The sequence below is a fragment of the Vagococcus lutrae genome (genome assembly GCF_003987555.1).
Lineage (GTDB): Bacteria > Bacillota > Bacilli > Lactobacillales > Vagococcaceae > Vagococcus_A > Vagococcus_A lutrae.
In genome coordinates this window covers 115,343-173,013 of the sequence record NZ_NGJW01000002.1, presented here as the reverse complement: position 1 = coordinate 173,013, position 57,671 = coordinate 115,343, and the positions used below count along the sequence as shown (strand labels likewise).

The following is a 57,671-nucleotide window of genomic DNA, read 5'->3' as shown; positions in this document are numbered from 1 at the left end:
TGACGATTTAGACGGAATGTCAGAATAATCATGAAATAAATGAAACTCAGATGACGTTTTGTTGTCTGAGTTTTTTTGTGGGAATTTATAATGAAGAAATAGCTTGCCACAAGCGTATTAGGTAGGGTAAACTACTAAAGTATGAGGAATTTAAAGGAGGGATGTCTCATGGCAAACCCAACAATTGCCATCGTCGGACGACCAAACGTTGGAAAGTCGACGATTTTTAATCGGATCGCGGGAGAACGTATCTCGATAGTTGAAGATACGCCCGGAGTTACACGCGACCGTATTTATGCCGTAGGAGAATGGCTTGGAAGAGAATTTAGTATTATTGATACGGGTGGTATCGACTTAGGTGACGAACCATTTATGGATCAAATTAAATATCAAGCAGAAATTGCAATGGATGAAGCCGATGTGATTATTTTAGTGACGAGCGGACGTGAGGGTGTCACAGACGCTGATGAAATGGTCGCAAGAATGTTGTATAGTACGAACAAGCCAGTATTATTAGCCGTCAATAAAGTTGACAATCCAGAGATGCGAAATGATATTTTTGATTTTTATGCATTAGGACTTGGAGACCCATATCCCGTATCAGGTAGTCATGGTATCGGATTGGGAGATTTATTAGATGACGCAGTGAAACACTTTAATCAAGAGCAAGAAGAAGAGGATGACAGTATCATTCGCTTTAGTTTAATTGGACGTCCAAACGTCGGCAAGTCATCATTAATCAATGCGATTCTTGGTGAAGAGCGAGTGATTGTTTCTAACGTTGCAGGCACGACGCGTGATGCGATTGATACGCACTTTACATCTGAAAGCGGTCAGGAATTTTTAATGATTGATACTGCCGGTATGCGTAAGAGCGGAAAAGTGTACGAGAATACGGAAAAATACAGTGTCATGCGAGCCATGCGAGCGATAGATCGTTCTGACATCGTGCTAATGGTCATAAACGGTGAAGAAGGAATTCGTGAGTATGATAAACGAATTGCCGGTTTCGCTCATGAAGCTGGTAAAGGCGTCATTATCGTCGTGAATAAGTGGGATTTAGTAAAAAAAGACACACACACGATGAAAAAGTTTGAAGAAGACATTCGCAAAGAGTTTAAGTACTTAGACTATGCGCCGATTATTTTCGTATCAGCGAAAACCAAACAACGATTACATTTGTTACCTGATTTAATCGAAACGATTAGTTTAAATCAAAACTTACGTATTACATCGTCTGTGTTAAATGATGTTATCTTAGATGCGGTAGCGATTCATCCGACACCAACAGATAAGGGTAAACGTTTGAAAATTTTCTACGGCACACAGGTAGCAGTTAAACCGCCTACTTTTGTTATGTTCGTGAATGAAGAAGAGCTAATGCACTTTTCATATGCTCGGTTCTTAGAAAACCAAATTCGTAAAGCTTTTCCGTTTGAAGGAACACCTATTCGAATTTTAGCACGTCGTCGAAAATAAAAACTGGCATTTTATCACAGGTTATCTAAATGTGCAAATCAATTTGTTATTCTATAAAAAATACTCAAATTCCTTGATAATACAATGTTTGTGTGGTATCTTTGTTAATGAAATATTGAGTCATCAATTTTTCGTTAGCATCAAACTTTTCGTAAGTTTGATGACTCAGATGTCCAAACACATCTTATCATTTTTCGGAGGTGAAATTGAAACATGGCAAACAAAGCAGAATTAATTGAAAAAGTAGTTGAGAAAACAGACTTAACGAAGAAAGACGCAACAGTTGCTGTTGATGCAGTCTTTTCATCTATTCAAGACTTTTTAGCTGATGGCGAAAAAGTACAAGTGATTGGTTTCGGTAACTTTGAAGTACGCGACCGTGCGGCTCGTAAAGGACGTAACCCACAAACAGGTGAAGAAATCAGCATCGCTGCAAGTAAAGTACCTGCATTTAAACCAGGTAAAGCACTTAAAGACGCTGTTAAATAATAAAGGATAGTTAAGACTAGTAAGTTGTAAAACTTGCTAGTCTTTTTATCTCGCTTTATGCTTATGAGAGTTGACTTTAGTTGCCAAAACAAAAGAAAATTGTCATAATCATGAATAGTGAAAGAAGAAAGGGTGCAAAACATGGCCGAATTTTATAGCATACAAGCACTTCAAGCAATCGAAGAAGGCGATTTAATTGAGTTTCAATTATTATTTGAAGAAGCGCTTATTAATGATCCAGATGAAGTAAAGGAACAACTTGCTTATCAGTTATTAGAGATTGGCTTTATTCAACAAGCTGAACAATTATTTGAACGCTTGTTAGAAGCGCATCCAACACAGCATCATTATCGTTTACCGTTAATTGACATTGCGATAGATAATGATGACATTGATCAAGCAGAGTATCACTTAGACCAGATACCTCAAGATGACGAAAGCTATCCAGGTTCATTATTAGCCGCAGCTGATTTATATATGACGTTAGGCTATCCAGAAGTGGCAGAGATTAAGCTGAAAGAAGCGCATGAGCTATTACCTACTAACGCGACGATTCAGTTTGCACTTGCTGAGTATTATTTCGACCAAGCTAACTATGAAGCAGCGATTCCTTATTACACTTATTTAGCAAAATTACGTTTACCTGAGTTTAAAGATTTGTTTGTTTTAGACCGATTAGGTATGTGTTATAGCTATGAAGGAGAGTTTGAAGAAGCGGTTGTCGTGTTAGAAGAAGCGCTAGAAGACGAGCGACGTGATGAAACATTGTATCAACTTGCTTTAGTTTATATTCAACTTGGACAGTTAGAAAAAGGCATTTCGTTATTAGAAGAAATTCGACTATTGGGAGAGTTGAGTGCGGGTGGTTATCTTGCATTAGCAAGTGCCTACCTAGACGAAGAAGAGCGAGAAAAAGGTGAAGAAGTGATTTTAGAAGGGGTTAAACACTTCCCTTATAACAGTTCACTTTATCATTTAGCGTCTGATTTTTACTTCCAATATCACGATGAAGTCCAAGCGGAAGAGTACTTGCGCCAAGTGATTTCCTTTGAAGAAGATAGTGAACTATCTAAAGTAAAATTAAGTTTCTTGTTATTGCGTCAAGAACGTTACGATGATGTGATTGAGATGTTAGCCGAGTTAGGAGAAGCTATGACAGCACAAGGTCATTGGAGCTTAGCTCAAGCCTATGTTGGAACGGAAGACTATCCTAAAGCCTTTAAGCACTATCAACTAGCGCTACCAGGTTTGGCAGAAGACCCAGAGTTTCTAAAAGAATATGCGTTATTCTTGCGTGAAGAAGGCGAAAACAAACACGCTTATCACGTCTTGCTACGCTATTTACAATTAGTACCTGAAGATTTAGAAATGAACGACTTATTTGAACAGCTAAGAGAGTAAAGGGATGGGAACATGATAGGGATGAAACAAAAATGGTTGTGTGAAGTCGTAACGCAACATTCGTTACAAAATCGTGAAAGCTACTGGTTACTAACCTATCTTTTAGAACATGAAACTATTTTAAAAAACGTTCATTTTGTTGAGCGATGTGCCGCAACACCTCGTGGACTTGAGATTAATTTGAATTCAGCGTATGAACCATTTGTCTTCTATAAAAATGGCCAAGCGTTTTTTGACTATCATCAAATTTTTCATGAAATACGTTTACATTGGCAAGACGACCTTTATGTAGAGATTAAACTCGAGCGACCATCCGAACATTTATATCACCTTGCCGTTCTTGAAGCTAATCCTTATATTGACTCAGAGGAAGAAGGAAAAGAGTGGGATGATTTTTTCCATGAACTTCATCGTGAAAGACAGTGGCAAGTCGTTAACCGTGCGTTAGACCAAGGAGATATCAAAGCCTTTCAAAACGTACTAAGCCAGTTAGACGGTGCCCTTAACTAAAAATAAAGGCTCTGACTTGCCAACAAAATAAGAGAGTGTTATACTAAGACTATAGTGATGATTAAGAGTTTTAGTTCGCACTCTTTTTTTTACACTACATGGGTCGTAAAATGACTAGCTGGGTCATTTGTCGTCCAGCTAAGGAGTTTGATAGCAGTGGAGAAAGAACTTCAGCTTTTACAAACGATTGCACCGGACATCATGGATGTTGTCCAAGAACGTTTTACGATATTACGCCAGATTCATTGGATGGCGCCTGTCGGAAGACGAACTTTGGCTGAACGTTTACACATGTCTGAACGTGCGTTACGAACCGAAACCGATTTGTTACGACAGTTAAATTTGATTGACAGTTCTAAAAGTGGAATGACGCTTACCAAGCAAGGTGTAGATCTTGTGCGAGAGCTAGAAGATGTCATGTCCCAACTTTCTGGTATGAAGAAGATGGAGAAAGAGTTAGCCACACTTCTTAATATTGAAAAAGTCATTATCGTCGCTGGAGATAGCGATGTTGATGCGAAAGTATTTGAAAAGTTCGGTCAAGTGGTAACAGACTCACTTAAAATGTTATTACCCGATCGCGATAATATTATCGCTGTGATGGGAGGCACGACAATGGCAGCTGTTGCAAATCAGATGACGCCATTTTCAGAACACGTGCAAAATAATATTTTTGTACCTGCTCGAGGCGGTATTGGTGAGGCGGTTGATATACAGGCAAACTCTGTGAGTGAAATGATGGCAAATCGCACGGGTGGGACATCACGTCCGCTATATGTACCAGAGCGAGTCAGTCAAGAAACATATAACTCACTTTTACAAGAGCCTTTTGTTCATCAAGTATTAGACTTGATTAAAGAGGCGACGTGTGTGATTCATAGCATCGGTCGTGCCATGCATATGGCTAAACGACGAGGCATGTCTGCTCAGGAGCTGGAGATGCTAAAAGAAAAACATGCGGTCAGTGAAGCTTTCGGATATTTTTTCAATGAAGAAGGCGAAATAGTTTATAAAATACCCAGAATAGGGTTACAATTAAAGGAGTTAGAGGAAGTACCTTATGTGCTTGCTGTAACCGGAGGTAGTCGCAAAGCAGAGGCGATTACATCTTATATGACACATGCTCCACATCAAACATGGTTAATCACCGATGAAGGAGCCGCTAATCAGATTTTAAAAGGGGTAACCCTTTAAAATAAAAAATTTTTTCGATTTTCTAAAGGAGGAAATCTAGCATGACAGTTAAAGTAGGTATTAATGGATTTGGACGTATTGGACGTTTAGCATTCCGCCGTATTCAAGAATTAGAAGGTATTGAAGTTGTAGCAATTAACGACTTAACAGATGCATCAACATTAGCACACTTGTTAAAATATGATACAACTCAAGGACGTTTCAATGGTGAAGTTGAAGTTCATGAAGGATTCTTCAACGTAAACGGTAAGGAAGTTAAAGTTCTTGCGAACCGTAATCCTGAAGAATTACCTTGGGGTGAATTAGGAGTAGAAATCGTATTAGAATGTACTGGTTTCTTCACTTCTAAAGAAGCTGCTGAAAAACACTTAACAGCTGGCGCTAAACGCGTTGTTATTTCTGCACCAGGTGGTAACGATGTACCAACAATCGTTTACAACACAAACCATGAAGTTTTAACAGGTGAAGAAACAGTTATTTCAGGTGCTTCATGTACAACAAACTGTTTAGCTCCAATGGCTAAAGCTTTACATGACAAATTTGGTGTTGTTGAAGGTATGATGACAACAATCCACGCTTACACAGGTGACCAAATGACATTAGATGGTCCTCATAAAGACTTACGTCGTGCACGTGCTGCTGCAGAAAACATTGTACCTAACACTACAGGTGCTGCTAAAGCAATCGGTTTAGTTATTCCAGAATTAAACGGTAAATTAGACGGAGCTGCACAACGTGTACCAGTAGCAACTGGTTCATTAACAGAATTATTCACTGTTTTAGAAACAAAAGTAACAGAAGAAGAAGTTAACGCTGCTATGAAAGAAGCTGCTAACGAATCTTACGGTTACAACGTAGACCCAATCGTATCTTCTGATATCGTTGGTATGACTTACGGTTCTTTATTTGACGCAACTCAAACAAAAGTTATGACAGTTGGCGACAAACAATTAGTTAAAACGGTAGCTTGGTATGATAACGAAATGTCATACACTGCTCAATTAATCCGTACATTAGAATACTTTGCAAAATTAGGTTAATTCAAACTTAATTAGATCAGTACTTAATATTCGAACGTAAAAAGCGGGGAAGCAAACGCGCTTCCTCGCTTTTCTATTTGGTATATTATAAAGGAGGCTTTCCCCCGATGACGAAACAAACAGTAAAAGACTTAGACTTAAAAGGTAAAAAAGTATTAGTGCGTGTGGACTTCAACGTTCCACTAAAAGATGGCGTTATTACAGATGACAACCGTATCGTAGCTGCATTACCTACAGTAAAATATATTGTAGAGCAAGGCGGCAAAGCGATTTTATTCTCTCACTTAGGCCGTGTAAAAACGGAAGAGGATAAAGAAGGCAAATCTTTAGCACCTGTTGCAAAACGTTTAGGCGAATTGTTAGAAAAAGACGTAACATTTGTACCTGAAACACGCGGTGAAAAATTAGAAGCTGCTATCGACGCAATGAACGAAGGCGATGTATTAGTCTTTGAAAACACACGTTTTGAAGATATCGATGGTAAAAAAGAAAGCAAAAACGATCCAGAACTAGGTAAATACTGGGCTTCTTTAGGTGATGTTTTTGTGAACGATGCTTTTGGTACAGCTCACCGTTCTCACGCATCTAATGTTGGTGTTTCTTCTAACTTACCTTCAGCAGCTGGTTTCTTAATGGAAAAAGAAATCAACTTTATCGGCGGTGCAGTAGACTCACCAAAACGTCCATTTGTGGCGATTTTAGGTGGAGCAAAAGTATCAGATAAAATTGGTGTCATTGAAAATCTTTTAACAAAAGCAGATAAAATCTTAATCGGTGGCGGTATGGCGTATACCTTCATGCGTGCACAAGGTAAAGAAATTGGTAAATCACTTGTCGAAGAAGATAAAGTGGAGTTAGCAAAAGAATTACTTGAACGCGCTGACGGTAAAATCATCTTACCAATCGATTTTGGTGTCATTGAAGATTTTGAGAATATTCCTCCTGAATATGTATCAGAAATCCCAGCGAATAAAGAGTCATTAGATATCGGACCAAAAACAATTGAACTATTCCGCAATGAATTAGCTGGTGCTAAAACAGTTGTTTGGAATGGCCCAATGGGTGTTTTTGAAATGAGTAACTTTGCTAAAGGAACTATTGGCGTGTGTGAAGCCATTGCGAATTTAGAAGAGGCGACAACAATTATCGGTGGTGGCGACTCTGCAGCAGCAGCGATTCAATTAGGCTTTGCAGAAAAATTCTCACATATTTCAACAGGTGGTGGAGCTTCTCTAGAATATCTAGAAGGTAAAGCATTACCAGGTGTAGAAGCTATCTCAGATAAATAAAAACGAGAAATCGTTTCAAATTAGAAGGAGTGCATATACATGCGTAAACCAATTATTGCAGGAAACTGGAAGATGAATAAAACAATCAGCGAAGCATTAGACTTTGCTGAAGCAGTAAAAAACAAAGTACCTAGCCATGATAAAGTGGATGCGGTGATCGGTTCACCTGCTTTATTCTTACACGGTTTAGTAGAAGCAACAAAAGGAACAGACGTTCAAATTGCTGCTCAAAATAGCTACTTTGAAAACAGTGGTGCGTTCACAGGTGAAAACTCACCAGCAGCTTTAGCTGACATGGGCGTTGACTACGTTATTATCGGACATTCTGAACGTCGTGAGTACTTCCACGAAACAGATGAAGATATTAACAAAAAAGCAAAAGCGATTATTGCTAATGGTATGACACCAATCGTTTGTTGTGGTGAAACATTAGAACAACGTGAAGCCGGCGAAACAAACGCTTGGGTTAGCGGACAAATCGAAGCTGCGCTTGACGGTTTAACAGCAGAGCAAGTAAGCAACTTAGTATTAGCTTACGAACCAATCTGGGCAATCGGAACAGGTAAATCATCAACAGCTAAAGATGCGAACGACACTTGTGGTGTAGTACGTGAAACAGTAGCGAAAAAATTTGGCGAAGAAACAGCTGAAAAAGTACGTATTCAATACGGTGGAAGTGTTAAACCTGAGAATATTAAAGAGTACATGGCTGAAGAACATATCGACGGTGCTTTAGTCGGTGGCGCAAGTTTAGAAGCAGATTCTTTCTTAGCATTATTGGAGGCAGTGAAGTAATGAGTAAATCACCCGTTGCGATTATTATTTTAGACGGTTACGGTAAACGCGATGAAACAGTCGGTAATGCCGTAGCACAAGCTAACACACCTAACTTTGATCGCTATTGGGAAACATTCCCACATAGTACATTAAAAGCAGCTGGTTTAGATGTGGGACTACCTGAGGGCCAAATGGGGAACTCAGAAGTTGGACATACTAATATTGGTGCAGGACGTATTGTTTATCAAAGTTTAACACGTATTGATAAAGCAATCACAGATGGCGAATTCCAATCAAATGATGTTTTAATCGAAGCGATGGACCATGCTATTAAAAATGATTCGGCCCTTCACTTATTCGGTTTATTATCAGACGGCGGTGTTCACAGTCATCAAAACCATCTTTATGCATTGTTGGAAACAGCTAAAGAAAAAGGCGTTAAAGAAACGTATGTTCATGCCTTCTTAGATGGACGTGACGTAGCACCCACTTCAGGCGCAGGTTTCATGCAAGAGTTAGTCGACAAAATGGCGGAACTTTCTTATGGTAAAGTTGCGACAGTTACTGGTCGTTTCTATGCTATGGACCGCGACAAACGTTGGGAACGTGTTGAAAAAGCGTATAATGCGTTAGTAAATGGGGAAGGTGTTAAAGCAACTGACCCAGTACAAGCGATTAAGGATTCTTACGCTAATGGCGTCAATGATGAGTTTGTTTTACCAATCGTAATTGAAGAAAACGGAGAGCCTGTTGCGACAGTTAAAGAGAATGACGCTGTGATTTTCTTCAACTTCCGTCCAGACCGCGCCATTCAATTATCAAATGCCTTTACAGATAAAGAGTGGGAGTTCTTCGCAAGAGAAACCCACCCTGTTGTCAAATTTGTAACGATGACTTTATATAACCCAAGTATTGACGCGAAAGTGGCCTACCCACCAATCGAGCTTAAAAATGTACTTGGAGAAGTATTGTCAAACGCTGGTTTAAAACAACTACGTATTGCTGAAACAGAAAAATATCCGCACGTTACTTTCTTTATGAATGGCGGACGTAATGAAGAGTTTCCAGGAGAAAGTCGTATTTTAATCAACTCACCAAAAGTTGAAACTTACGATTTAAAACCTGAAATGAGTGCTTACGAAGTAACAGATGCATTAGTTGCAGATATTGAAGCTGATAAACATGATGCGATTATCTTAAACTTTGCAAACCCAGACATGGTTGGTCACTCTGGTATGTTAGAACCAACGATTAAAGCAATCGAAGCAGTGGATGAGAATCTAGGTCGTGTGGTAGATGCCATTTTAGCGAAAGACGGTTATGCTGTTATTTTCGCAGATCATGGAAACTCTGAAACAATGATGACACCAGAAGGTAAACCACATACAGCACATACAACGGTTCCGGTTCCTGTTATTGTAACGAAAAAAGACGTGACATTAAGAGAAGACGGTCGTTTAGCAGATGTGGCGCCAACAATGTTAGATTTATTAAATATTGAACAACCGGTTGAAATGACTGGTGAAAGTTTAATTAAGTAAAGGCTATTCATTGCATCTTTACTTAAAAAAACTTAAAATAGAGCTTGAGGAGTCATCCTCAGGCATAATAACCTTAACGAAAAATCACTGATTTTTCACAACAACAAAGGAGAGAAAAAAACATGTCAATTATTACAGACGTATACGCACGCGAAGTCTTAGACTCACGTGGTAACCCAACAATCGAAGTAGAAGTTTACACAGAAAGTGGTGCTTTTGGACGCGGTATGGTTCCTTCAGGTGCTTCAACTGGTGAATACGAAGCCGTTGAATTACGTGATGGCGACAAATCTCGTTACTTAGGTAAAGGGGTACAAAAAGCAGTTGACAATGTAAACAACGTAATTGCTGAAGCAATTATCGGCTTTGACGTTCGTGATCAAATGGCTATTGACCGTGCTATGATCGAATTAGACGGAACTCCAAACAAAGGTAAATTAGGCGCTAACGCTATTTTAGGTGTTTCTATCGCTGCTGCTCGTGCTGCTGCTGATTACTTAGAAATTCCTTTATACCACTACTTAGGTGGATTCAATACTAAAGTATTGCCAACACCTATGATGAACATCATTAACGGTGGTTCTCATGCTGATAACAGCGTAGACTTCCAAGAGTTCATGATTATGCCTGTAGGAGCAAAAACATTTAAAGAAGCTATCCGTATGGGTACTGAAGTATTCCATAGCTTAGCAGCTGTATTAAAATCTAAAGGCCACAGCACAGCTGTTGGTGATGAAGGTGGATTTGCACCTAACTTAGGTTCTAACGAAGAAGCTTTGGAAGTTATTATCGAAGCAATCGAAAAAGCTGGTTACAAACCAGGTTCTGACGTTCGTCTAGCAATGGACGTTGCTTCATCAGAATTCTACAATAAAGAAACAGGTCTTTATGACTTAGAATCTGAAGGACGTTCTTTAACTTCAGCTGAAATGGTTGCTTTATATGAAGAATTATGTGCAAAATACCCAATCATCTCTATTGAAGATGGTTTAGACGAAAACGACTGGGATGGTTTCAAACACTTAACAGAAGTTTTAGGCGAAAAAGTTCAATTAGTTGGTGACGACTTATTCGTTACAAACACTGAAAAATTAAAACGTGGTATCGAAGAAGGTATCTCAAACTCAATCTTAATCAAAGTTAACCAAATCGGTACTTTAACTGAAACATTTGAAGCGATTGAAATGGCTAAAGAAGCTGGCTACACAGCTGTTGTTTCTCACCGTTCAGGTGAAACAGAAGATGCTACAATTGCTGACATCGCTGTCGCAACTAACGCTGGTCAAATCAAAACTGGTTCTGCTAGCCGTACTGACCGTATTGCTAAATACAACCAATTATTACGTATTGAAGACCAATTAGGTGAAGTAGCTGAATACAAAGGTTTAGCTTCATTCTATAACTTAAAAAACAAATAATCCGTTAAACGGATCTTGATATTCTTTTGGAATTAAAACTATTCGGACGTAACACCCTCTAAGTGATTAGAGGGTGTTTTTTGTTGTTATAAGAGTTTTTCAAAATATTCAATAAGTAGGTAGTCTTTGAGATAGAAAAGTTAGAAAGACAATTTCAGTTTTTAAAAAGTTCAAAGGTTAAAAAGATTTTATCAAATAAATTAAGTGGTAAATATAATAATCGTCCACAACTAAAAGTGATGCTTAACTATATTAGATAAGATGATATAATAGTTGTGTCGGAATTAGGCAAGATAGGACGAAATTACAAAGAAATAACTAGTATCATGAATCAGATATAAGACAAAGGAGCTACACTTGAAATCCTTAATTTGCCATCTCTGAACGGTATACAGGACGATAACTTGAGAAGGTTACTAAATAATCTAATCATTGAATTGTTTAAGTATACTGCTGAAAATGAGCGTAAACAGATACGTAAAAGGCAAAGACAGGGTATTGAGTTAGCGAAAGAAAAAGGTAAGTATAAAGGTCGCCCTTTGGCTTATAGTGCTGATTCAGCGGATAAACAGAAGCGTGTGACATATGAAAAGATTGTTGAGATGTTAGAGAAAGATGTTCCTATAACTCAGATTTCTCAGGAGTTGGATGTGGGTAGGAATACTATTTATAGGATTAGAGATGGAAATAAGTAGTTATTGATATTAAAGTTCTTAAGGTAGAAACAATGAAAGATAGATGCATTACTAAAAAGAATTATATCGAAAAGGAGAAGAAATAGGTTTGAATTTAACGTTTATGATAGGGAATGGTTTTGATATTAATTTAGGATTGAAGACATCCTACAAAGATTTTTATAATCATGTGTTAAAAAAATATAATAATAACGATAATTTAAAGAAAAATATATTTTTAGAAAGAATAAGTAAGAATATTGAAGATTGGCAAGATTTTGAAAAGATGATGGGAATTTTGACTTGTTTTGATTCAAAAAAAAGTAATTTTGCTTATAGAATTAATAATTTAGATTTTACTTTATCAGCAGAAGAAGTAGATAATCTTATAGATTCAATCTATGGTGGAGAAAGTGAGGTTAATTGGAAGAGTTATTATTCAAGTTTAGAGTTTTTTACAAAAGAGTTCCAATTATATGTCATTGAACAGCAAAATAGTGTCCTTGAAAAAATGTCTAATATTGATAGAAAAGAAATTATTGAACAAACAATAAGTCGGTTTTGGGAAGATTTTGATGAAGAATCCAAAAGATGGTATTTTGAAGAAATAGAAAATGAAATTAAAATGTTGAAGACCTTTATAGTTTCATCAGTAGGAAGCAGTAAAAAAGAAAGAAAATTAAAATTTACACTAAATTTTTTGAACTTTAACTATACTTCAACATTAACAGAAATAGTAAATTCACTATCTACTAATGAATTAAAAAAAATAATTATAAACAGCTTAACAGAAAATATTAGCAAAGAAAAATTAGATGGTGTTGAATTAGAAATAGTGATTACCAATAATCACGTACATGCAACAACAAAAACAGGGATGTTTTTAGGAGTTGACAATTTCAATCAAATAAATCCCAATTTTTTTAATAATATTAGAGCTCAAGAACTTTTAATTAAGCCCGAACGAGTACAAGATAGACTTCCAACTGAATTTGAGGCATACCATGAAATAATATCAAATTCAGATTTAATTTATATTTTTGGAATGTCTCTTGGGGAAACAGACAAAATGTGGTGGCAATTATTAATAAATTTTTTAAATAAAAATAATAATTCAAAAATAGCAATACATAGTTTTTCTCCAAATAAGATATTAAATCCTTCTGAGTTAAGTTACGATATTAACATAGATGAAATAAAAAATTTACTATTAAGACATGAAATATCTTTTTTTAATGATCAAGTTGATAGGAAAGAAGCTAGGAAGATTAGAAGTAAAATAATACCAGTTATGAATAGTAAAATTATGTTCAGGTTATCAACTAATTATTTCTGGACAAAATTAGAAGCAATAACTATGTATGAAGAATTAATTTTTAATTCAGAGAATATTAAATATTTTGGAATATCTATCTCAAATTATTCGCATGATTTATGGAAAGAAATTGAGAATAACAGTAATCAAATAGTATTATATCGAAGCGATATAAATGAAGTTAGAGGAGAATTTTATAAATTTATTCGAAATAATGAAAGTACTGAAATTTATATTTATAAAGACGAATCAAATTATCCTGAATTTCCAAATAGTAGGTTAATTATTGATAATAAACTAAGTTTAGTAAATGAACATTTCATTTTTGATTAAATAAAATTCTGATTTTATAGAGAGGTAAATTATGAAAGATAAATTGGCAATAATTGGAAACGGATTTGATATATCACATGGACTTAAAACAGGATATTTAGATTTTGCAAATACGTTACCAGTAGATAAAAAAAAAAATTGGGAAAAAATACTTATTGAAAGTGAAGTTCATCCAAACACGTGGTACTCATTTGAAGATGCAATAGATAAAATTACAGCAAAATGGCAGGAAAAATATTTTAATACTATTGTAAAAGAGGACGATGAGTTCACAGAGGAAGTCCTTTTGAGCAAAATAGAAGAAATAAACTCGATTTTTTTGAAAATGAATATCTTATTGATGGATTACCTTATGGGAGAAGACAAAAAAACTATAGACTTAAAAAGTAGTGTAAAAAAAGCCATAGATTTAGATACAAATATTATTAATTTTAATTATACACGTACAGTTGAAAATTATGACAATATTAATGTTTATTATGTTCATGGTTCTTTAGGGGAATCTGAAATAGTACTAGGGTACAAACAACGTGCTGAACCAACTGGTATCATGTCAGAAGCAACGGTTTTTGACAAAAAGAAACTAAGAGAACAATTAAATTTTAGGCGACATCTTATCAGTCTTGGCTTAAGTGAAGAGGATTTAGAAAAAGAGATGGTTGAATTTAACTCTCATGTAAGACGAATGTTTAGTGGTAGAGGAGGATATGTATTTGATTATTCACCTTCACTAAATAAAGAATTTCTTGATTATACAAACGAATGGTATAAAGAAAATGGATGGTCTTTATTTAATAGATTTAGAAAAGCAGACCCTATTATGTATCCATATTTGTTGGATGAACTATTAAGAAATGAAAGACTTGAACAAATGTCAAAAATTATAAATGATTATGGGGAAATGAATAGTTTTAGCCCAGCATCGATTAGTATGGGAATTGATTTTACTAATGTTAAAGAGTTGATTATATTAGGTCATAGCTTAGAAGCTGATGAAGAATTGATTGTAGATATTATCAATGAACTAGATAATTTAGAAAAGATTAAACTATTTGTTTACAGTGGAGAGGACTATTCAAATAAAATAAATTTTTTGAATAATGTATCAGATAGAAATGTTGAAATAGTATATTATTAATTACAAGAATTGCTAACTACAAAATGCATTCTAGTTAGTAGTACGCTACATTATAATTTTAGGAATGTTGATATATAAAGCTTTATGTGGTATGATTTTCTTCAAATAAAAGAAAAGTTCGTCTGACCGTATTGCTAAATACAACCAATTATTACGTATTGAAGACCAATTAGGTGAAGTAGCTGAATACAAAGGTTTAGCTTCATTCTACAACTTAAAAAACAAATAATCCGTTAAACGGATCTTGACATTCTTTTAGAATTAAAACTATTCGGACGTAACACCCTCTAAGTGATTAGAGGGTGTTTTTTTGTATAAAAGTAAGAAGAATAGCCATTAATTTGCATACAGAAAAAACTAATTGGTAAAATATCAAGTATGTTACAAGTATTGACTAAATATATAAAGGCTTTTTGGTGTTCGAATCATTAAATTATAATCATAGCAAACTATGATATATATTTTTAATACAAGCATATACTTGTTTGTGGGTAAAAATTTATATAACTGATATAATAAATTAGAAAGTTTATAAAACTTATCATTTGATTTATTTTTATTATAATAACATATAAATTTTAGATAAAAGATGGTTTTTTAAATGATTAATTAGTAATTGTGAAAGGAAGATAGAATTGAATCAACAAGCAGAAAAATTTATGAATATGTCTGTATTAGAGAAAGAGAACATGATTATGCCAGAAGTAATTAGATGTTTACTTTCACTCGGTGGAGAAGCGAGTAAGAAAGAAATTGTTAGAGATTTGATATTAACTTCAGAAACGATACCAGAAGACTATATTGAGTTTTCAAAAATATCTAAACGAACTGGAAAAAGTTATAAGCCTTTTGATTATCAATTCAATTTTGCGGTCAGGAATTTAGAATTTGCTGATTTTGTTATGATTCCCAAACGGGGTATGATTAAATTGACCGAAAAAGGTTTAGCTACTAATTTAGCTACATTTGATAGCGAGTCAATGGTAAGAAGTTTATCAGAACCTATTTTTGAAGCAAATAGAAATAAAAACAAAAGGATTGTTTCAGAGGAAACAATTATTAATGATTCTGAAATACCTGAAAGTGTAGAAGAACACGGGTTAGAAAATAGTCAAGCTGATGCTTGGAGATTTTTGTTAATTGATGCATTAAAAGCAATGTCTCCTAAGAAGTTTGAACTTTTCTGTCGAAGATTAGTAAAACAGATGGGAGTAGAAATTGATTCGAAAATTGGTACGCAGTACGTAGCAGATGGAGGAATAGATGGATTTGGTTATATTACTTCAGATGAGTTTAGAACAACTAGGGTGGCTATTCAAGCAAAAAGATGGGAAGGATCTGTATCCTCACCAGAAATAGATAAATTTAGAGGTTCAATGGATAAACATAACGCAGAATTTGGTGTATTTATTACAACATCGTCATTCACTAAAAATGCTATCGAAGCTTCAAGAATTGGTACTAGAGTAATTACATTAATTGATGGTGAAGCTATTTGTGATTTAGTTGCGAAATATCAGTTAGAAGTGACTCCTGTGCTGACTTATGAACTAGGGAACTTTTACTTGTTTGAAGAATAACAATCATAAAATGCAACAAAATTTGACTTGATTTTTATATTCATATTAGTTATTTTTTATCGATAAGTGTTATAATGAATGCATATTAGATAACGTTAGGAGAATCGTTATGGAAAAGGATTTGGAGGAGTACAAAGAGTTATTCAAAAATGCTTATGAAGAAGTAAAGAAAGAGAATCAAAACCTAGATTATGTTAACTTAGTTGTTGCAGGTAAGAGTGGTGTCGGAAAATCGACGCTTATCAATTCCGTATTTGGTCGACAACTAGCAGATACGGGTGTGGGAAAGCCTGTTACCGATAAGATTACACTGATTGAGCAACCTGATTTTCCAGTTAGAATTTATGACACAGTAGGATTTGAATTAGCTAAGTCTTCTTTTGATCTTACAAATGTATTAAAAAATGTTGGTGCAAATGATATAAAAAAATTAATAAAAAAATCGAGACACTCAGAACATATTTCAGAACATATTCATGCGGTGTGGTATCTTATTTCGGGTAGTGGTTCGCGAATAGAAGATGAAGAAATGAAGTTGATTAAATGGATGAACGATCAGAAACTACCTGTTATAGTCGTTTTAACTAAGAGTTATGACCGCACAGAATCCGAACTATTACGTGATGAGATTAATCGATTATTACCTGAGGTCAAAGCGACAGTTTCTGTGTTAGCACAATCGACAGACCATCTAGAAGCTTTTGGTATTGAGGAGTTAGTCGAGCAAACTTTTCATAATCTTCCAGAAAGCCTTCAAATTTCATTTATTCACTCTCAGGAGGCTTCATTAAAATTAAAACACTCTGAAGCTGTGAAGGTGATTAGTATGAGTATGGCGAAGAGTTTTATGAGAGAAGCAATTCCTTTTGCACAGCTTTCTACTAGAAGTATATTCAATAATCAAATACAGATGCTAGCAAAAATAACATCTATTTATGGAGTTAATTTTGAAAAGAAAAATTTAGAAAAAGCATTATTATCTATGATAAATTTATACGAATCAGCTGTACCTAAGAAAACGATAAAACAAACGGTTGATAATAAATTAGGTGCCGTTGCAAAAAACTCACAAGGGTTAATATCGGGTGGGTTGGATATGATTTTTGTAGGAGCATTAGGTTATGCCTATACAGAATTGATGTCATTAGTTGTAAAAAAAGATATCGATTTAGAATCATCATCCGTCGAAGATATAACAGAGTTATTAATCGAGTTGTTACCTAGCTTTATGCCTAAAATGAAATAAATACATTTGAATAGATTGTGTGAATAATTATAGAATTCTTTGGTCTATTTACCAAATCAGTCTGATAATTCTAGATGAAATCAAGCGATAAATAGAACAAAGTAAGTGTAGCGCCCCCTAATAGACTATCTATTGGGGGCACTACACTTTTTTTCGTACTCATTTAAGAAACATTGTCTAAATCGATTTTTCTCGTGTCATCGGTATATTTTGGGTGAAAATATGACACAATAAATGTTAACGACAAAAATATCTAAGTTTTTTTAGGAATTATCAAAAACTAATTGTACTGTATGTGAGACCGTAAAAAGGAGGGAAGCACATGACAGATGAAGAATACTTGACAGCCTTGCTTAATCGAGATGAAGAGGCGCTCGATCAGTTAATGACGCAGTATAGTCGCTTGCTTTGGTTAATCGCCACAAAATATCTTTCTGACGTGTCATCGAACACAGAAGACATCGAAGAAGTTGTGAGTGATGTTTATTTAAGGCTTTGGCGTCATCCAGAAGGGTTTAATCCTGCGCGAGGTAGTTTAAAGACGTATTTAGCTATTCTGACACGAAGTATAGCACTAAATAAGCGAAAAGGCCTGACAAAACGCATTTTTAACGCTCTTGAAGATGATATGTTGGATAGAGAGCCATTATTGGAAGCATCGTTTGATATGGATTGGGAGGCTTTTTATGAGGCTGTGATGACATTAGATCCAGTGACGAGAGAAATTATTATTCAGCGTTATTTCTTTGATCGACAGCCGCGTGAAATTCAAGCCTTAACAGGATATGAAGCTAAGTATATTGATAACCAGTTGTATCACGGAAAGAGAAAACTCGCACGTCATTTTAAAGAGTTGGGAGGAGAAATAGGATGAAACGAATTGATAAAGAACCATTTGAATCATTATCCGAAGAGCAATTAAAAGAAATGGAACAATTTATTGAAGAACCATTGACAGATGAACGTTTGATGACGATTAAAAACCGCGTGAAACGTGAAATCGAAAATGAAAATAATGAAAAAGAAGAGAAGGTTGTGCCAATGAAAAAACGAGGAAATAAGCGGTATATGTGGGTCGCCGCAGCAAGTCTCATGTTATTAGTAGGATTTGGTATGCGTGATGAAATAAAAATTGCTTATCAACGTGCGTTTGGCACAGAAGGAGAGCAACTATTAAAACAAGTTGATTCTTTAGATGAAGTTGCAGAAGACCAAGGATTACGGCTAACCGCCAAAAATTCATTTAAAGATGGTGATACGACCTATGTGATGATGACTTTACAGGACTTGGAAGGTGACCGTCTTGCGAAAGATACGCAAATCGACGCATGGGAAATGTTGAATGGTGGGAATACACGTGTCGTTGATTATAATGAAAAGACGAAGACAGCTGTTTTATTAACCTCGGCTATTAGTTGGGAGGAGCATGAAAACCAAGGCTTTTTATTACGTCGATTTAAAAGTTATGAACAAGAGAATACTAATCAAGTCGCATTGGATTGGGATAAGCTGATACAACCACAACCAGAATGGGAAAAGCTAAAAGTATCAGACGGTATAGGTGGAGGGTATCGTTCAGAAGCACTTGATGCTCATAAGCTAGACTTTGATGAGCTAGCTAGTCAAAACTTAAAACCAGGCGTTCTGAATCAGCCTTTGGATGAAACAGAACAAATTATTTTAGAGAACGCGGCGTATAAAGATGGCTTACTACATTTACTCGTACGTTACCCTAATGATTTTCAACATGATTACTTAGACGTTTCATTAAATAACGAGGGAAAAGCGATAGAAAGTATTGCTAGTTTCAATGCTGGAAGAGGAACACATCGAAATGAAACGGGTCGGACGGATTTTATCGAATTTGTGTTTGATGTCAAAGAAGATACTCTTAAAAAGGCCCAGTTATCAGTAGAAACACGTTCAATGAAAGAGGTAGTAGAAGGAAACTGGGCGATTCGTTTAGCTGAGCCAACGGCGTTAAAAAAACAAGAGTTAAGCGATGTGGCATTAACCAGTCATACTCAGTTTACAAAATTATCTTTTTCAGGCTTATCCTTAACCGGCATGTTAACATCTGATACGACTGAAGAGATACCTGTTGAATTGATCGCTGTGTTAAAAGATGGCAGTAAAAAGACGCTGATTGCTGAAGAAGATCAAGTAGTGTTAAATTCAGAAGATGCTGATCAATCACTTATGTTTAATTATATTTCTTTGGAAGAAGTTCAAACATTATACTTAAATGGAAAAGAACTTCCTTTATCAGATTAAACTAAAAGTCGCTTAAATTTTTTTAAGCGACTTTTTTTTATGCGTGTTTTTCTTTATCTAAACAAACAAATGTAGCTTTAGGTTGTTTTGTTAATGAAGCAAGGAGAGAATGAACGAGTGCAATAGGCAGGAAAAGAAGAGCTGCCACCAACATTCCCCACTCATATGCTAGTGTTGTTCGCTCATCTTTTTTGAAAATGGGGCGTTTGGAAATGCGTGAAAAAAGTGACCCAATAGGGATACCAAAAGTATTCCCCATCATAATCACTTGAACAGAGGCTAAGATTGCTTCGGCTTGTTTTTCTCCATATAGTGTGATTAAGTGTTCCCATGCTTTTTCTGACACAGCACCACGTTGATCTGCGACGTGTTGAGCGAATAAAATGGCTGCTTGTTCATGCTCAGGTGTATCATCCATTTCACCACCTAAGAGTTGGCTAATTTCGGTTTGATTCATACCGGATTCTAGTGCTAAGGTGGTATGTCCATACGAACAAAGATTGCAGCCATTAACTTCTGTAACAGCTAACATAATACGTGAATTAAAATGTTCCGATAATAATCCGCTTTTTCTCGCTTTTTGGAGAGTTGGCATATTTCGTAAAGCATAGTAAAGGGTTCGATATGCTTCTGAGAACGTTGCAAGTGACTTTTGTTTTAACATTGTGAAATTGGCACCTTTCTTTCATCTTATTAATATCTCTATCATAGCTGAAATAACAATGATTTGGAATTTTTAAGTTCTAGAATAAGCTGCGTTTCACTAAGATTTTAACAAACCATCTTTTAAAAAGCAGGATAATCGCTCGGACAAGTGGGATTTGATAAAATAGAGATAAGAGGTGGCGAGACTATGAAGAAGATGAAAACAAAACTAACCGATATCTACGTCCCAAGTTTTATGAAGTTTGATAAATGTTGTATAGATGATGCCAGTGATATTCAGACTATGAAGCGATTAGCTGTTGAGCAGGAGAAACTAGTAGACTTTACTCAATTAGTTAAAAAAACACGAATTCATGATGAATGGACGAGCCATCGTCACGACGCAGCAATGATTGTTTGGATTGGTGAAGTACCATATGATTTAGAAGGCTATCATCATTTGTATGAAATCGCGCTCATGCTTAAACATAATGGACTGTGGCAAGATTTTTCAACCTTTGATTATGATAAACGTGATGGCGAGCTATCTTTAAACTGAATAATTAAAACTTCGCTTATACTTATAGCGAAGTTTTTTGATATATAAATCAAAAAAATACCTTCTCAATGATATATCTAGTTTGGCATAATCGCCCTAAATTATTATTGTTATCGAATTGAAAATAATCTCATGATAAAGATAACTAAATTAAAAATGATAAAAGTTATTATTTTTAGGTTTGCGGTTATATCTACAAATAAATAAAGTGTAAGGGTTTACAAACCGTGATAAATTGTGTTTATTAAAACATTAGGAGGAAGTATCATGAAAAAGTCAAAAAAAAGGATTAATCGCTTTACTAGCAACTTTAGTTATTGGATTTGCAGGGGTCGGAATCGCATCTGAGTTTATTAATTGGGGTGGAGAAGATAATATTGATGCTATTTATCAAGCCGTAGATGATTTAGATAGTCAATTAACACTTCGTAAACGTGATCTGAAAAAAGCTGAAGGTGAAGTAAAAAGTGCGAAAGACAAATTAAATGAAGCGATTAGTGAAAAAGAAGTTACCGCTAATGATTTACAAGTGTTAAATCAAGAATTACAAGAAAAGCTTGTCGAAATTGAGATAATCAATGTCGACTTGGATGCTACCAAAAATCAAGTAACTGAGAGAGATGCTATCATTTCTGACAAAGAGAAGAAGGTAGAACGTCAAGCTGAATTATTACAGCAATATGCCGACGCTCTAGAAGATACAAGTGAGAAAGTAAATATTTTAGATGAAAGAATTAAGAACTATATAAAGGAAGTAGATAATAAAGAACTTGCATTGAAACAGAGTCAAGCAGAAGTTTCACAATTAACAGCTGAAAAAGAAGCATTATTAAATGAAAATCAAGCATTAAAAGCATCTCAAACGGACACTGAAGCTAAGTTAGAAAAAGCGTTAAATGATGTTGATATGTTAAGAAAGCATGTCGAGAATAAAGTCATCGAACAAGCAAACGAATAATTAAACATATATGAAGACAACGTATACCCACTGCGTTGTCTTTTTTGATAGATTTTTTTCAATGCTAACTGAAAAAATGACGAATAGAAAAAACTTTATCAGAATTGATGGGATAATACACTACTTGCTGCTTTTTGGTTATAATAGAAGTATCTTAAAATGAGGTGAAGAGATGAAAATAAAAGCAATCGTTTTAGATATTGATGGAACGTTATTAACCGATGATAGGCAAATAAGTGACGCGACCATTACGTCCTTACGTCAACAACAAGAAAAAGGGGTCAAGGTAATTTTAGCTTCAGGAAGACCGACTTCTGGTATGATGCCGTTTATTAAAGCGTTAGAGCTCGATCGTTTTGGTGGCTACTTAGTTTCGTATAATGGCGCAAGTGTCTATGCGTGTCGTGAACAAGAAGAGATATTTATTCAAGCGCTTCCGATTTCAACAAGTCAGTAAATATTAGAGCATTTAAAACAATTTGATTTAATCCCAATGATTGCTCACGATGACTATTTATATGTCAACGATGTTTATAATGGAATGTTGTCGCTTGAAAATGGTCCTTTTAACATTATTGAGTATGAGGCAAGAGGCGGGCGGTTTAAATTATGTGAGAAACATGATTTAGCAGCGTTTGCTACGATACCACTTCATAAAATTTTAGTAGCTGGTCAACCAGAGTATATCCAAGGATTAGAAAAAGAATTACGAGAACCTTTTGGTGATACGGTTACTGCTAGCTATTCTGCGCCGTTTTATTTTGAATATACTGATAAAGGTGTCGATAAAGCCAAGACATTAGCTAAGGTGTTTCAACCAATGGGAATCTTGCCTGAAAATATCGTAGCGTTTGGCGATGGACATAATGATTTAACTATGATTCAATACGCCAAATATGGTATTGCAATGGGAAATGCTGTTCCTGAATTAAAGGAAAATGCCTATGCCATAACTAAAAGTAATAATGATGATGGAATTGCCATTTTCTTAAATGCAGGGCTGAATTCTATCGAATCACTCAACTAGGAAAAGTATCCCTAGCCGATATTTAATTCATCATATTATTCGATTCTCTCAAATTTAAATATTTTTTCACAAATACTATGATGCCGAATTATACAATACTATACCTATTAATTAATAAATTAACGATAGTAAAGCTTGATTTATCAAAACGTTATCCGATTTACTAAATGAAATAATTGTTCAACCTTGAATAAAGAAAAGCGTTTTTGTTTGTGAATAAAAAGTTATCAAACATTGCATATCGTTATGTAATTTTAAAATTTGTTATTATTATTTTTTGTGTTAAAGTTTCCTTACTAAAGAAACAATTTAATGGAGGAAACATTAACATGGAAAAAAGAATTTTTGTAGGATTAGTAATACTGTTAAGTAGTTTTGGCACGATGAGTTTGGCATCACAACTACTTAAATGGGGTGGAGAAGAGGATGTAGCTGCGATTCACGAAGCGATAGTTGACTTAGATAGCAAATTATCAAACAAAGAAACACAATTGCTTTCAACAAAAGATTCAATGTCCCAATTGACACAAACGTTAAATGCCACTCAAGTTGACTATCAAACCGCTCAAAGTCAATATCAAGCCTTATTAGCAGAGAAAGAAAATCAAACCGATGAGTTAAAATGGTTGGAATCTGAAATTGCTAGACTCCAGTCTGAGAAAGATACAGATACACATGAACTAGCAAGCTTGAGAGAAAAAATGGAACGTCGTCGTATCGAAGCGATGGACCGAGAAAATGTTTTAGCTGAACAGTTGGCACATGCTAACGAAGCTATATTAACTATCGAAGCGGACATAAAAGGCTATCACAGTACAATTGAAACGTTAGAGAAAGAAAGCAAAGCATTATCAGACGAAATTGCACAAGTAAAAATTGAAAAACTAGCTTTAGTACAAGAAAATCAGCAGTTAAAAACAGCTAAAAGCGATAGCGATGAAAAGTTAGCGGAAGCATTGCGTGAAATTAAAGAACTACGTTCATTCGCAGAAGAAACCGTTGATAAACATGAATAAAAAAACCACACATTGAGGCGATATTATGTCGTTTCAATGTGTGGTTTCTATTTTATTTAAGCCATGCTTTAACCGTATCAGGATTATCTTTAATCCAGTTTTGTGCTGCTTTTACAGGGTCTGTACCACTATTTATTTCTAACATGACTTTTTCCATATCGTCTTTTGACCATTTGAAATTCTTTAAAATGCGATAGGCTTCAGGTGAATCTTCTTTTAAGTTTTGTCGCGCCATTGTATTAATGGTTTCTTCAGCACCCATTGCTTGTTTTGGATCTTCAAGATAGTTTAAATCATATTTTGCAAACATCCAATGAGGTGACCAGCCCGTAATGACAATTGGCTCTTTTTTCTTATACGCTTGTCCAAGTGCGACGGTCATAGCGCCAGAAGATGAGGTTTCCAGTTGCCAATCACTTAGGTTATCGTAAGCAGAAAGTGTTTCTTCTGCGGCTTTTACAACACCTGCGCCAGGCTCAATACCTGTGATAGTTTGATTTGCTTCGTCAGTCAATTCGTCTATGCTGTTGACATTCATGTAGGAAGGAACAGTAAGACCGACTTTCGCACCTTCAAGGTTTACACCGAGATTATCAACCTTATCTTGATACTGCTCATACTGAGCACCATGCGTATTAGGGAGCCAAGCAGCTACCATAGCATCTGATTCGCCATTAGCGATAGATTCCCACATAATAGCATTATCAAGCGGGGTAATCGTCACATCAAATCCTTCTTGTTTTAAAACTTCGGCAATGACGTTCGTCGAAGCGACTTCAGTATCCCATTCCACATAGGAAAGTGAGATGGCTTCTTTTTTATTTTTATTTGTGACTAGTGAGTTAGCTGTCAGAGCTGCAATGATAACTGCTATGATAGCAATTGTCGTGCCTATTTTACGTTGACGAGACATAGGCTCTTTAGTCGTATCTTTTTGTGTTTTCGGTTTATTGAGATACTGCGTGAAGCGGTCGATAATAATCGCTAAAATAACAAGTGCCACCCCACTGACAAAACCGTTTCCGACTTGTGCGCGCTGTAATGCTGATAACACGCCACGTCCGAGCCCCGGTGCTCCAATCATTGAGGCAATAACGACCATAGATAGTGACAACATAGTTGTTTGGTTGACACCTGCGAGAATCGTACTTTTAGCTAGTGGTAATTCTAATTTAATTAATTTTTGCCAACCGGTTCCGCCAAAAGAGTCTGTCGCTTCAACTAGCTCGGTAGGCACTTGGCGAATCCCTAGATTAGTAAAGCGAACAGTAGGTGGTAGCGCAAAAATAACAGAGGCGAAGACGCCCGGTACCATTCCTATTCCGAAAAAGGCCACAGCAGGTATTAAGTAAACAAAACCTGGCATTGTCTGCATGAAGTCAAGAATCGGTGTGATAATTTTTTCAGCTAAATCACTTTTCGCCATTAAAATCCCAAGTGGAATCCCAATCAGAATGGAAACTAAACTTGAAATTAAAACAAGGGTGAAAGTGTTCATTAACTCATTCCATAATTGCTGGTTATAAATAAAAAGCAGTCCTAGAAATGTAAAGACGGTTAATCCCCATTTTTTATTTGAAATCCAAAAAGCCAGGAAAGTTAAGAGTCCAATAAAGACGAAAGGTGGAATCCATAGGAGTAGTTGAGTTACATTTTCCATGAGTCCTTGTCCAAAAGATTGGAAGAAAGAAAACAATCCAGCAAAAGTATCGGTCATCCATTCGGTTAAGTTTTCCACCCAGTCGGCGACTGGAAGAGGCGCCATTAAAAAGTTATTAAACATTTGCCGTCACCTCCATTTGAGTATCTTTTTCTGACGTGTCGGTTAGTGATTCAATGACACTTCCACGTATGATAACACCTAAAAGTTTTTCATTTTCAACGACAGCAAGTGGTGTCGGTGAATCATATATAAGAGGGAATAGCTCACTGACTAAAGTATCTTTTGTGACAGTAATAACATCTGGATTCATTACCTCTCGAAGGGCACGTTGCTCTTTACGTGCAGTCACGGCCTCATCTGCCGTAAGTGTACCGACTAAACGACGTTGACGGTCGACAGCCATTAACATACTGACTTCTTCACTTCGCATTTTTGAGAGAGCCACGTTGGGACCATCAATATCAACATTTGTTGTAATAGCAGGCACCATAATGTTTTGTGCCGTTAAAACGCGCGCACGATCGACATCTTCAACAAACTCTCGTACGTAGTCATTGGCTGGATTGGTTAAAATTTCTTCTCCAGTGCCAATTTGCATGATTTGACCGTCTTTCATCAAGGCAATACGGTCGCCTAAACGTAAAGCTTCATTAAGGTCGTGGGTGATAAAGATTATGGTCTTTTGCACGTTCGCTTGCAAATCAAGCAATTCATCTTGCATTTCACGACGGATTAAAGGGTCTAATGCGGAAAAAGCTTCATCCATAAGTAAGATTTCAGGGTCATTGGCTAAAGCACGAGCTAAGCCGACACGTTGTTGCATCCCACCAGAAAGTTGGTCTGGATATTGGTCTTTAAAAGATAGTAAACCTGAATTTTCTAAGGCTTTTTCAGCTTTTGTTACGCGTTCTTCCTTTGAAATACCACGTAATTCTAACCCTAGTTGAGTATTTTCTAAAATCGTACGGTGAGGGTAGAGGCCGAAGTTTTGGAACACCATGCTCATTTTGTGACGACGGACATCACGCAATTCTTCTTTATCCATTTTAGCAATATCTTGACCATCTATATAAATATCCCCTGATGTTGGTTCGATTAAACGATTAATCAGACGTATCAGAGTTGATTTTCCACTTCCAGAAAGTCCCATAATGACGAAGATTTCACCTTCGTTGACTTCGAAATTGGCGTCATACACTCCAACTGTTGCCCCTGTTTTTTCTAAAATTTCATTTTTAGGTCGTTGTTCTTGTACCATACTCAACGCGGCTTGGTGTTTCTTACCAAAGACTTTTGTGAGATGTTTGACTTGAACTTTTACCATTTATTTCACTCCTTTGATTTTCTTTTTATTATCAGAAAACATTCTGAAAATAAAGTGACCATACAATCTTAACATCGTGTGGTCACTTTGTCAAAGGATAAAAAAAAGAAGAGCTTTTGCTCTTCTAAGCTGTTCCATTCGGATAAAAATAGTTAAACATTTTTTGTTTGGCATACTCGTCTCCTACAAAGTACAGACAGTCACCTGCTTGCAACTTAGCATACGGACCAGGGGAGAGAAGTAACTCATCGGCATGTGAAATAGCGACCACTGTAGCAGCTGTTTCATGCCATAGGTTCAGTTCACTAATACTTTTTTCAAGATGAGAAGCTTCATCCGTCAAGACTAATTCAGCTGGAATAAACGGACTAACTTGGTTCATTTTTTTGGTTTGTTGGATTAGCCGTTCGATTTTTTGTGCCATATTATCAAACTCTTGCTTTTGTGTTTCAATACTCTGAAATACATCTTGCTTAATCTCTTGTATAGATTGTATATCACGATGTTGACTTAGTAGTTCTTCGGCTTTTATTTTAGATGAAACAATCGTGCCGCTGCCATGTTTCGCCTCCATAATGCCTAAATCAACAAGCACATTTACAGCTTTACGTGCTGTCTCTGGCGATACGCCAAAGGTATTAGCAAGTGTGGATCGTGCGTGGATTTTTTCGCCAACGCGATATTGACCGCATGCAATTCGTTCAGAAATCTCAATGGCGACTTGTTGGTAACGTGGCATGGTCACTTTTTTTGTATTGCCCACTTACTGATGGCTCCTTTCTAATCGCTTTTCTTTAGTATACAATAAAAAACACTCGCTGTGTTAAATCACAGCGAGTGCCGATAGAGAGGTTATCCTAATTGTTCAAACGCTTTCGTTTGCATTTCACGAATTGTTTGCACGGATTCACTCATTTTTTGTTTTTCTAAATCGTTTAATGGAAGTTCAACGACACTCTTAAGCCCTTGACGATTGATAATAGCCGGTGTACCGATACAAATATCAGAGACGCCATATTCGCCTTCTAATAAAACTGAAAGAGGGAGAATCGCATTTTGGTCGTTAAAAATAGCTTGGGTAATTCGAGCTAAGGCGACAGCGATACCGTAGTGAGTGGAACCTTTTCGTTGAATAATTTCATACGCGGCATCACGCACGCCAGCAACCAGTTCGATGAGACTTTCTTCCGTGACGTCAGGTTGTCCTTTCATCCATTCGTAGACTTGTAAGCCACCAATATTAGCGTGTGACCAGACTGGGAACTGGGAGTCACCGTGCTCGCCGATAATATAGGCATGAACGTCACGAGCATCTACATCCGCAATCTGTGCTAATGACTTTCTAAAACGAGCGCTATCAAGAGATGTACCAGAACCGATGACCTGATTTTTTTGTAATCCTGAGAATTTTAAAACGGCATAGGTTAGGATATCAACCGGATTACTTGCTACTAAGAAAATACCGTTAAAACCACTTGCCATGATGTTTTCAACAATCCCTTTTGTAATGGCTAAGTTTTTATTGACTAAATCTAAACGAGTTTCACCTGGTTTTTGTGCAGCGCCTGCTGTTAAAACGACTAAATCTGCATCATGACAGTCTGCATAAGTAGCAGCGTATATTTTTTTAGGAGAGGTAAAAGCCAAACCGTCTGATAAATCGAGTGCATCGCCTTCACTTTTTCCAACATTTAAATCAATAATACCTAATTCACGACCGATGTTTTGTGTCACAAGAGTAAATGCATAACTGGAACCGACATCACCAGCACCGACTAGAATAATCTTTTCTTTTGAATGTGTATCACTTAACATAAAATACCTCCTTATTATATCGCTATCTCTATTTTACTACTAAAATTTGTGAAATAACAAGGAGGAGCTATATGAATACGTTTTATTCCGTTATAGTAGGATCGAAAGATGCTTTTAAGTCATTGCTATAAACAGAAATGTTTATTCCTTCTTGAGCAGCTAGATAGGAGAAGAAGTACTGAATAATATCTTTTTCAGCAATATTTTTGATAAAGTTAATGCTCAGTGTTTCTCCAAGAGAAATCACTCCGCATGCCATCGGACTTTTTTGAGTGGGATAGGCGTAGACTTCAGCATGATAGATGTGTTCTAGCATTGTTTCTGGTAAAGAAAGTTGTCCTAAATTAGTTAGATTAATGGTTTTGCGACGTTCACTAAGATAGCCAAAACCAATCCGTACCGCAATTTTTTTTATAAAAAGCGGGATGAATTTAGACGCAATATTTCGCTCAAAGTTTACGTTGTGATTAATCAATGACTGTAAATATGTTTTATTGGTCTTTTGGACTAACATCTCTTGAACGAGTGGTACAAGTTCCGCAACCGTCATGTCGTCGGTCATATAAGCGCCAACGTTAACCACACTAAAAAAGTTACGTAGCGTTTCAGAAGGGAACGCTTTACGCAAATTGACAGGAACAGCGATAACAATGGGTTTTTTTGTTCGTTGTTGTTTTGCCCGTGCATGATAAATAGAATAAATAAGTACCGATGCCAAGTATGAAGTAATCGAACCGCCATATGACTTAGCAATGGCATTTAGTTCTCTACTATTTACAAGACCGCTTATCACACTTGTTTCATATTCATCTAGAGTAATACCTTTAATATGATAAGAAGGTGGGCTTGAAAAAGTTTCAGCGTATACAGGCGTATAATTTTCACTAAAACTATCTTCCATTTCCTGTGACTTGACCGTTTCATTTGCTTTTAAAATCCCTTGTTGAGAGGTGTCTATTTCAATGCCTTGAAATTCAAAGTAGTAATATAAAATAGATTTTAAGAGTTCTAAAGCCCCACTTCCGTCCGCAAGTGCGTGGAACATTTCAAGGGACAGACGGTGGTGGTGGTATAGCACGCGTAGCGAATAACCTTGGTCTTCGGGTGTGATAGGCGTACATGGTGTCATCTCATCCGGTTTCACTTTTAAAGGCTGTTGATTTTCATCTAAATAATTCCAAAAGACGCCCTGTCTTAAACGGACGGAAAACATCGGAAAGCGTGGCATAACACAATCGACAGCTTTTTGTAAAATATCAGGTTTTACAGGTTCTTTTAAGACGACTGAAAAACGGAAGACTGATGAGTTGCGTTGATTGGTTACCGACGGAAAAACTTTTGCAGCGTTGTCTAAACGATACCATTTATACACGTTGTTCACTCCTTTTAAAAATGAAATCTTTTTTGTAATTCATACATCAGTCTTTTCCCAGAAAATATCCAAATTCCTACTGCAGTCAGTGTTCCGTATAAAATACTTAGGACGCTTGGCCAAAGAACCGTGACAGCTTTAAAAAAGAAGAGGAGCAAGGGAAGTGAGTTGACACCGATGATAAGTAATAAATAGCCGATATCGTCACGCCACATCGATTTATTTTTAATCGACCATAACGTCATCAGTAACCCTGTTCCAATACCTAGAAACGGAATGGCGTAGTTTAACGACCAACGTAAAAAATGATTCGATACGTCAATAACAATCATTAACGTGCTGAGGATTAAGTAATTGTACCAAAGTGTTTTAGCAACTAGATTGATATAAAAACGACGATACAGTTCTCGTGCTAAAAACCAAAAATAAAAGAGTAATATGGCAACAATAGGTGACCAAGCGTGGGAGAATTGACTCCAAGTTAAAGCGTTGGTCGCAATGGCAAGTGTACTAAGTACAAAGGTTACAAAGAGCCATACTTTAATGGTTTTTCGATGTTTATGTCGTTCTTTTTGATAATGTGGAAATGCTGTTGGAGAGGGAGTAGCGTGTTCATTTAATGGAAAGTCGCATAACGGACAGTGCGTATGTTCAGAAGCGACTTCGACTTGACAACGTAGACATTGCGTCATGTTCATCTTCCTTTTCAATATCATTTTTATAATGAGTTAATGGTTTTAGCATAGCATATTTTTGATAAAAAAAAAGGAAGAGTTAACTCTTCCTGAAATCAGATCGTCGTGCGTAAGCTTGCCAAGGGAGTTGACGGGCTTCACACCAGTCTTTAACAGGTCCTTGGATGACAACGTCTGTTTGTTTGAGCTGTTCAATTTTTTCTTGACCTAGCAATGTCATTAACGTTTGAATCGTATTTTGCCATTCTACAACCGTTTCAATCGTAGCGTTCACACCATGATTTAAGACACTATGCAAGAAGAATCCAGATACACCAACCGCTTTAGCTCCTAAAGCCAGTGCTTTGACAACGTCCACTGGATTTTGGATACCACCAGAGGCTAGAATGTCAATAGAGTTCATGACACGCTGTGCTTCGATTAATGAGATAGGCGTCGACTGTCCCCAATTTTCTAAAATCGATAGTTCTTGATGTTCACGTCGTGCGTTCTCGATTTGAACAAAATTGGTACCACCACGACCACTAATATCGACTGTCGTGACGCCTGCTTGCATGAGTTGTTGAATCGTACGCTCACTCATTCCAAATCCGACTTCTTTTACTATCACGGGTTTATCGAGTGAGTGAGTAAGGGTCGCAATATTGGTCAGCCATTTTTCAAATTGTCGTTCACCTTCTGGCATTACTAGTTCTTGTGGGGCATTGACATGAATTTGAATCCCGTCAGCCTCTAATAATTCAATGGCTCGCTTGGCATTTTCTAAAGAGTGTTCAGGGCCTAGATTAGCGAGTATATAGCCGTCAGGGTGCATTTGACGAATGACACGATAGCTTTCTGCAGTTTCAGGATGTTTTAATCCCGCACTGACTGAACCAGACGCCATTAGCAAGCCTGTTTCACGCGCGACTATCGCTAAATCGCGATTTATTTCATAAGATTTATCACTGCCACCTGTCATCCCGTTAATGTAAAAAGGGGAAGTCAGCTTCATGTTCGAAAATCTTGTTTCTAAAGAAACATTCGCTTGGTTGATCTCTGGAAAGGAATGATGGACAAATTGTAAATAATCAAAATGACGCAAAGGACGACTATTATAAAAAGATTCGGCTAAAGCGACATGTTCATCTTTTCGATTTTTATGAATACTCAATTTTTTTCCTCATTTCATAAAGGAGTATACTCCCGTTCTTCATGAACTGCTAGTGGAAGAGGTATGATGTGATTATCTTTCCAACTGGCAAAAAGTTCACGTGTATCAATTTTTTCATCAATAATGACAATCCCACAGTCGCCGCCACCTGCTCCAGATGATTTAGCAGCGCCACCCATGTCTTCTGCCGATTCACAAAGATTGTAAAGGCTAAGTGTTTCGATATGAACGCCACTGCTTTTACCTAAGTCTTGTAACAAACGTCGATTGGCACGAATGCCTCGTTGTATGCCAGTTAAATCTTGTATTTTAAAGGCGTCAATCATACTTTGGACGACTTGACGACTATCAGCTAAAAAATGACGATAGTAAATCGAAATTTCATCTTTTTCTTCGTTTAAACGGTCGACAAGATGGGTGGTTGAAGCAGGAGAACCCGTCCAACCAATTAATAAGGATAGGTTTTCAGGGGGAGTCAATGCTTCAATGGCTAGTTTCGGCCAAGTTGCTTCTAAGAGCGTCAAAATGGGCACAGTGACTAATTTTTCTCGAACCCAATCGCGATCAAAGCATGAGTAAGCAATCCATCCGCCATATGTACTTGCAGCTAAATCGCCAAACGAGCCATTACTATTGATTGCTAAATGGGCTAATGCTGCTAATTTATAAATTAGTTCATTATCATAAGGGACTTGATAAAACTTTAAAAGTGCTTTGATAGTTGCCACGGTAACGGCGCCACTAGAACCCAGACCGTATTTTCGACCATCTTTATTGTCTAGGTCACTTTGAATTTCAATATCAAAGAAGGTGACCTTTTTGCCTAGCGCGACAGCGTATTTTTCGGTAATCGTCATTGCTTGTACAACATAGGCAAAAGGATTTTCTCGTTCATCGATAAATACTTTTCCGTTTCGTCTTGTCCATGGAATAGGGAAGTGGTTGGTTAAACTTGAGCGAATACTTCCTTGCGTATCTGTTTTTGTCAATTTGACGGTAATATACTGATTTAGCGCGATAAGTATCGCAGGTTGCCCAGGTTCTAAAACAGCATATTCCCCTGCAATATAAAGTTTACCGGGTGCACTCGCTTCTATCATGGCAACCATCCTTTCGTATTCTCTTCAAGTAGATGAGCTCCAGGTCCGACGGTGGATATAATCGACGGTGTAGATGGAAAGCGGTCATCTAGTAATTCTTTTATTTTTTGACTGTCTGAGTAGCGACATAAAACTTTGACGTTTGGGCCAGCATCCATTGTAAAATAACAAGGCAGTCCATAAGATTCTCTAATTTCTCGAACGCGATTTAAAACACTTACTGTTAAAGGTTCCCAATAACTAAAAGGAGGGATGGCGCCAAGCATGGTGCCGTGCATCTTCATACCGTTTGCTTCAGTAATTTCTCCCATTCGGATGAAATCTTTATCTTTAATGGCTTCTTTAATAGCGATTAAATCAGACTTAGCTGATTCAATCCAAGCAGGGTAGAAAGCAGAGGTTTCAACAGTCCGTTGCATGCCTTCACGACTTGATAGTGTTTTTTGCTTGGTATTGACAGGTACAGTAATCATCGCGATATCCCAATCGGCATTATCAATAGGAATCGCCTGACTACTTTCACTATCGGTTCCCATATCCCACTCGACAAATCCGCCAAATAAGCTACGCGTTGCACTACCAGAACCTTGTCTTACGAAAGTTGATAGTTGGCCGAGTGGCATGTTTAAACCGAGTAAATGGTTTAAAGATAGACCAAGCGCCGCATAGGCTGAAGCAGACGAAGCTAATCCTGCTGCAGTAGGGACGTGGTTATGACTTTCGATTTGTATCGGCTGTTCTATTCCAGCCTGTTCACGAAAGAGATTTAAAAAGCGCTGAACTTTTTTTAACTCAGCGTCGGATTGTTTCACGCCATTTAAAAAGAAGAGATCACTCTCTTCATCTTCTAAAAATGTTGTTCTCGTATCAGTATAAAATTCATTTAAGGTTAAGGAAAGACTACTATTGGTAGGTAAAAATAGTCTTTGATCACGTTTCCCCCAGTATTTAATTAAGGCAATATTAGTATGGGCACGCGCGGTTATACTAGTTTTCATCTATTGTTTCACTCATTTCATAGAGCCAAGTTTGATAGGCTCCAGCTTTTTTCAATGCGTTAGCAATGATAGTGGCATCTTGTTGATTTTTAGCGAGTGCAATCATACAACCGCCACGGCCACCACCCGTTAGTTTAGCACCGTATGCATTATTTTTCAATGAAACTTCTACTAATTCATTAAGCAGTGCATTGGAGACACCCAGTTTATCTAGTAGTCGATGAGCTTTTGTCATGTTTTTACCTAATAAAGCAGGTTCGTCTTCTTGCATATAGTGTTGACTCTCGCTCGTCAAACTTCCTAATTCACGAATCATTTGTTGATAGTGAGCACCATTTTCTCCTTGGATTTTCTCAGCAATACTTGCGACAGCCGCTTTTGTTTGACCCGTCACACCTGTATCAGCAACAACTAATACCGCACTCATTGCCAATGTGAAAGGAAGTGGTGCTTTGCCTTTTGTATAAGTATACGGTTGTGAGCTACTGGTCATTAAAGCATCTAGCCCACTGGGATTACCGTGAGCGATTTTTTCAGCAATATTGACGATTTCTAACAATGTGCTTTTTTCAAGTGGCACTTGGAAGTAGTCATAAAGCGCTCGAACGGTAGCAACCGCAACGGCAGCACTTGACCCCATGCCTCTTTCAGCGGGGATAGTACTTTCAATGATGATTTTAACTGTTTCGTCCTGCCCGAGCCGTTCTAAAGTAACGTCAATCGCTTTATGTAAGCTTTCTAATAACTCTGGCATTTCTAAAACCAGCCCTTTATAAAAATCACATTCTATAAACAATTCGTCATGTGATGTCACATGAACGTGGATGTGTGTTGCAGGAAAAGGAATGGCAATAGAAGGCTCACCATAAACAACTGCGTGTTCTCCCATTAAAATAATCTTGCCGTTGGCTTGACCAAACCCAAGTGCTTTCATACTGTAACCTCCAAAATGATTTAACTAAATAATTGTAAAAGAGCAGGTGCTGCATACAGAGTCATAAACTGCACGCCGTAATTTACACCTAAACGATTTAATGTACCGGATGTAATCCCAATCAGTAAAATACCAAACAAGTTTAACAGTCCAGCATCCATATAGCCAAGTAAGAGTATTAATGAAATAAATAACCCTAAAATTGCTTCATGCGGTATTTTTTGTAAAACAAAAGTGGTAATAGGCGCTGCTAGACGCATAGCGACGATATAGACGATACTAATGGCTAGCAGACTACCGATTGCAAAAGCTAGCATCAGTTGTGGAGACGTTAGCACAGATTTTATCGTTTGTTGTTGACTAATATCAAACACAGGTGGGGCATTAAAAAATGCTGCTCCCGGACCAATAGCAGAGGGCGATAAAGGAATCCCCAATGCAATCATACTAATCATTAAGCCAGAGAGATAGGTACTCTGTGCTAAAGCACTCATAGTTACAATACTCGTTTCCGCTTTTTTAATCGGATTTTTTTCTTTTTTACCAGCTAGTTCGCCAAAAAGAATAGTTAGCCCGACAGGACTTAGAACGAACAAAAAGTTTGCAATAAAACTAGCACCCACACTACTAATCAACTCGCTTTTTGATAGGACGTTGAAAGGACTTAAACTTTCATTTTTAATCGCAGGAATATATGTAGGTGGGATTGTTTCAATGATTTCTTGTTCACGTTTTTCTTTATTAAAGAGAGATAGTAGTGTTAAGAGTAGAGGCGCCACGGTAATACCTAAAAAGAAAGAGGTGGTAATATTCTTTTCGAGTGGCACGATACCTAACTCCCAGTAAACTTGCCGTAACCCCTGAAAAAGAAGTGCTAGTGGCACGATACTTAAAACGGAGATAATTTTACTACTACTTAAAAGAGCTAAAAATAATGCCCCACCGATGAAAAACCAACTGGCGTTATCTTTTAAAAAATCAACATAGGGCATGATTAATTTTGAAATAGTTAAACTGGTGGGCAATGCTACCAATACTCCGATTAGACTTCCGACTGCACCTTTTTTGATTGCGATTGCGGTACGTCCTTCTTTTTTCAACATTAATGAATGTTCGACAATCGGAGAAGACATTACGCCACCGGGCAAGCCAACGATAAGAGTTGGCATTAAATTCATTAAACCTAGTGTAACGAAAGACGCAACGAAGAAAGTCAGTGCGACGATTGGATTAATTCCAGATAAAATTACTGCCATAGAGATGGGAAGTAGCACGGAAGTTTCATCTGTGCCAGGTATAAAACCGATAAAAATATATAAGACAATGGCAAGCAATGCTGCTAGCACCATTTGACCTAATATAAGCAAACTCATAAGGAATCCTCCTGTTTTTCTCCAATAATAACGATACGCTTAGGTTTTATTAAAAATGTATTTAAAAGAAAGCCGATAACGGCACCGGCTAAGCCAAAAAATAATTGCTGAGTCGTATTGGTATCATTGGCAAGAAAGTATCCGAGTAGGGTAGGAATACTTGCAAGGATAAATGCTTTGATTAAATCATTTACGCCGACAAAATCTTGCCAGACACTAATCCATTGTTTTTTCACAATATAGCCTCCTTCAGTTTTGACGCCATTATATTGAGTGTAACGCAACTTTTTCAATTATAGAACAGCTCGTTCATATTTTAAACTTTTTTTATGATTTATTCCTTAATTCGCTTAAAATCGCTTTTGCTTGTTCTTGGTTATATGTTTTAAGAGCCGTTAACTTAGCGGCCACTTGTTGAATCTCGTTATCTTTTGCCCCAACAGTAATTGCTAGTGATTGTGCATGTAAGCGCATGTGTCCTTTTTGAATACCGTCGGTTACTAGTGCGCGTAAAGCAGCAAAGTTTTGTGCCAATCCAATGGCAGCGGCAATTTCTGACCACTGATACGCGTGTGTGACATTTGCGATTTCTTGAGCGACTTTAGCTGTCGGTATAACATTGATTGCGCCACCTACTGCTCCTAATAATAAAGGTAAGGTTATTTCGCCTTCGAGGGCTTCGTCACTTAGTTGCCATTTTGTTAAACTTTGATAGCGACCATTTTTAGCCGCATGAGCATGAATACTAGCATTTGCTGCGCGTGTATCATTGCCAGAAGCAAGTACTACGGCTTCAACACCATTCATAATCCCTTTATTATGTGTCACAGCACGATAAGGGTCTAAGTTAGCATATTGGGTTGCTAAGACAATTTTCTTGGCTAAGTCTTTTCCTTTTTCGGTGTCAGATTGACCTAATAGGATAAAAGGAAGTGTGATTTTTGCCGTAGTACAAGCATGTTGATTGTGATTACTTAAAATGCTCATTAACGCTTGTGTCTCAAATTTACTTTCTAAGTAGGGTGTTATTCCTTCTAAAATAGTATTGATAATATTTGCGCCCATTGCCTCTTGAACGTCAACGTGAACATAAAAAGTAACAAATGAGGGCGTGTCATTCTCATCTTCTATAATAGTCGTCTCAATGTGACTTAACCCACCGCCGCGTTTTACGATAGAAGGATGTGCTTCTTTAGCGAGCGTCTTGATAGCTGCTAAGTCGCTTGAGGACAAAGGTAAATGGTTCGCAATTGTTGACGAGTAGGTAAAGATAATTTGACCTGTCAGTAATCGTTCAGAGGTATGAGTGATGACACCACCTGCTTGGTTGAAAATTTTTGCCGCATGATTGGCAGCTGCTACTACGGAAGGCTCTTCTGTAACCATTGGCACGATAACGTCTTGATGATTAATCGAAATATGGTTGACCACACCGAGCGGTAAACTAAACTGTCCGATTTGATTTTCAATTAAATGATTAGCGACATCCTCTGTTAACGCTGGCTGTTCAGTAAGGATTCGGGCACTTTCTGTCGAAAGAACCTGTTGATGGACTAGCTCATCACGACGCTCTTGTGGTGTTAATTGATAAAATTTTCGTTTATCTGTCATTTTTTATTGCTCCACTTTGTCATAAATTTGATAGATACGGCGATGCTGATCCATCGCGGCTAATTGTATCACTGCTTTATCCTGAGGGTGTGATAGTGCGACAGAGCTTCCGTCTTCTGGTAACGATTCTAAAAATGTTGTTTCATATTCTTCTATCGTTAATGGATAGCGCTGGCTTAGCATTTTCTCATGGTCAGATGTGTAAAGGTGGTGGCGATAGTTTTCTACTAGTTCTCCTGTAAAGAACTCCGCCACGGAACCTGACCCGTAACTAAAGAACCCGATAGTCTCTCCTGCATTTAAACTCTCATCTAAATCGAGTAAGGAGGCAAACCCTAAGTAAAGTGAGCCTGTGTAAATATTCCCAATTTGGCGTGTGTACTGAACACTTTTTTCATAACGTGTTAGTAATCGGTTAGTTGTGTCACTTTCTTCATCTAAAATAGTAGTGAGTGCTTTTTTGCCCATTTTAGAATAAGGAAGATGGAAACAGACAGCAGCTAGTGCATCTAAAGTGGTATGATGACGGCGTTGATGTTCATTCCAAGTTTTTTGAAAAGCGTCGATATAAGCTTGGTTGGAATATTTTCCATCGACTAACGCATTTTTAGCGTAGTTAGGACGCCAAAAATCAAAATTATGAAAGGTGTAAGGAACAGAGTCGTTGTTTAAAGTCAAAACTCGTGGGTTTTGACTTATAATCATTGCGACGGCGCCAGCTCCCTGTGTGACTTCTCCAGCAGTTCCTAGTCCATATCGAGCGATGTCAGATGCGACAACTAAAACTTTACGGTCGGGATGATTACTCACGTAGTCATAAGCCATCATAATACCAGCAGTTCCGCTATAACAAGCTTGTTTGACTTCGATTGCTCGTGCGAAAGGTTGAATTGCTAATAAGTCGTGCAAATAAGTCGCACCCGATTTAGAATAGTCAGTTCCAGACTCGGTTGCTAAAATAATCATATCAATTTCACTCGCATTTCTAGCGTTAATGAGTGGAAATGCGGCATTGGCTGCCATTGAAACGGTATCCTGTGTGATAGGATTAATGCCCATTCGGTCCTGTCCGATACCAATCGTGTATTTATCTGGGTCTACTTGACGTGCTTTCGCTAAATCTTTTAAATCGAGGTAAAGAGAGGGAGTATAAACGTGTAGTTGATCAATCCCTATTTTCATATTAAATTCCTACTTTCTAACATAATATAAACATGTTTTATATATACGTTAGAAGTTTATCAGAAAACCAACGATAAAGGAAGAAAACGCTCAAACCTTAATTTTAAATTAAACAACAAAGAAAACTAGCTCACTTGTTTCTTTCAAGTGAGCTAGTTTGGTTTATTTTTTCGGTATATCTTTTAAAATTTCAATTTTTTTAATCGTCACGTCTTCGACAGGACGGTCTGTTTTGGCATCTGTTTCTGTTTCAGCAATCTTGTCAACCACATCCATGCCTTCAATAACTTGACCAAAGACCGTGTGACTCGATGGGCTACCTTCAAATGCGTAGTCTAGATAAAAGGCCCCTCCATTTTTATAGGCGTCAATAATTGCTTGCGGATATTCATCCGTTAATAAACCGTCTGATTGATCATCGTGATTTTGAACGATGAAAAATTGACTGCCGTTTGTATCAGGACCAGAGTTCGCCATTGAGAGTGCGCCTCTTAAATTATACAATTCATGATTTAACTCATCTTCAAAAGGCTCTCCCCAGATACTTTCACCGCCAGTACCTGTTCCTTTTGGGTCACCGCCTTGAATCATAAAGTTATCAATTACGCGATGGAAAATTAATCCATCGTAGTAACCTTCTTTAGCATGTGTTACAAAGTTTTCGACTGTTTTTGGCGCGTATTTCGGGAATAATTTAATTTTAATCGTCCCCATAGAAGTTTCCATTGCGACTAAAGCTTCATCTTCAGCGACTTCTTCAGATAACTGAGGTAGCGTTAATGATTTAAAATCCACGACTTTTGCTGTTTCTGATGTCGCGGTTTGTTCGTTTTTTGAAGAATCTGTTTGATTTTGACAAGCGGCAAGTGTCAATCCGCATAAGCCAATGACTGCAGCTGTTAACCATTTTTTTCTCATATAAAATAACCTTCTTTCTCTCATCATGATACATCATAATTCTATCATACCAATTATCATAACAAATTCATGAAAAATGTGAAAGAATTTAATAAAATAAACATCCGTTTTCTCGACTAATCTGAAAACGGTGTTATAATAGACCTATCGTTTAAATTTAGGAGGAATTACCCATGGGAAAATTAGGTATTTCATTATACCCAGAGCGTTCAACTTTAGAGAAAGATAAAGCGTATTTAGATTTAGCACATAAATACGGTTTTAAACGTGTGTTTACAAGTTTGTTACAAATTACAGATGACAAAGAAAAAGTGCTAAAAGAGTTTAAAGATGTCATTGATTATGCCAATCAATTAGATTTTGAAGTAATGGTTGATATTAACCCGGGTTTATTTGATCAACTAGGCATTTCGTATGATGATTTATCATTTTTCCATGAATTAGGAGCAGATGGTGTCCGTTTAGATATTGGGATGACAGGTCAGGAAGAAGCTAAAATGACACGTAATCCATATAACTTAAAAATTGAAATCAACATGAGTACAGGTACTAGCTATGTTGACAATATTATGAGCTATTCACCTAATACTCAAAACCTTTTAGGTTCACATAACTTCTATCCGCACCGTTATTCAGGTTTAGGTTACGATCATTTTGTCTTTTGCTCTGAAAAATTTAGAAACTATAATCTAAATACAATGGCTTTTGTTAACTCTCAAGCAGCGACATTTGGACCTTGGCCAACACAAGATGGTTTATGTACATTAGAAGACCATCGCGAACTGGATATTGCGACACAAGTCAAACACCTTGTTTTAACAGGTTTAATTGATGATATTATTATCGGAAATGCGTATGCTTCCGAAGCGGAATTAAAAGCTATGTCCGAAGCTTTCTTTGCAGATTTTCCTACTATTAAAGTGGATGTGCATGAGGGAATCACAGAAAATGAGCGTGTGTGTCTGTTTGATAACTTACATAGCTATCGAGGAGATCGTTCTGAATACATGATGCGTTCCACGATGACTCGTGTCTACTATAAAGACCGTGAATTTCCACCACATAATACTGTTGATATTAAAAAAGGTGACGTCTTAATTGATAATGTTGAATTCGGTCAATATAAAGGTGAAACACAAATTGCCTTGAAAGAGATGAAGAATGACGGTCGAGTGAACGTGGTAGGAAAAATTAGTGAGGATGAATTATTCTTACTTGACTTCTTACAACCATGGTCAAGCTTTAAATTAATTGAAAATAAATAACATCGTTCAATTAGCCAGTAAATGATTACTGGCTTTTTTTTATTGGTTAAAGCTAATTATTTTAAAGCGTTTACTTTGTTATATTATATGGTATTCTTTATTTGATAGAGTAAGTTTAGGAATGAGTGAGAAAGAGGGCGTTTCCATGCAACCAATTATTAATGCAGATCCTGTCAGTAAGTGGATGACTAAAAATGTGATTACCGTTTATCAGGATCAGTCCGTTCAGCAAGCTATTCAAATACTAGAAAATCAAACAATTTTTGGTTTACCTGTGGTGAATGAGTTAAAGGAGTATCAAGGGTTAGTTTCCAAAACCGTTTTAATGAATTACTTTAACGAAGAAAGTTTATTTCATAAAAATGTATCAGAAATCATGCTTGTCAATGCTAAAACAGTGTTACCACAGACAACGATTAAAGAAGCCTCCGAAATGATAGAAGGCTGTCTACCAGTAGTTGACAAAGATGGAATATTACAAGGAATCATTACGCGTACTGATATTATTCGCTCTAATACTTATCAGCTCGAGCGAGCACGTCAAAAAATTGACTATTCTGAAACCTTAAAACAAGTTTTGGAATCAGCGTATGAAGGAATTGTTGTCGTCAATCGACAAGGCTACATTCAAGAAATTAATGAGTCATACTGTCGTTTAATTGATATGACCCGTGAGGAAGTAATTGGAAGACATGTGGCGGATGTGATTGAAAACACTCGACTACATATTATCGCGAAAACTGGGAAAGAAGAGCGTGGGTATATTCAACGTATACGTGGACACGAGCTGATTGTTCATCGTATTCCTATTTTCAAAAATCAACGGGCTGACGGTGCAATCGGAATGTTAGTTTTTCAAGATGTTTTAGAACTGAACCGTATATTAGATAATTTAACCGTTCAACAAAATGAACAGGAACCGGACGTGGTGCTAGAAGCAACGAAAGACCATGTTTTTCAAAAAGTATTAGGAAAATCACCCGCCATTCAAGAGACAAAACGCCAAGCTATACGAGCGGCTCAGACAACGGCAACGGTTTTTATTTCAGGCGAAAGTGGGACGGGAAAGGAAGTTTTCGCACGAGCCATTCACGACATGAGTCCAGTAGCTGATGGGAAGTTTGTGACAGTAAACTGCTCTGCCATACCAGAATCACTCATGGAATCAGAATTATTTGGTTATGAAGAAGGAGCATTTACAGATGCGAAAAAGGGTGGTAAGGTTGGAAAGTTTGAAATGGCTGATAATGGCACGATTTTTTTAGATGAAATCGGAGATATGCCGTATACACTTCAAGCGAAACTTTTACGCGTTCTTCAAGAACAAACGATTGAAAAAGTGGGCTCTGCTTTGCCTAAGCAAGTCAAAGTTCGTGTGATTGCTGCCACTCACCGAGATATTAAACAAATGGTGAAGGAAGGTACTTTTAGAGAGGATTTATATTATCGTATTCATGTTATCCCGTTAAAATTGCCGTCATTAAAAGAACGACGACAAGATATCCCGTTATTTATTGATTTTCATTTAAAAAGAGTAGCCCATGAATATGGTTTGCCGATGAAACATCTCACACATGAAGCGATGGAGAAACTTGTCGCGTATAATTGGCCCGGAAACGTGCGTCAGTTGATTAATGTGTGTGAAACGATGGTTGTTTTAACAGAAGGTAATAAAATTACCACGGCAGACTTACCTGCTGATATTTTAGAGGAAGAAAAAGAATGGTCGCATCTTACTCCGATGGAACAAAACGAGCGTGATTTGATTATTGATATGTTGAAGCAAACAAATGGCAATAAATCCGAAGCGGCAAAATTACTTGGTATTCAACGAGGAACGCTCTACCAAAAACTTTCAAAATATGACATTTCCTCATAAGTGTCTGTTTATCATACGCTAAGTGTTCGTTATTAGAACGCTTAGCGTATTTGTTTTTGTTTTAACCGTGATATCGCTTACTTTTAAAGTTGGCATGTAACTTGCTCATAGTAAGACAGAAAATGAGTAAGGAGGAAAGAAAGATGAATCAAATAGCAAAATTTGAGATGCCAGCTCACGTTTATTACGGTGAAGGCGCTCTTGACCATCTCGGCACATTGACGGCTGAGTTAGGGAAAAAAGCTTTAATCGTTAGTGATGAAATGATGGAGCAAATCGGTCATGTAGACCGCGTTGTCCATTTATTAGAAGACGAAGGGGTCACAGCAGCGTTATATCTCGGAGCTAATACTGAACCGACCGATGATTTTGTGGCGGATGCTTTGGCAATCTATCAAAGCGAAGCTTGTGATTGTATCGTGTCTATTGGCGGCGGAAGTTGTTTAGATACGGCAAAGGCAGTTGCAATGGTTGCGACTAACGGCGGAAATATCAATGAATACGGCATGAAACGCCGCGATATTCTTGCACCGTCAGTGCCAATGGTTTTAATCCCAACAACAGCTGGTACTGGGTCAGAAGCAACAGATGTGACAGTGATTACGAACACGAAAGAAAATATTAAGATGATGATCAAGCATCATGCTTTCTTGCCGACTGTTGCGCTAGTCGATCCTATGTTGACGATGACCGCACCAAAACATGTCACAGCAGCCACAGCGATTGATGCATTATGTCATGCCATGGAATCATTGATTTCAAAAAAAGCACAGCCTATGACAGAAATCTTTTCAACCCATGCGATTGAAGCGATTATGTCGAATATCGAAGAAGTGTATCACAATGGTGACAATGTTCAAGCGCGACAAGAAGTGTCATTAGCAGCGTTACAAGCAGGCATTGCATTTTCAAATGCTTCCGTGACATTGGTTCACGGGATGAGTCGTCCGATGGGAGCGATGTTCCATGTACCACATGGTGTATCGAATGCGATGTTACTTCCGGCAGTTTTAGAGTTTACTCGCGAAGAATGTGAACCTTCACTTGCTAAAGTAGCAAAAGTCGTTTTACAAGAAACTAATGGGATGAGTCAATCTCAATTAGTCGACGAATTGATTAAAGAAATTAAACGACTCTGCCACGTATTAGAAATTCCTAACATGCATGATTGGGGTATTGATGAAAAGGCCTTTGAAGCGGCGTTAGATAAAATGGCAACGGATGCCCTTGATAGTGGTAGTCCCGCTAATAATCCTCGTGTCCCAAGTCACGCAGAAGTCGTTGATTTATACCGCACGTGTTTCCGATATGATTTTTCAAAATAAAAAAGGAGAATAGAAGATGACAAAACAATTAAAAAACTTTATCAATGGTGAATGGGTAACAGCAAAATCAACAGTCTATGAAGACGTTCCAAATCCAGCGACAGGTGAGATTTTAGCTCAAGTGCCACTTTCTAACGAAGATGACTTTCAACTAGCAGTAGATGCAGCAGATGAAGCATTTAAAACATGGAGTAAAACGCCTGTCCCTAGACGTGCGCGCTTAATGTTTAAATTCCAACAATTGTTAGTAAAACACTGGGATGAATTAGCAGAAATTATTACGATTGAAAATGGAAAGAGTTTTTCAGAAGCACGCGGTGAAGTCCAGCGTGGAATTGAAAACGTGGAATTTGCTTCTGGTGTGCCAACGTTGATGATGGGTGACACGCTACCTGATATTGCAACAGGTGTTGAATCTAGTATGTTCCGCTATCCATTAGGGATTGTTGGGGGAATTACACCATTTAACTTCCCGATGATGGTGCCGGCATGGATGTTCCCAATGGCGCTTGCAACGGGTAATACATTTATCTTAAAGCCATCTGAAAGAACACCTTTATTAGCAAATCGCTTGGCTGAATTAACCGTTGAAGCTGGCTTCCCTAAAGGTATCTTTAATATTGTTCATGGGGCACATGATGTTGTCAACCAAATCTTAACGCATGAACAAGTAAAAGCTGTGTCGTTTGTCGGTTCAGAACCTGTTGCAAAATATGTGTATCAAACAGCGGCAGCACATGGTAAACGTGTTCAAGCGCTAGCCGGTGCCAAAAACCATTCGATTGTACTTCCAGATGCCGATTTAGACTTAACCGTTCGTAATATTACAAGTGCGGCCTTTGGTTCAGCAGGAGAGCGCTGTATGGCGGCGGCTGTCGTTGTCGCAGTTGGAGATGTAGCAGATGAATTAGTAGAGCGTCTGAAAAAAGCAGCTGACGACATAAAAGTGGGAAATGGTTTAGAAGAAAATGTCTTTTTAGGCCCGGTTATTCGAGAATCTCATAAGGAAAAAACACTCGGTTATATTAAATCTGGAGAAGAATCAGGAGCTACTCTTGTAAGAGATGGCCGTTTAGATGCTCATGTCGATGAATCAGGTTACTTTGTCGGTGCAACTATCTTTGATCATGTCAATACTGATATGAAGATTTGGCAAGAAGAAATCTTTGCTCCTGTTCTCTCTATCGTGCGTGTTGAAACACTAGAAGAAGCGATTGCTCTAACGAATCAGTCTGAGTTTGCTAACGGTGCATGTTTGTATACTGACAGCGCAAAAGCCATTCGTCACTTCCGCGACAATATTGATGCAGGTATGTTAGGCATTAACTTGGGTGTGCCAGCTCCAATGGCTTTCTTCCCATTCTCTGGTTACAAAAAATCATTCTATGGCGACTTACATGCAAATGGTAAAGATGGTGTTCATTTCTATACACGTAAAAAAGTAGTAACAGCTATGTATTAATTCTTTGTGAAAGCAAGTGTCTAATAATCATGACAAGTGTTGTCTGAAAAACAGACAGCATTTGTCTAGCTTTTAAAGATATAATGAAAAGGCTTACTTTGAAAAGTTGATGTATCAGTTTTGTTGAATTTCACAAAGTTGGCACGAGAGTTGCTTATATAAAAGTGAGAACAAATGAGAAAGAGGTGATACGTATTATGTTAAACCCTACGCCAATTCCAATCGGTATTTCTAATCGGCATATTCATCTGTCAGAAGCAGATTATCAAACACTGTTTCCAAATACCGAAGTGAGTGTTCGCAATTGGCTGAAACAACCGGGAGTCTTCGCAGCAGATCAACTCGTAACACTTGTCGGTCCAAAAGGCCAGATTGAACGCGTCCGACTTTTAGCACCATTTAGAAAAGAAACACAGGTCGAAGTATCGTTAACTGATGCTCGCGCGCTTGGAATTAACGTACCCATCGCGATGTCTGGTGATTTAAGCAAAGCCAGTGATATTACTGTTAAAACGGAAGAAGGGGAAATTGTCGTCAAAGGTGCAATCGCAGCTAAGCGACATATTCACATGAATCCTGAAGAAGCCACGAGTTTAAATGTTGTCGACCATGAAGAAGTTCAAGTTTCACTAGGTTCCGATGATCGTCGTACGATTTATGACGATGTGATTGTCCGAGTTTCACCCGATTTTGTTTTAGAGATGCATATTGATACTGATGAGGCAAACGCCGCAGGTATCACCCCACAAAGTACAGGCATTATTATTAAAAAAAATAAATAAAACAAACGATAAGGAGAATGAACGATGAGTAAAGGAATTTTTAAAACAGTTGATGAGGCAATTAAAGCAGCAAAGGTAGCAGAGGATAAATTTATTCATGAACCAATTGCGACACGTGTAAAAGCGATTGAAGCGATGAAAGATGGTTTCCGTCCTTATTTAGATCAAATGGCTAAAGAAACACATGAAGAAACAGGTATGGGAACGGTAGAAGCAAAATTAGCGAAATTAAATAATGCTATTTACAATACACCAGGACCAGAAATTTTAATGCCCGATGTTGAAACAGGTGACGGCGGTATGATTATGTATGAATATGCACCGTACGGCGTAATTGGCGCAGTCACACCAAGTACGAACCCTGCTGAAACTGTTATCTCAAATGCGATTAAATTCCTAGCTGGTGGTAACACAGTATACTTCAGTGTTCACCCAGGTGCTAAAAAAATCTCTCGTTGGGCTGTTGAAAAATGTAATGAATTTATCTATGAGGCAACAGGCTATGAAAACTTAGTTGTGTCAATCGAGCAGCCTTCACTAGAAGCAGTTGACCAAATGATGACACATCCATTAATTGACGCTTTAGTTGTCACAGGCGGACCAGTTCTAGTTAAACAAGCTATGGAAAGTGGTAAGAAAGCGTTCGGAGCAGGCGAAGGTAACGTACCAGCAATGGTTGATGCGACGGCTGATATTGAGTTAGCTGGTAAAAATATTGCTGAAAGTGCAGCGTTTGATAACAACATTTTATGTACATCAGAAAAAAGCTGTTTAGTAGAGAAAGCTGTTAAAGATCAATTAATCGAAGAAATGCAAAAACATAAAGCATTACTATTAACTGATCAAAAAGATATTGATAAATTAGTTAACTTAACAGTAGACGGTAACAAACCAGCTCGTCCTTACATCGGTAAAGATGCAACATTTATCTTAGATGAAGCGGGAATTGACTACGAAGGTAAACCAGAATTAATTATCTTAGAAGCGAAAAAAGATCATCCGTTCGTTGTGATTGAAATGTTAATGCCAATTCTAGCAGTGGTAACGGTTGAAGATTTTGAAGACTTATTAAAAGTTGGTTTAGAAGTAGAGCGTAACTGTCGTCATACAGCAACGATTCACTCTCAAAACCTTGTTCACATGAACCGTGCAGCACATGTGATGAACACATCAATTTTTGTTGTAAATGGTCCTTCTTCAGCTGGTACAGGAGTAGGTGACACGGGTGCATCAGCTCTTACTATTTGTACAGCAACAGGTGAAGGAACAACGACTGCTAAAACATTTACAAGAAGACGTCGTTTGAACGCTTTAGAAGGTTTCTCAATCAGATAAACCAACATCAGAATAGGCTTTCATTTGGAAGTCTATTCTGACTTATTGAATAGATGGATGGAGAGAATCAAGATGTCAAAAAAAATTATGGCAATTAATTCAGGGAGCTCGTCTTTAAAATTTAAATTGTTTGAAATGCCCAGCGAAACTGTCATGCTAGAAGGTCAATTTGAACGAATTGGAGAACAGACGAGTCAATTTTCATATAAATATCAAGGTGAAAAAACAATCAAGAAACACCCCGTATATAATCATCGTGAAGCGGTTGAATGGTTGATGCGTGAAATGGTGGATGTTGGTATATTGGATAGTCTAGAAGATATTGAAGGGATTGGACACCGGATTTCTCATGGTGGGACATACTATAAAGGCGCCACACTTATTGATGAAACAGTTATGGAACGAATAGGTGAATTAGGTACCTTATCCCCACTCCATAATCCTGTTAATCTAATTGGAATTAAAGCTTTTCGTGATGTTTTACCAATGATTCCGTCAGTCGCTATTTTTGATACATCTTTTAGTCATACAATTACACCAGACAAACACGTTTATGCAATTCCTTATCATTTTTATGAAGAATATGGGATTAAGCGCTATGGTTTTCACGGCATTAGCCATCAGTATATTGCAGAACAATTGCCGCAGTATGTGGCAGAAGAAAAGCTAGGCCGCGTCATTTCTTGCCATTTAGGAAGTGGGGGAAGTTTATCAGCTTTAAGTCACGGTAAGACGATTAATAACTCAATGGGCTTTACACCATTGGCAGGTATCGTAATGGGGACGCGTTCAGGAGATGTGGATCCTCAAATCTTACCTTATATCGCTGAGAAAACCGGAAAAGACGTGTTTGAAATAAAGGAAATGTTAAATAAAGAGTCAGGTTTATTAGGTATCTCAAAGTTATCCAACGATTGTCGCGATGTGGAAGAGGCTGCTTTTGCAGGAAATCAACAAGCGCAATTGGCACTTGATGTGTATATCCAAAGTATTTGCAAGTATATTGGTAGCTATCTAGTAGATTTAGGGGGGCTAGATACGCTCGTCTTTACGGCAGGTATTGGAGAACACTCGGGTTATATTCGGACGGAAGTCTGTAAACGTTTAGCGTTTTTAGGACTTAAAATTGATGAAGACAAAAATCAAAAAAATGAAACATATATCCATCATCCAACTTCTCAGGTTGACGTGATTGTCATTCCGACGGATGAAGAAATTATTATTGCCCGTGAAGTATTCAGAAAAATATAAGAAGGAGCGTTATAATGAGATATTATGATTATTTTTTACCTAATGTAAACTTTTTTGGACCGAAATCAGTAGAGGTAACGGGTGAACGTGTTGCGTTACTTGGCATGAAAAAAGCGTTAATCGTTACGGATAAATTTTTACGAGGATTAGAAAATGGCCCGGTGGCACAAGTGGTCGCGTCATTAGAAGCACAACAAATTGACTATGCTTTTTACGATGGGGTTGAGCCTAATCCGAAAATTGCAAACTGTCATTCTGGTCATGAAATTTATGAAGCAGAAAAATGTGATGGTATTATTACAGTAGGGGGCGGATCGGCTCATGACTGTGGTAAAGGAATCGGAATCGTTGCGACACATGATGAAGATTTAACAGAATTAGCTGGTATCGATACCTTAACTAATCCACTACCACCAATCGTAGCAGTCAATACAACAGCTGGAACAGCGAGTGAAGTGACACGTCACTGTGTGTTAACAAACACTGAAACAAAATTAAAATTCGTCATTGTCAGCTGGCGTAACGTTCCATTAGTCTCAATCAATGATCCTTTATTAATGATTGGGATTCCACCTGCTCTAACAGCAGCGACAGGTATGGATGCTTTAACACATGCGGTAGAAGCGTATGTATCTAAAAATGCCAACCCTGTGACAGATGCTGCTGCTATTCAAGCGATGAAATTAATCAGTAAAAACTTACGTCAAGCAGTAGCCAATGGTGAAAACGTAGAAGCTCGTGAAAATATGGCGTATGCTTCACTGTTAGCAGGTATGGCATTTAACAATGCGGATTTAGGTTATGTTCATGCAATGGCTCATCAATTAGGTGGACAATACGATATGCCTCATGGTGTTGCTAATGCTATTCTTTTACCAACTGTGGAAGAATATAACATGATTTCTAATCCTCAACGTTTTGCTGATATTGCAGAATTCTTAGGCGAAAATATTGACGGCTTATCAACACGTGAAGCAGCTGAAAAAGCTATCTCTGCACTTCGTACGCTAGCTACTGATGTTGGTATCCCAGCGACTTTAGAAGAGATGGGCGTTAAGAAAGAAGACTTTGAATTAATGGCAGAAAATGCCTTACGCGACGGAAATGCTTTCAGTAATCCTCGTCAAGGTAACAAACAAGATATTATCGACATGTTTGAAAAAGCTTTTTAAAAAATAGAAAAAATAATTCATTTATAATATCGCTAATTATAATGACCAAACGGGAAGAGAAACATCTTTTCCCGTTTTTTTGTGATGTTATGTCAGGATGTGGTTTAAAATGATGCGTAATACGTGAATGAAAGGAATTTAATTGGACAAACCGTTGAATTCCCTATAAAATGAGTAAGAGATTTCAATAAGATTAGGAGGACACATATATGTCCATGTTTTTAGATCAAGTAACCATTGACGTAAAAGCCGGAAAAGGCGGCGATGGTATGGTTGCATTTAGAAGAGAAAAGTATGTGCCGGATGGCGGCCCTGCCGGTGGTGACGGTGGTCGTGGTGGCGATGTTATATTTGTAGTTGATGAAGGATTACGAACATTGATGGATTTTCGTTTTAACAAACATTTCCGTGCGAAGCCAGGTGAAAATGGTATGCGTAAAGGAATGCACGGAAGAGGAGCGGATGATTTAATCGTGCCAATCCCTCCGGGTACAACCATTCGTGAAGCTGAAACAGGTAGATTGCTAGGAGATTTAGTGGAGCATGGCGAGCAATTAGTGGTGGCTAAAGGTGGCCGTGGTGGTCGTGGTAACATTCGTTTTGCGACACCAAGTAACCCCGCTCCAGAAATATCTGAAAATGGAGAACCTGGAGAAGAATTTCGCTTGGAACTAGAATTAAAAGTTTTAGCAGACGTAGGATTGGTCGGCTTTCCTTCTGTTGGAAAATCGACGTTGCTTTCAATCGTATCAAAAGCAAAACCTAAAATTGGGGACTACCACTTTACAACACTTGCGCCAAACTTGGGTATGGTGACTGTGAAGGACGGTCGTAGTTTTGCTATGGCTGATTTACCCGGATTAATTGAAGGTGCCTCTCAAGGCGTTGGTTTAGGAACACAGTTTTTACGCCATATTGAACGCACACGTGTTATTTTACATGTGATTGATATGAGTGCGATGGAAGGTCGCGACCCGTTTGAAGATTATTTAGCGATTAACCAGGAGTTAGAAGCGCACAACTTACGCTTACTAGAACGTCCTCAAATTATCGTGGCGAATAAGATGGATATGCCAGATGCTGAAGAGAATTTAGTCGCCTTTAAAAAAGAATTGGCAGCCTACCATGACGGCGACATGCCTATCGTTTTTGCGATATCAGGTGTGACGCATCAAGGCGTTGAAGCACTTTTACAGAAAACAGCAGATTTAATCGAATCAACACCTGAATTCCCACTTTACGATGAGGAAGAGCAAGTCGAAGAAAGTGTGACGTATGAATTCAAACCAAATGAGCGTGAATTTGATGTGACACGTGATCCAGACGGTACATGGGTGCTTTCTGGTGAAAAACTTGAAAAACTATTTGTAATGACAAACTTCGACCGCGATGAGAGTGTCATGCGTTTTGCAAGACAGTTACGTGGGATGGGTGTCGATGAAGAGTTACGCTTACGTGGTGCAGTTGACGGTGACCTCGTTCGAATAGAAGAGTTTGTATTTGAATTTGTTGATTAGTTGAAAATGAATGAAAGAATTCTGTGGTAAGCATAGAATTCTTTTTTCACTTATGATATGAAAAGAAAGTAGGGATGTTATGGAGTTAGAATTTTTAGGGACAGGTGCAGGAGTTCCTTCAAAACAGCGAAATGTCACGAGTATCGCACTAAAGCTCTTAAATGAACGTAATGCTGTATGGCTTTTCGACTGTGGCGAGGGAACGCAACAACAAATACTCCGTACGGCTATTCGCCCACGTAAAATAGAGAAAATCTTTATCACGCACTTACATGGCGACCATATTTTTGGTTTGCCTGGTCTTTTAAGCAGTCGCTCTTTTCAAGGTGGCGAAACGCCTTTAACAATAATTGGTCCTAAAGGGATTAAAGAATTTGTCGAAACAAGTCTGCGTATTTCTGATAGTCGTTTGAAATATGATTTGATTTTTAACGAGATTGACCAAACAGGCATTATATTCAAAGACCATCAGTTTGAAGTAACCTGTCTTCCTTTAGATCACCGAATTACTTCTTATGGTTTTAGAATACAAGAGGCTGATCATCCGGGCGAATTGTTGGTTGAAAAACTACAAGAAGAAGGCATTACATCAGGCCCTATATATGGGAAATTAAAAAATGGGGAGACCGTTACTTTAGAAGATGGACGTGTACTAGACGGAAACGACTTTGTCGGACCACGTCAAAAAGGACGTGTCGTCACAATATTAGGGGATACTCGTGTGCATCCAAATGCTTATACGCTAGCTTCAGAAGCAGATGTTTTAGTCCATGAAAGTACTTTTAAACATGATGAAGAGAAAATGGCTAAGGCGTATTATCACAGTACGTCGGTACAAGCGGCTAAAATTGCGAAAGAAAGTGATGTCAAACAGTTACTACTAACCCATATTAGTGCCCGTTATTTAGGTCGTGATGTCGCTGCATTGCAGAAGGAAGCCCGTCACGTTTTTGCTAACACACGTGTGATGCAGGATTTTGATGTGATAGATATTCCGTTTATTAAAGAGGGGGAACGACCATGACGCTAGATAACCGAGTTGTGATGATTACGGGTGCTTCTAGTGGATTGGGAGAACAAATCGCTTACGCTTCTGCAAAAAAAGGCTATCGCTTAGTTTTAGCTGCCAGAAGATACGAGCAGCTAGAAAAAGTCGCAACCAAGTGTCTAACTCATGGCGCGTCTTCAGTTAATATCTATACTTTAGATATTGGTAAGATTGAAACAATCGACCGTGTTTATGCTCAAATCAAAGAAGACGTCGGTCAAGTTGATATCTTAGTGAATAATGCAGGCTTTGGTCTATTTGAAGAATTAATTCATATCGACCTAAAAACGATACAAGAAATGTTTAATGTCAATGTAGTAGGACTAATTTATCTCAGTCGACTCGTGGTCGCTGATATGCTAGCTAAAGGACGAGGTCATTTGATTAATATCGCGTCTCAAGCAGGGAAAATGGCCACACCTAAGTCTACAATTTATGCGGCGACAAAACATGCCGTGCTTGGTTTTTCTAATGCTTTACGCTTAGAAGTTAAACCCTATGGTGTTCAAGTGACAACGGTAAATCCCGGACCCATAAAAACTGATTTTTTCGAACGCGCTGATAAGACCGGTCATTATTTAGACGATATGGGAATTTGGGTCTTAGATCCGAGTAAATTAGCCAATAGAATTGTGGCAAGCTATGGTCATACGACTCGAGAAATTAATGCACCGTTTCTAATGAATCTGGGTGCTAATTTTTATACATTGTTTCCTCATCTAGGTGATTTTTTGGCAGGAACCGTCTTTAATAAAAAGTAAAGAGGAGTGATAAGGATGAAAAATGGAACACGATTTTTTATAGGTTTTGTCTTTTTAGTTTTAATCATTATTTTTGCGGTCATTAATACTGATGTCGTACATATTAATTTTGGAATTATGGCGGTTGCTATGCCTTTAATTTACGTCATTTTAGGGTCAACTGCAGTGGGTGCCATTATCGTCTCACTTTTATGGTTTAGCAGTTATTTAAATCAACGAAAAGAAATGAAGCAACTTAAAGCAGATAAGGCTGAGTATGTTCAAAAGTTAGACCAAATGGTAGATCATGAAGTTCGGTTGAAAGAACAACAATTCACACAAGAAATAGCAGAGAAAGACCGTCGGATTGCGGAATTAGAATCAGAATTTAGCGCATTAAAAGGCGAACCGTTTGTACCAACTTCTGAGGATTATTAGAAAGAAATGAAAAACTTTGTGACTGTATGAAACAATGCAGTTCACAAAGTTTTTTATTTTTGTCTTGACATCAATTAAATAAACTGATAAATTTGTAAAGGTAAAGCGTAACGGTTACTATTTAATAACAAGAGGTGAATTTTTTTGGGAATACCAATAACAGTTGTTTCTGGGTTTTTAGGAGCCGGGAAAACAACTTTAGTAAATCAAGTACTTCAAAATCAATATTATTTACCGGAAGAAGTATTGATTATCGAAAATGAATTTGGAAGCGTGGGAATGGACCACGATTTTTTATTACATGTTGAGGAAAATATCTATCAGTTAAATAACGGCTGTCTATGTTGTAGTTTAAGAGGCGATTTAATAAAAGCATTTGATGCGATTATTAAAACGATTTTAGCTAAAGGAGTCAAACTGAAAGCACTTATTATTGAAACGACAGGTGTCGCAGATCCACAACCGATTATTCAAACGTTGATAACAACACCTTCTATTATGGCACATTTCTACATCGACAGTATCATCACTGTTATTGATAGCGACTATTATAACGACGCTGCCATTCACCCTGAAACGATTAAACAAGTCATGTTGGCTGACCGATTAGTGGTTTCAGAAAAAAGTGAATTGAGCAATGATGATAAAAAGAGAATAGAAGATGACTTAAAAGCACTAAATCCACTAGCGGATACGCTTTTTTATGATAAGCGAAATGCTTTTTCATCAGAGGATTTCTTTTCGTTAAATCGCTTTCGATTGGTGGAAGAAGTTGCATTGCCTGAAATGAATGAACAACATGAACATCATCATTCACACTCGTCCCACGAATTTGAGAGCTTTTACCTACCAGTACCAAATTTTCTTAACCAAGCATTGTTTTTACGTTGGTTAGACTGGTTACTTTTTGAGTTTGACCAAAAACTATACCGTTTTAAAGGGATTTTAGCTTTTGACGAGTATGAGTTAGCTGTTCAGATTCAAGGAGTAAATCAACAAGTTTCTTTTGAAATGCGACCTGAGTTAGCCACTGAAGCCAAAACAGGTTTAGTTTTAATCGGTCAGGAATTAGATAGAGAAAAAATCGAAACGTCATTTAAGGAATTAATTCAATAGAAAAGAGGCTATTTATTAAATGAAAAAATTATTAAAAGGACTGGCGCTATCAACTATAACATTGTCATTACTAACAGCATGTCAAAGTCAGTCAAATCAATCAGACGCTAAGAAAAATGGTTTAAATGTTGTGACGACGTTTTATCCCATTTACGATTTCACGAAAGAAATTGTCGGAGAAGAAGGCGATGTTTCGCTAATGATTCCGGCAGGGTCAGAACCACATGACTATGAGCCTTCAGTTAAAGATATGGCGAAGCTCAATGACGCAGATGCTTTCGTTTACCATAACGAAAATATGGAAACTTGGGTACCCAAAGCACTAAAAAATGTGAAAGAAGACGATGTGGCAATTGTTAAAGGCACAGAGAATATGGTTTTAATGGCAGGAGAAGGCCATGATCACGACCATGGTGACAGACACGAAGAACATGAAGAGCATGACCACGAGCATGATGAAGATAATAATCATGACGAACATGAACATGGTGAGCATGATGAACACTCTCATGAATTAGACCCTCATACATGGGTGTCCCCAAGACTAGCAATGGAAGAAGTCGAAAGTATTACAGCGCAATTAAAAGAAGCTTTTCCTAAAAAAGCAGAGATATTTGAAAAAAATGCACAAAATTATTTGAAAGAACTAAAGCAGTTAGAAGAAGAATATCAAACGAGTTTATCTCAAGCGAAAAATAAAACATTTGTCACACAACATGCTGCGTTTGGTTATTTAGCTTTAGATTACGGGTTAAAACAAGTAGCGATTGCCGGTATGATTCCAGAGCAAGAAGCTGGGCCTGCTCGCTTGGCAGAGTTAAAAGAGTTCGTCCAAGAAAATGATATTCAATATATTTATTTTGAAGAAAATATGAACGACAAATACGCTCGCACCTTAGCAGAGGAAGCAAAAGTAAAACTAGAAGTCTTAAATCCACTAGAAAGCTTATCTAACGAAGATATAAAAGCGGGTAAAGATTATATCAGCGTCATGCGTGAGAACTTAAAAGCACTTGAAAAAACGACGAAACAAGCTGGAAAAGAAATAACAGAACATGATGACGTTGAAAAAACGGTTGCTGCTGGATATTTTGAAGATCATCAAGTGAAAGACCGTGACCTTTCCGATTATGAAGGAGATTGGCAGTCTGTCTATCCACTTTTAAAAGCAGGCCAGCTAGATGCGGTATTTGACTATAAAGCGAAACAAAAACAAGATAAAACAGCTGAAGAGTATCGTGATTATTATGAAAAAGGCTATCAAACAGATGTTGACCGCATTACGATTAAGAATAATCACGTCACTTACGAAAAAAATGGTGAAAAAATGACCTATCCATATACATATAAAGGATATGAAATATTAACATATGAAAAAGGGAATCGTGGTGTTCGTTACTTGTTTGAAGCAACGGAACCAGCTGGAGAATTTCAATATATTCAATTTAGTGATCATCAAATCGCTCCTCATAAAGCAGAACATTATCACTTATACATGGGTGGCGACAGTCAAGAGAAGTTATTTTCAGAGTTAAGTAATTGGCCAACTTACTATCCTACCTCATTAAGTGCACATGAAGTAGCTCAAGAGATGGTAGCACATTAGTCTTAACAATTTTAGAGTCTGTGATTATCACAGGCTCTTTTTTCATGCTATAATAGTTGGGTAGGAGTGATGATGTGAAAGAAGCAATGTATACTTGGAAAAAATTACCGTTAGATAATCATAGTGACGTAGAAAAATGGTTAGCTGAACGAGATTTACCAACAAGTTTTGCACCTTTAGTGCAACAACAAGATATTAAAAATGAAGATGCATTAGATCAGTATCTAGCCCGTCGCTTGGATGAATTGACTGATCCTTTTTTAATGTATGATATGGATAGAGCGATAGAACGCTTGCAACAGGCGATTATGGAAAATGAAAAAATCATCATTTACGGTGATTACGACGCAGACGGCATTACTAGTAGTACGGTGATGAAAGAAGCGATTGAGATGGTGGGTGGCGAAGTCGATGTCTATTTGCCAAATCGTTTTAAAGATGGATATGGGCCTAACTTAGCCGTCTATGAACGACTAGTAGCAGAAGGCTATCAACTCATTTTGACCGTTGACAACGGCGTTAGCGGCCATGAGGCGATAGCGTATGCCCAAGCTCAAGGTGTTGATGTCATAGTGACGGACCATCACGCGTTGCCTGATGTATTACCTGAAGCGTATGCTGTGATACATCCTGCCCACCCCAAAGGAAGCTACCCTTTTAAAGATTTAGCAGGGGTGGGAGTAGCGTTTAAATT

The 57,671-nt window shown here is 37.5% G+C and carries 51 protein-coding genes and 3 pseudogenes (2 of these 54 running past the window's edge); 38 read left to right on the top strand and 16 right to left on the bottom strand.

The genetic code is table 11. The features are described from left to right. The 19 genes and pseudogenes from rpsA to CBF33_RS02430 form a co-directional block, all read left to right on the top strand. On the top strand, nucleotides 1–28 hold the final stretch of the coding sequence (gene rpsA / locus CBF33_RS02520) for a 30S ribosomal protein S1 (protein ID WP_023605537.1). The gene continues 1,169 nt to the left of window position 1, outside the view; the window shows 28 of its 1,197 coding nt (coding positions 1,170–1,197); its start codon lies beyond the left edge, outside the window; the stop codon is at nucleotides 26–28. Nucleotides 29–168: 140 nt separating this feature from the next. Further along, nucleotides 169–1,479: a ribosome biogenesis GTPase Der gene (gene der, locus CBF33_RS02515; RefSeq protein ID WP_023605536.1), complete on the top strand. Its 1,311-nt coding sequence runs from the start codon at nucleotides 169–171 to the stop codon at nucleotides 1,477–1,479. 213 nt (nucleotides 1,480–1,692) lie between these two features. Beyond that, nucleotides 1,693–1,968 (top strand): HU family DNA-binding protein, encoded by a 276-nt coding sequence (locus CBF33_RS02510; protein WP_023605535.1) that lies wholly within the window; start codon nucleotides 1,693–1,695, stop codon nucleotides 1,966–1,968. A gap of 141 nt (nucleotides 1,969–2,109) precedes the next feature. Further along, a complete protein-coding gene (locus CBF33_RS02505) occupies nucleotides 2,110–3,369 on the top strand; it encodes a tetratricopeptide repeat protein (RefSeq protein WP_126761296.1) in 1,260 nt (419 codons plus the stop codon). A gap of 12 nt (nucleotides 3,370–3,381) precedes the next feature. Further along, on the top strand, nucleotides 3,382–3,879 hold the full coding sequence (locus CBF33_RS02500; protein WP_126761294.1) for a YpiB family protein: 498 nt from the start codon (nucleotides 3,382–3,384) through the stop codon (nucleotides 3,877–3,879). A 156-nt stretch (nucleotides 3,880–4,035) separates the two neighbouring features. Next, complete coding sequence (locus tag CBF33_RS02495; RefSeq protein WP_126761292.1) at nucleotides 4,036–5,073, top strand: sugar-binding transcriptional regulator; 1,038 nt, start codon at nucleotides 4,036–4,038, stop codon at nucleotides 5,071–5,073. Between the two features lie 41 nt (nucleotides 5,074–5,114). Beyond that, nucleotides 5,115–6,113 carry a type I glyceraldehyde-3-phosphate dehydrogenase gene (gene gap, locus CBF33_RS02490; protein WP_126761290.1) on the top strand — a complete coding sequence of 333 codons (999 nt, stop codon included), beginning with the start codon at nucleotides 5,115–5,117 and terminating at the stop codon, nucleotides 6,111–6,113. Nucleotides 6,114–6,220: 107 nt separating this feature from the next. After that, nucleotides 6,221–7,402 carry a phosphoglycerate kinase gene (locus tag CBF33_RS02485; RefSeq protein ID WP_126761288.1) on the top strand — a complete coding sequence of 394 codons (1,182 nt, stop codon included), beginning with the start codon at nucleotides 6,221–6,223 and terminating at the stop codon, nucleotides 7,400–7,402. A 39-nt stretch (nucleotides 7,403–7,441) separates the two neighbouring features. After that, nucleotides 7,442–8,197, top strand: coding sequence for a triose-phosphate isomerase (gene tpiA, locus CBF33_RS02480; protein WP_126761280.1), 756 nt, complete (start codon nucleotides 7,442–7,444; stop codon nucleotides 8,195–8,197). After that, complete coding sequence (gene gpmI, locus CBF33_RS02475) at nucleotides 8,197–9,720, top strand: 2,3-bisphosphoglycerate-independent phosphoglycerate mutase (protein ID WP_126761278.1); 1,524 nt, start codon at nucleotides 8,197–8,199, stop codon at nucleotides 9,718–9,720. The genes tpiA and gpmI overlap by 1 nt, the downstream gene beginning before the upstream one ends. A gap of 122 nt (nucleotides 9,721–9,842) precedes the next feature. Further along, nucleotides 9,843–11,138 (top strand): phosphopyruvate hydratase, encoded by a 1,296-nt coding sequence (gene eno / locus CBF33_RS02470; RefSeq protein WP_023605527.1) that lies wholly within the window; start codon nucleotides 9,843–9,845, stop codon nucleotides 11,136–11,138. A 131-nt stretch (nucleotides 11,139–11,269) separates the two neighbouring features. Next, nucleotides 11,270–11,833, top strand: a pseudogene (locus CBF33_RS02465) (recombinase family protein). A gap of 88 nt (nucleotides 11,834–11,921) precedes the next feature. After that, nucleotides 11,922–13,460, top strand: coding sequence for an AbiH family protein (locus tag CBF33_RS02460; protein WP_126761276.1), 1,539 nt, complete (start codon nucleotides 11,922–11,924; stop codon nucleotides 13,458–13,460). A 31-nt stretch (nucleotides 13,461–13,491) separates the two neighbouring features. After that, complete coding sequence (locus CBF33_RS02455) at nucleotides 13,492–14,598, top strand: AbiH family protein (RefSeq protein ID WP_126761274.1); 1,107 nt, start codon at nucleotides 13,492–13,494, stop codon at nucleotides 14,596–14,598. 115 nt (nucleotides 14,599–14,713) lie between these two features. Next, nucleotides 14,714–14,827: pseudogene (locus CBF33_RS09655) on the top strand (hypothetical protein); the annotation flags it as partial. 406 nt (nucleotides 14,828–15,233) lie between these two features. After that, entirely contained in the window at nucleotides 15,234–16,178 is a 945-nt protein-coding gene (locus CBF33_RS02445; protein ID WP_244919673.1) for a restriction endonuclease, read from the top strand. A 109-nt stretch (nucleotides 16,179–16,287) separates the two neighbouring features. Beyond that, nucleotides 16,288–17,424 carry a GTPase gene (locus CBF33_RS02440; RefSeq protein WP_126761271.1) on the top strand — a complete coding sequence of 379 codons (1,137 nt, stop codon included), beginning with the start codon at nucleotides 16,288–16,290 and terminating at the stop codon, nucleotides 17,422–17,424. Between the two features lie 322 nt (nucleotides 17,425–17,746). After that, entirely contained in the window at nucleotides 17,747–18,298 is a 552-nt protein-coding gene (locus CBF33_RS02435; RefSeq protein WP_126761269.1) for an RNA polymerase sigma factor, read from the top strand. Next, nucleotides 18,295–19,698: a DUF4179 domain-containing protein gene (locus tag CBF33_RS02430; RefSeq protein ID WP_126761267.1), complete on the top strand. Its 1,404-nt coding sequence runs from the start codon at nucleotides 18,295–18,297 to the stop codon at nucleotides 19,696–19,698. The genes CBF33_RS02435 and CBF33_RS02430 overlap by 4 nt, the downstream gene beginning before the upstream one ends. A gap of 37 nt (nucleotides 19,699–19,735) precedes the next feature. On the opposite strand, the gene CBF33_RS02425 is transcribed toward CBF33_RS02430, so the two are convergent. Beyond that, on the bottom strand, nucleotides 19,736–20,362 hold the full coding sequence (locus CBF33_RS02425; protein WP_126761265.1) for a carboxymuconolactone decarboxylase family protein: 627 nt from the start codon (nucleotides 20,360–20,362) through the stop codon (nucleotides 19,736–19,738). 189 nt (nucleotides 20,363–20,551) lie between these two features. Here CBF33_RS02425 and CBF33_RS02420 point away from each other — a divergent pair, with 189 nt between their 5' ends. From CBF33_RS02420 to CBF33_RS02405, 4 genes and pseudogenes are all read left to right on the top strand, one after another. Continuing rightward, the gene (locus CBF33_RS02420) at nucleotides 20,552–20,902 is read left to right on the top strand and encodes a hypothetical protein (RefSeq protein WP_126761263.1); all 351 of its coding nucleotides are present in this window, start codon (nucleotides 20,552–20,554) and stop codon (nucleotides 20,900–20,902) included. Nucleotides 20,903–21,431: 529 nt separating this feature from the next. After that, nucleotides 21,432–21,860, top strand: a complete 429-nt coding sequence (locus tag CBF33_RS02415; protein WP_126761261.1) for a hypothetical protein — start codon at nucleotides 21,432–21,434, stop codon at nucleotides 21,858–21,860. Nucleotides 21,861–22,032: 172 nt separating this feature from the next. Then, nucleotides 22,033–22,887, top strand: a pseudogene (locus tag CBF33_RS02410) (Cof-type HAD-IIB family hydrolase). Nucleotides 22,888–23,216: 329 nt separating this feature from the next. Beyond that, nucleotides 23,217–23,903: a hypothetical protein gene (locus CBF33_RS02405; RefSeq protein ID WP_126761259.1), complete on the top strand. Its 687-nt coding sequence runs from the start codon at nucleotides 23,217–23,219 to the stop codon at nucleotides 23,901–23,903. A gap of 52 nt (nucleotides 23,904–23,955) precedes the next feature. Here CBF33_RS02405 and CBF33_RS02400 read toward each other — a convergent pair whose 3' ends face one another. The 15 genes from CBF33_RS02400 to CBF33_RS02330 all read right to left on the bottom strand — a co-directional run bounded on the left by CBF33_RS02400 (nucleotide 23,956) and on the right by CBF33_RS02330 (nucleotide 40,041). Then, nucleotides 23,956–25,686 carry an ABC transporter permease/substrate binding protein gene (locus tag CBF33_RS02400; RefSeq protein WP_126761257.1) on the bottom strand — a complete coding sequence of 577 codons (1,731 nt, stop codon included), beginning with the start codon at nucleotides 25,684–25,686 and terminating at the stop codon, nucleotides 23,956–23,958. Continuing rightward, nucleotides 25,679–26,890 (bottom strand): quaternary amine ABC transporter ATP-binding protein, encoded by a 1,212-nt coding sequence (locus CBF33_RS02395; protein WP_126761255.1) that lies wholly within the window; start codon nucleotides 26,888–26,890, stop codon nucleotides 25,679–25,681. The genes CBF33_RS02400 and CBF33_RS02395 overlap by 8 nt, the downstream gene beginning before the upstream one ends. Nucleotides 26,891–27,014: 124 nt before the next feature. Continuing rightward, the gene (locus tag CBF33_RS02390; RefSeq protein WP_126761411.1) at nucleotides 27,015–27,629 is read right to left on the bottom strand and encodes a GntR family transcriptional regulator; all 615 of its coding nucleotides are present in this window, start codon (nucleotides 27,627–27,629) and stop codon (nucleotides 27,015–27,017) included. 113 nt (nucleotides 27,630–27,742) lie between these two features. Further along, on the bottom strand, nucleotides 27,743–28,705 hold the full coding sequence (locus tag CBF33_RS02385) for an L-lactate dehydrogenase (RefSeq protein WP_126761253.1): 963 nt from the start codon (nucleotides 28,703–28,705) through the stop codon (nucleotides 27,743–27,745). An 82-nt stretch (nucleotides 28,706–28,787) separates the two neighbouring features. Continuing rightward, on the bottom strand, nucleotides 28,788–30,077 hold the full coding sequence (locus CBF33_RS02380; protein WP_126761251.1) for an alcohol acetyltransferase: 1,290 nt from the start codon (nucleotides 30,075–30,077) through the stop codon (nucleotides 28,788–28,790). Nucleotides 30,078–30,091: 14 nt separating this feature from the next. Next, nucleotides 30,092–30,769 carry a DUF6320 domain-containing protein gene (locus CBF33_RS02375; RefSeq protein WP_126761249.1) on the bottom strand — a complete coding sequence of 226 codons (678 nt, stop codon included), beginning with the start codon at nucleotides 30,767–30,769 and terminating at the stop codon, nucleotides 30,092–30,094. An 82-nt stretch (nucleotides 30,770–30,851) separates the two neighbouring features. Beyond that, on the bottom strand, nucleotides 30,852–31,925 hold the full coding sequence (gene fni, locus CBF33_RS02370; RefSeq protein WP_126761247.1) for a type 2 isopentenyl-diphosphate Delta-isomerase: 1,074 nt from the start codon (nucleotides 31,923–31,925) through the stop codon (nucleotides 30,852–30,854). A gap of 14 nt (nucleotides 31,926–31,939) precedes the next feature. After that, nucleotides 31,940–33,025 carry a phosphomevalonate kinase gene (locus CBF33_RS02365; RefSeq protein WP_126761245.1) on the bottom strand — a complete coding sequence of 362 codons (1,086 nt, stop codon included), beginning with the start codon at nucleotides 33,023–33,025 and terminating at the stop codon, nucleotides 31,940–31,942. Then, nucleotides 33,022–34,023, bottom strand: a complete 1,002-nt coding sequence (mvaD, locus tag CBF33_RS02360) for a diphosphomevalonate decarboxylase (RefSeq protein ID WP_126761243.1) — start codon at nucleotides 34,021–34,023, stop codon at nucleotides 33,022–33,024. Before mvaD ends, CBF33_RS02365 begins: the two co-directional genes overlap by 4 nt. Next, nucleotides 34,013–34,957 (bottom strand): mevalonate kinase, encoded by a 945-nt coding sequence (gene mvk / locus CBF33_RS02355; protein WP_126761241.1) that lies wholly within the window; start codon nucleotides 34,955–34,957, stop codon nucleotides 34,013–34,015. Before mvk ends, mvaD begins: the two co-directional genes overlap by 11 nt. Before the next feature lie 20 nt (nucleotides 34,958–34,977). Next, nucleotides 34,978–36,330 (bottom strand): tripartite tricarboxylate transporter permease, encoded by a 1,353-nt coding sequence (locus CBF33_RS02350; protein ID WP_126761239.1) that lies wholly within the window; start codon nucleotides 36,328–36,330, stop codon nucleotides 34,978–34,980. Next, a complete protein-coding gene (locus CBF33_RS02345; RefSeq protein ID WP_038100636.1) occupies nucleotides 36,327–36,566 on the bottom strand; it encodes a hypothetical protein in 240 nt (79 codons plus the stop codon). Before CBF33_RS02345 ends, CBF33_RS02350 begins: the two co-directional genes overlap by 4 nt. 91 nt (nucleotides 36,567–36,657) lie before the next feature. Next, nucleotides 36,658–37,941 carry a hydroxymethylglutaryl-CoA reductase, degradative gene (locus tag CBF33_RS02340; RefSeq protein ID WP_126761237.1) on the bottom strand — a complete coding sequence of 428 codons (1,284 nt, stop codon included), beginning with the start codon at nucleotides 37,939–37,941 and terminating at the stop codon, nucleotides 36,658–36,660. Nucleotides 37,942–37,944: 3 nt separating this feature from the next. After that, the gene (locus CBF33_RS02335; protein WP_126761235.1) at nucleotides 37,945–39,123 is read right to left on the bottom strand and encodes a hydroxymethylglutaryl-CoA synthase; all 1,179 of its coding nucleotides are present in this window, start codon (nucleotides 39,121–39,123) and stop codon (nucleotides 37,945–37,947) included. A gap of 162 nt (nucleotides 39,124–39,285) precedes the next feature. Further along, nucleotides 39,286–40,041, bottom strand: a complete 756-nt coding sequence (locus CBF33_RS02330; protein ID WP_126761233.1) for a peptidylprolyl isomerase — start codon at nucleotides 40,039–40,041, stop codon at nucleotides 39,286–39,288. Nucleotides 40,042–40,214: 173 nt separating this feature from the next. On the opposite strand from CBF33_RS02330, the gene CBF33_RS02325 reads away from it, so the two are divergent. The 15 genes from CBF33_RS02325 to recJ all read left to right on the top strand — a co-directional run. Continuing rightward, nucleotides 40,215–41,306, top strand: coding sequence for a DUF871 domain-containing protein (locus CBF33_RS02325; protein ID WP_023606285.1), 1,092 nt, complete (start codon nucleotides 40,215–40,217; stop codon nucleotides 41,304–41,306). 121 nt (nucleotides 41,307–41,427) lie between these two features. Beyond that, entirely contained in the window at nucleotides 41,428–43,185 is a 1,758-nt protein-coding gene (locus CBF33_RS02320) for a sigma 54-interacting transcriptional regulator (RefSeq protein ID WP_126761231.1), read from the top strand. 143 nt (nucleotides 43,186–43,328) lie between these two features. Continuing rightward, nucleotides 43,329–44,510, top strand: a complete 1,182-nt coding sequence (locus CBF33_RS02315; RefSeq protein WP_126761229.1) for an iron-containing alcohol dehydrogenase — start codon at nucleotides 43,329–43,331, stop codon at nucleotides 44,508–44,510. 16 nt (nucleotides 44,511–44,526) lie between these two features. Next, entirely contained in the window at nucleotides 44,527–45,972 is a 1,446-nt protein-coding gene (locus CBF33_RS02310) for a CoA-acylating methylmalonate-semialdehyde dehydrogenase (protein ID WP_126761227.1), read from the top strand. Between the two features lie 197 nt (nucleotides 45,973–46,169). Continuing rightward, nucleotides 46,170–46,754 carry a phosphate propanoyltransferase gene (gene pduL, locus CBF33_RS02305; protein WP_126761225.1) on the top strand — a complete coding sequence of 195 codons (585 nt, stop codon included), beginning with the start codon at nucleotides 46,170–46,172 and terminating at the stop codon, nucleotides 46,752–46,754. Nucleotides 46,755–46,778: 24 nt separating this feature from the next. Then, complete coding sequence (locus tag CBF33_RS02300; RefSeq protein WP_023606280.1) at nucleotides 46,779–48,089, top strand: aldehyde dehydrogenase; 1,311 nt, start codon at nucleotides 46,779–46,781, stop codon at nucleotides 48,087–48,089. Nucleotides 48,090–48,161: 72 nt separating this feature from the next. Then, on the top strand, nucleotides 48,162–49,340 hold the full coding sequence (locus CBF33_RS02295; protein ID WP_126761223.1) for an acetate/propionate family kinase: 1,179 nt from the start codon (nucleotides 48,162–48,164) through the stop codon (nucleotides 49,338–49,340). An 11-nt stretch (nucleotides 49,341–49,351) separates the two neighbouring features. After that, entirely contained in the window at nucleotides 49,352–50,512 is a 1,161-nt protein-coding gene (locus CBF33_RS02290; RefSeq protein ID WP_280530229.1) for an iron-containing alcohol dehydrogenase, read from the top strand. Nucleotides 50,513–50,721: 209 nt separating this feature from the next. Beyond that, nucleotides 50,722–52,029 (top strand): GTPase ObgE, encoded by a 1,308-nt coding sequence (gene obgE / locus CBF33_RS02285; protein ID WP_023606277.1) that lies wholly within the window; start codon nucleotides 50,722–50,724, stop codon nucleotides 52,027–52,029. Nucleotides 52,030–52,108: 79 nt separating this feature from the next. Then, complete coding sequence (gene rnz, locus CBF33_RS02280; protein ID WP_126761219.1) at nucleotides 52,109–53,053, top strand: ribonuclease Z; 945 nt, start codon at nucleotides 52,109–52,111, stop codon at nucleotides 53,051–53,053. Next, nucleotides 53,050–53,838: an SDR family NAD(P)-dependent oxidoreductase gene (locus CBF33_RS02275; protein ID WP_126761217.1), complete on the top strand. Its 789-nt coding sequence runs from the start codon at nucleotides 53,050–53,052 to the stop codon at nucleotides 53,836–53,838. Before rnz ends, CBF33_RS02275 begins: the two co-directional genes overlap by 4 nt. 15 nt (nucleotides 53,839–53,853) lie before the next feature. Next, nucleotides 53,854–54,255 carry a LapA family protein gene (locus CBF33_RS02270; protein ID WP_126761215.1) on the top strand — a complete coding sequence of 134 codons (402 nt, stop codon included), beginning with the start codon at nucleotides 53,854–53,856 and terminating at the stop codon, nucleotides 54,253–54,255. A gap of 144 nt (nucleotides 54,256–54,399) precedes the next feature. Continuing rightward, nucleotides 54,400–55,371, top strand: coding sequence for a CobW family GTP-binding protein (locus tag CBF33_RS02265; protein WP_126761213.1), 972 nt, complete (start codon nucleotides 54,400–54,402; stop codon nucleotides 55,369–55,371). A 19-nt stretch (nucleotides 55,372–55,390) separates the two neighbouring features. Next, complete coding sequence (locus tag CBF33_RS02260) at nucleotides 55,391–56,977, top strand: zinc ABC transporter substrate-binding protein AdcA (protein WP_126761211.1); 1,587 nt, start codon at nucleotides 55,391–55,393, stop codon at nucleotides 56,975–56,977. A gap of 74 nt (nucleotides 56,978–57,051) precedes the next feature. Then, nucleotides 57,052–57,671, top strand: the 5' end (the start) of a protein-coding gene (gene recJ, locus CBF33_RS02255; RefSeq protein WP_126761209.1) for a single-stranded-DNA-specific exonuclease RecJ. The gene runs 1,690 nt beyond the window's last position; only the first 620 of its 2,310 coding nucleotides appear in the window; its start codon is at nucleotides 57,052–57,054; its stop codon lies off the right edge, out of view.

Bases quoted from the DNA above. Each gene is read 5' to 3' on its own strand.
- der (WP_023605536.1), top strand. From the start codon at position 169: ATGGCAAACCCAACAATTGCCATCGTCGGACGACCAAACGTTGGAAAG.
- CBF33_RS02510 (WP_023605535.1), top strand. From the start codon at position 1,693: ATGGCAAACAAAGCAGAATTAATTGAAAAAGTAGTTGAGAAAACAGAC.
- CBF33_RS02505 (WP_126761296.1), top strand. From the start codon at position 2,110: ATGGCCGAATTTTATAGCATACAAGCACTTCAAGCAATCGAAGAAGGC.
- CBF33_RS02500 (WP_126761294.1), top strand. From the start codon at position 3,382: ATGATAGGGATGAAACAAAAATGGTTGTGTGAAGTCGTAACGCAACAT.
- gap (WP_126761290.1), top strand. From the start codon at position 5,115: ATGACAGTTAAAGTAGGTATTAATGGATTTGGACGTATTGGACGTTTA.
- CBF33_RS02485 (WP_126761288.1), top strand. From the start codon at position 6,221: ATGACGAAACAAACAGTAAAAGACTTAGACTTAAAAGGTAAAAAAGTA.
- tpiA (WP_126761280.1), top strand. From the start codon at position 7,442: ATGCGTAAACCAATTATTGCAGGAAACTGGAAGATGAATAAAACAATC.
- gpmI (WP_126761278.1), top strand. From the start codon at position 8,197: ATGAGTAAATCACCCGTTGCGATTATTATTTTAGACGGTTACGGTAAA.
- eno (WP_023605527.1), top strand. From the start codon at position 9,843: ATGTCAATTATTACAGACGTATACGCACGCGAAGTCTTAGACTCACGT.
- CBF33_RS02455 (WP_126761274.1), top strand. From the start codon at position 13,492: ATGAAAGATAAATTGGCAATAATTGGAAACGGATTTGATATATCACAT.
- CBF33_RS02440 (WP_126761271.1), top strand. From the start codon at position 16,288: ATGGAAAAGGATTTGGAGGAGTACAAAGAGTTATTCAAAAATGCTTAT.
- CBF33_RS02435 (WP_126761269.1), top strand. From the start codon at position 17,747: ATGACAGATGAAGAATACTTGACAGCCTTGCTTAATCGAGATGAAGAG.
- CBF33_RS02430 (WP_126761267.1), top strand. From the start codon at position 18,295: ATGAAACGAATTGATAAAGAACCATTTGAATCATTATCCGAAGAGCAA.
- CBF33_RS02425 (WP_126761265.1), bottom strand. From the start codon at position 20,362: ATGTTAAAACAAAAGTCACTTGCAACGTTCTCAGAAGCATATCGAACC.
- CBF33_RS02420 (WP_126761263.1), top strand. From the start codon at position 20,552: ATGAAGAAGATGAAAACAAAACTAACCGATATCTACGTCCCAAGTTTT.
- CBF33_RS02405 (WP_126761259.1), top strand. From the start codon at position 23,217: ATGGAAAAAAGAATTTTTGTAGGATTAGTAATACTGTTAAGTAGTTTT.
- CBF33_RS02400 (WP_126761257.1), bottom strand. From the start codon at position 25,686: ATGTTTAATAACTTTTTAATGGCGCCTCTTCCAGTCGCCGACTGGGTG.
- CBF33_RS02395 (WP_126761255.1), bottom strand. From the start codon at position 26,890: ATGGTAAAAGTTCAAGTCAAACATCTCACAAAAGTCTTTGGTAAGAAA.
- CBF33_RS02390 (WP_126761411.1), bottom strand. From the start codon at position 27,629: ATGCCACGTTACCAACAAGTCGCCATTGAGATTTCTGAACGAATTGCA.
- CBF33_RS02385 (WP_126761253.1), bottom strand. From the start codon at position 28,705: ATGTTAAGTGATACACATTCAAAAGAAAAGATTATTCTAGTCGGTGCT.
- CBF33_RS02375 (WP_126761249.1), bottom strand. From the start codon at position 30,769: ATGACGCAATGTCTACGTTGTCAAGTCGAAGTCGCTTCTGAACATACG.
- CBF33_RS02365 (WP_126761245.1), bottom strand. From the start codon at position 33,025: ATGATAGAAGCGAGTGCACCCGGTAAACTTTATATTGCAGGGGAATAT.
- mvaD (WP_126761243.1), bottom strand. From the start codon at position 34,023: ATGAAAACTAGTATAACCGCGCGTGCCCATACTAATATTGCCTTAATT.
- mvk (WP_126761241.1), bottom strand. From the start codon at position 34,957: ATGAAAGCACTTGGGTTTGGTCAAGCCAACGGCAAGATTATTTTAATG.
- CBF33_RS02350 (WP_126761239.1), bottom strand. From the start codon at position 36,330: ATGAGTTTGCTTATATTAGGTCAAATGGTGCTAGCAGCATTGCTTGCC.
- CBF33_RS02340 (WP_126761237.1), bottom strand. From the start codon at position 37,941: ATGACAGATAAACGAAAATTTTATCAATTAACACCACAAGAGCGTCGT.
- CBF33_RS02335 (WP_126761235.1), bottom strand. From the start codon at position 39,123: ATGAAAATAGGGATTGATCAACTACACGTTTATACTCCCTCTCTTTAC.
- CBF33_RS02330 (WP_126761233.1), bottom strand. From the start codon at position 40,041: ATGAGAAAAAAATGGTTAACAGCTGCAGTCATTGGCTTATGCGGATTG.
- CBF33_RS02325 (WP_023606285.1), top strand. From the start codon at position 40,215: ATGGGAAAATTAGGTATTTCATTATACCCAGAGCGTTCAACTTTAGAG.
- CBF33_RS02320 (WP_126761231.1), top strand. From the start codon at position 41,428: ATGAGTGAGAAAGAGGGCGTTTCCATGCAACCAATTATTAATGCAGAT.
- CBF33_RS02315 (WP_126761229.1), top strand. From the start codon at position 43,329: ATGAATCAAATAGCAAAATTTGAGATGCCAGCTCACGTTTATTACGGT.
- CBF33_RS02310 (WP_126761227.1), top strand. From the start codon at position 44,527: ATGACAAAACAATTAAAAAACTTTATCAATGGTGAATGGGTAACAGCA.
- pduL (WP_126761225.1), top strand. From the start codon at position 46,170: ATGTTAAACCCTACGCCAATTCCAATCGGTATTTCTAATCGGCATATT.
- CBF33_RS02300 (WP_023606280.1), top strand. From the start codon at position 46,779: ATGAGTAAAGGAATTTTTAAAACAGTTGATGAGGCAATTAAAGCAGCA.
- CBF33_RS02295 (WP_126761223.1), top strand. From the start codon at position 48,162: ATGTCAAAAAAAATTATGGCAATTAATTCAGGGAGCTCGTCTTTAAAA.
- obgE (WP_023606277.1), top strand. From the start codon at position 50,722: ATGTCCATGTTTTTAGATCAAGTAACCATTGACGTAAAAGCCGGAAAA.
- rnz (WP_126761219.1), top strand. From the start codon at position 52,109: ATGGAGTTAGAATTTTTAGGGACAGGTGCAGGAGTTCCTTCAAAACAG.
- CBF33_RS02275 (WP_126761217.1), top strand. From the start codon at position 53,050: ATGACGCTAGATAACCGAGTTGTGATGATTACGGGTGCTTCTAGTGGA.
- CBF33_RS02270 (WP_126761215.1), top strand. From the start codon at position 53,854: ATGAAAAATGGAACACGATTTTTTATAGGTTTTGTCTTTTTAGTTTTA.
- CBF33_RS02260 (WP_126761211.1), top strand. From the start codon at position 55,391: ATGAAAAAATTATTAAAAGGACTGGCGCTATCAACTATAACATTGTCA.